Here is a 55,153-nt window from a genome sequence, read left to right as displayed (position 1 = left end):
TACTATTGAACGCTGCGTCGCACGCTCCAGGGAAGAGTATGAGAAGGGTGCGGAAAGCTTTCTCACCGACCTGACTCGTCAGGATGCAGCCATACTGAATATTCAGAGGGCATGCGAGGCGGCGCTCGATATGGGGCAACATCTGGTCAGGCGAGAGCGGCTGGGCGTTCCACAGAGTGCGCGCGACGTGTTCGCATTGCTTGCACAGGCCGGTTGGATCGACCCGCAACTTGCTGAGCGTTTGCAGAAAATGGTCGGTTTTCGCAACATTGCCGTACACGATTACCAAGCCCTTCAGTTGCCGATAGTAGTCGCTATAATCACCGGTCACTTGAGTGACTTCCTGGATTACAGCCGGGTTCTGTTGCTTCGCGAAAGTGAGGAAGGGCACTAAGAGGTTGTTTGGTGCTGGACGAAATTGTCTCCAACTCCCGGTCACCTCAAAACGCAGTCCACCTGCATCAGGCCAGGAATCATCGACGCCGGGTCTGTTTTCAACGACAAAGATGCGCAGCCAATCACGGCTAACGTCCATTCCTGGTTTTGCCAGAGTCGGGTTCGATCACCCGCTTGCAGAGCAGATTCAATCCGAGTTACGAAGACTGACGAAGCGGGCTGATCGGTCTGGCTCGCCAGCTTGAAGACTGCTTCGTGCAGTGTCCAGGCCTGGTAGAAAACGTGTTGTGGTGAAAGGGCCTGGCGGATGGCGTCTCGCACCTGCGGTTCGGGAAGTATGTCTATCAGGCCTTCAAGCCGATCACTGTGGCGCGGATTGAAGTGTTCGAGATCGATGCCGAAATGTCCGTCAGACAGCCCGACAATCACCAGACCCCGTTTATGCGTTATCCCGGCAAACCAGTTGGATGGCAGTGCGGTGTGTCGTGGCGGGCCGGCGCCCCTGGGGCTCCAGCCTGACTCGGGGCATTTGAAGCCCAGGTCGGCGGCCAACTGGCTGAGCAGTCGGCGCGCCTCGCGCGATAGCAGCGCTCCGCAGCTGGAGGCAGGTAATGCAGAGACGGCGAGCAGTACCTGCTGGCTGGGCATGTTTATTTGGCGAGGGTGACCACGTCACCGCGCAGTGCAACACCCGCCATGATGGCACCGGCGTGGCATTCGTATTCGGTACGCGAGGTCATGGGTTGCTGCTGGTAGTAGCTCTCGATGTTGATCACTGCGTTGCCGCCTTCGGCTTTGACCCGATCCTGCAGGCTGATCAAGGCCGATAGCATGACCCATTCGCACGCGCGCTGGTCGGACTTGCCGAAAGCGTTGGTTTTCTTGTTGGTAGTGTAATTGCCATGGCGTCTGAGCACTTTGGCGTGCGGTGCGTCGGCAAAGGAGAAGGTGATCGCTGGATCCAGTTTGGCCTTGGCATCGGGCGCCGCCATGGCATCCTGGATCGACAGCATATGGGTGGTATCCCGGGCTTCAGCGGCACCCGCGAACATCAGGCCGGACAGTACGAGAGCAAGTGGTAGAAATCCTTTACGCATTGGTTCGTTCCTTGTGGTGGTAATGATCAGTCCCAGCGGCCCAGTACCAGCGAGGTATTGATGCCGCCAAAGGCAAAGTTGTTGCTCATGACGTACTGGCAGTCGATGCTGCGCGATTCCCCGGTGATGTAGTCCAGCGCTGCACAGGCCGGGTCGACCTCGTCCAGGTTGGCGCAGGCGTGGAAGCGTCCGTCACGGGCCATTTCAATAGCGGCCCAGGCTTCCAGCGCGCCGCAGGCTCCCAGCGTATGGCCGGTGAAACTCTTCATCGCACTGATTGGCGTTTTGCCACCGAACACCGCATGCGTAGCCTGACTCTCGGCGATATCGCCCAGGTTGGTGGCGGTGCCATGGGCGCTGACATAACCGATCTGTTCCGGGGAAAGTTGCGCGTCAGTCAGAGCCATGCGGATTGCCTGTTCCATCATCTGGGCATCGGGTTGGGTGACATGGCGACCGTCGCTGTTAGTGCCGAAGCCGAGCAGTTCGGCATAAATAGGGGCACCGCGCGCCAGCGCATGTTCAAGATCTTCGAGTATAAGGGTGCCGGCGCCTTCGCCGACGACGAGTCCGTCACGTTTTGCATCGAACGGGCGCGGCGAGGTGTGGGGCGCATCGTTGCGGGTACTGGTTGCAAACAGCGTATCGAAAACGGCCGCCTCAGAGGCTGACAACTCCTCGCAGCCGCCCGCGACCATTGCCTTCTGCCGGCCGAAGCGGATTGCCTCGTAGGCATAACCAATGCCCTGGCTGCCGGACGTGCAGGCGCTGGAAGTGGTGTGGATGCGACCGCGGATACCGAAATACACCCCGATATTCACCGCAGCGGTGTGTGCCATCATGCGGATGTAGGAGTTGGCATTCAGTCCGTCGGTGGACTTGTTGAGCAGCATATTGCCGAAATCTGCCACCGCATCCGGCTCGCCGGCGGAGGAGCCGTAGGCAATGCCCAGATCGCCACTGGTGAGCAGCGGGTGGTCAAGCAGGCCTGCATCAGTGAGTGCCAGCTCGGTGGCTCTGGTCGCCATCTGCGCACCGCGGCCCATACTGCGCAGAACACGCCGGGTGTAGTGGCGGGGCAGGGCGAAATCCTGCACCGGCGCACCCAGGCGCGTATTGAGTCCTTCGTACTCATCCCAATTCGGCATGTGCTGCACGCCGGTCTGCATCCGTTCGAGCCGATCGCGGATAGCCGCCCAGTCATGCCCTATCGGCGAGAACCCGGCCATGCCGGTGATGACCACGCGACGGCCCAGGCCATCCTTACGCTGAGCTGATTCCATCAGCACATTCCTCCATTGACTGCAAAAACCTGCCGCGTGATATAGCCCGCATCCCTGGAGCAGAGAAAGGCTACGGTCGCGGCGACCTCTTCACTGGTGCCGATACGCTGCATGGGTATTGCCTTCAGCGCGGCCTCGAGTACGTGTTCGTCGACCATCTCGGTGTCGATCAGGCCGGGTGCGACGCTGTTGACGGTAATCTTGCGCTTGGCCAGTTCGACCGCCAGCGCCTTGGCGGCGCCGATCAACCCTGCCTTGGCCGCACTGTAATTGACCTGGCCGCGGTTGCCCATCAAGCCGGAAACCGAGGACATGATGACAATACGGCCGGGCTTACGGCGTCTGATCATCGGCATCGAGAGCGGCTTCAATACATTATAAAAGCCGTCCAGGTTGGTATGAATCACGCTGTCCCAGTTGTCGTCGGTCAGTGCCGGAAAGGCCGCGTCGGCAGTGATGCCGGCATTGCAGACCACCCCATAGTAGGCGCCATAGGTTTCGATATCTGCTTCCAAGGCTTGCCGGGTGGACTCGCGGTCGGCGACGTCAAATTGCAGGATGCGCACGCTCCGACCCAGATCTTCGATCTCTCTGGCGACCGCCTGCGCGGCGTCCAGTCGGTTGCGGCAATGCAGGACGATATCAAAACCGTCGCGGGCCAAGCGGAGTGCGATGGCGCGGCCGATGCCACGGCTCGAGCCGGTCACCAGTATGGTCTCGGTCATGGTGTTTCTCCGTTCTGCATGGCAGCCAGCGCTTCGTCGGAGTCTGGCTGAAAAACGTTGAGCATGGCGGTGGCGACGACCTGGTTATCGCCATCGAGTAACTGTCCGCGGAAAGCGCCCAGCCCATTGTCGGCGCGAAAATCCAGAAATATTTCCACGGTAATGCGCTCGCCAAAGGTGAAAGACGCCTGCTTGGATTGATAACGACGGGTGCCAAGCAGAAAGCCGACTGCAGGCTTTGCTCCGCAGGTTGCCCGCTGAACGCCGGCCCAGGCGGCGATTGCTTGCGCCAGCCACTCCAGACCGACCCATCCGGGAATGCCAGTTTCGGTGGCGAACAGATCCTGAGCTTTCGGCATCACGTCGGCGCGCAGGTGTTCTTCGCCCACATCCAGCAGGCGGTCCAGCAGACACATGCACCGCTGATGGGGCACGTAGGGGCTGATATCGCAGGGTAGTACGAGCTGGCTATAAGGGGTCTCAACCATCCTGGCGCTCCAATAGCAGGGAGACATTGTTACCGCCGAAGGCGAATGAATTGCTCATGGCGCGCCTGCCGTCAAAGCGTGCCGGGCTGGCGTACGCGAGCGAAGGGAGGTCCGCATCGGTCTGACCGTCGTTGATGTGCGGCGGTAGTCGCCCAGCATTCAATGCCAGCCAGCAGAACGCAGATTCCAGTGCGCCACAGGCGCCCAGAGTATGCCCGGTCAGCGCCTTGGTCGAGCTGCAGGGAAGATGCGACCCGAAAACCTGGTGCACGGCCAGTGCCTCCATACTGTCATTCTGCCGGGTCGCGGTGCCGTGCAGGTTCAGATAACCAATATCTTCAGGCGCGCACGAAGCCATGGTCAGCGCTGCCTGCATCGCGGCGATTGCGCCGGCCCCCTCAGGGTGCGGGGCAGAAATATGATGGGCGTCGCTGCTTTCGCCATAGCCGACCAGTTGCGTTCCGCCCGGCTCATTGGTGACCAGAAACAGGGCGGCGGCCTCGCCCAGATTGATGCCCCGACGGTTGCTGGAGAAGGGTTGGCAGAGCTCGCTGCTCAAGGCTTCAAGCGAGCCGAACCCGTTAACCGTCAGGCCGCACAGGCTGTCGGCCCCACCGGCAATTACCGCATCGCACAGGCCGGCGGCCAGCAGGCGGTAGGCACTGCTCAGCGCGAGGGCACTGGACGTGCAGGCGGTTGATATCGTGTGCGCTGGACCGTCGCTGTTAAGCCGCTCGGCAAGAAACTTCGAAGGCGCTCCGATTTCCTGGCGCTGATAGTGAAAATCCTCGGGCCACTGATCGTTTTCTCTGGCGGCCAACGCAAGTTCGGTCTCGCCGATGCCCGAGGTGCTGGTGCCCAGAACGACGCCTATGCGAGCACCCGGCTGGCGGAGTCGGAACGCGTCGATGTCCGGCTGCAGTTGCTCCAGGGCTGCCGCCAATAGCTGGTTATTGCGCGACCGGTGCTTGGCGGGCCATGCGCTTGGGTCAGGCAACTCGGCGCTAACGGTTCCCAGCGGTAGCGGGCGATCTGGAGTGAAACGGTCGCTGACAGCGAGTTTGCGCTGTCCCGCGAACAGCGCCTCAGAGATCGCGTCGAGGTTATCGCCCAGCGAGCAGATAAGGGCAGGCCGTGAAAGCCGGCACGCTGAAGTGACGTTCATGGGGCTGGGCATGGCGACTCGTTATGGATGGCGTTCGGCTCGACAGTGGTGCGATACAGGCGATAGCCGGCCTGCAGATCGTCAACGATATGGCAGCTTCCGCGGTCGGTCACGGTCGCCATTAACTGCTTCCTGTAATAAATGCTATGACCTCCTTCTTGCCGCTGTACAGCCCAGCGCGAATCCGCAAAGGCGCGCTCCAGTTCCTCGACGGGCCACAGGCTCCAGGCAAGTCGCTCCGCCAGCCATTGTGCCGAAATCGGCGGTTCAAAGGCCGCGCCGGGTAAAAAACGCGCGCCGTCACCGTCCTGCTCCAGCGTCAGCAGGCGCTGGCCCTGCGGGCTGAGCAACGCCATACGCAAAACCGACTGGTCGTGACGGAGTACGGCGAGCAGCTGTTGCCGTTCGCCGTCGTGCTCGATTGTCAGGTGCTGGGTGCGCGGAGCACTCGCTGGCAGCGTGGCCAGATCGGGAGCCGGAGCGCGCCCGGACAACGTGGCGCAGCCGCTCAGCCACAGACACGCCAGCAACAGGCTGAGACCCGCGCATGGATCAAGGCGCAACCCTCTGATCACAGGGGTACCAGCTCATCGGTGACCGTCTCGGCGGAGCAGGCTTCTGCCAGACTGTTCAGTCGTCTGCGGCTGGCCGATACGAAGGGGTTGCTCTGATCCCAGGCGTAGCCAGCGAGCACCGAGCTGATCATCGAGCGGATACGCGGCGACTGTTGTTCATTGAAGATGATCTTCGGCAAGCGGCCGTCATACCAGGCTTCAACGAACTCGCGGAACGTGGCGACGCCGCGGCGCAGCGGTTGCTCGAACTCCAGGTCCCAGTCGATCGTTTCGCCGGCTAGCTGGCGTTTGACCAGCGGCGCCGCGCGCATGGCCGAATCCAGTGCGACGGTGACACCGGAGGAGAACACCGGGTCGAGGAACTCGCCGGCATTGCCCAGCAGGGCGAAGCCCGGGCCATGCAAACGCTCGACGTCGGCGGAGTAGCCTTCCAGCCGGTTGGTCTCCCGAACCTGCGTCGCGTTCTGCAACAGCTCAGCCAGCGTTGGCTCCTCATTCAGGAAGTGCCAGAGGCGGCTGGTATCGTCGCCACCGGCGGCCTGTAGCGTATCTCTGTCTCCCACCACTCCAACCGAGCAGCGCCCGTCACTGAAGGGGATCAGCCAGTACCACACGCCTGGATGGACGGGATGCACGCCGATGAGGATTTTTTCGCGGTCATGACCGGGATGATCGATGCGGTCTTCGACGTGCATGAACAGTGCGCAGCGCGATTCCAGGGTGGAGGCTTTCGACAGGTTGGCGAGACGCGACAGCACGCGTCCGTAGCCACTGGCGTCGAGAATGAAGCGCGCTCGAAGAATGCGGCGCTGCCCGTCCTTGGTTCGCAGCGTAAGGCTGGGGCGCTCGGCATCGGCGGTAAAATCCTCGACCAGTGTTTCGAACTGCACCTGCGCGCCGGCTTCACGGGCGCCTTCGATCAGGCGTTGATCAAAATCATCGCGTGGCACCTGCCAGGTGGTGCCGGGCCCATCGCTGAACTTGTCGCGAAAGTCGATGGCGGTGGTTTTACCGCGCCAGGTAAAGGCCGCGCCATTCTTGACCTGAAAGCCACCGGCCAGGGCAGCATCCAGCAGGCCGCAGGTTTCAAGGTGCACCATGCACTGCGGGAGCAGGCTCTCGCCAATTGAAAAACGCGGAAACAGACTGCGCTCAATTACCTGCACACGCAGCCCATTGCGGGCGAGCCAGGCAGCCGCGGCGGCGCCGGATGGACCCGCACCGATAATGGCGACATCGGTTTCGTCAGTCTGTATTGCAGGACTACTGTGGTTGCGCTTTTCCATGCGGGTCTTTCCCTGAAACAGAAATTGAAGAGGTGAGCGGCACGCTGCCGGCTTTGGCGAAAGGCACCAGCAACCATGTGGTGCCCAGGCCGATCAGGCAGGTGATGCCAAGGTGCGCCAGCGCCGGCGTAGCACTGAATGAAAGTAACCCAAAGGCCAGCAGGCTGGATGCGCAGGATAGCGTGATGCCCAGCCACGAGGCGGGGTTGTCGGCATGCTCGACACTGAATATGCCCGCGTCCAGGCCTATGCCTAGCACCAGCAGCAAACCCAGCAGGTGGAACAGCGTCAGCCCGGTTCCACTGAATGCCAGTACAGCCAGGCTGACCAGAATGGCGCCCACCGGCGGCAAGAGCACACGCCATACCGCTGTGCCGTAGCGCCAGGTGAATACCAGGGCAAGCCCCGCGATGGCGACGCCCAGCCATAGCGCGATGCTGTCGCGGATAGCGCCGAGAACCTGTCCGAGCTGCGCGACGCGGTCGTGATAGTGCACGTCTTCAGCCAGCGACAAGGTCTGTAACACGTGGCGCCCGGCCGCATTGGCGTCGCCCAGCAGTACGAGTGAAGCCGGCCGCGCGTCCGATGCTTCCAGCCAGAGCAACTGGTCCGCGGCGCCGAAGGGCGTGGCAAACCAGTCGGCGCGGGTGAAGGGCTGTGGATTGGCTTGGATACGGGTAGACAGCGCATCGGCGGGCAGACCGGCGCGCGCGGCCAGTTGCGGTAAGGCGCTGGCATGCATGGCGCTGACACGCTGCAGATTCTGTCGCTGGCGTTCGGCCGAAGGCACGGCCTTGGCCAGATGCCGGTAAGTGTCGAGATGCCCCTTGTCGGCCAGATCGACCAGGGCGGCATCCAACTGCTCCAGCCGCGCCAACAGCGCATCATCCGTCTCCGCGCTGACGATCAGATAATGGCTGCCGCCAGGGCGCTGCAGCAGCTTCTGCACCTGTTGCTGTTCGGCGATCAATTCCGCGGGTGAGGGATTCAGCTGGCGCAGGTCATCACTGGGCTGCAGGCGGAACAGGATGAGCAGGATGGCCAGCAGTGCGACTGCCCCTAGAGCCAGCCATGGCAGGCGTGCACCGTCTGACAGCCGTAGTCGACCAAGCCAATCGGCGATGCGGCCGGTCGCGGGGTGCTGGCGAACCGGGATCAGGGGTAGCCACAGGCGCACCGTCAACCAGGCGCCGATCAGCCCCAGTGCGGCGAAGGTTGCCATCTGCCGCAGTCCGGGAAAAGGTGTTGCGAGCTGGATAAGGTAGGCCGCGAGGCTGGATATCAGACCCAGCAACAGCGCTGGCCATAACCGCGTCAGGGGTTGTTCGGGGGCGAGATGCCGCGCGCATTGCAGATGCAACGCATAATCGACGGCGATGCCAATCAGGCTGGCACCGAAGGCCAGCGTCAGCAAATTCAGTGAGCCGAAGATCAACCAGCTGATAGGCAGCGCGACCAGCAGGCCACAGGCGACCGGCAGCATCAGACTGACCAGGGTCAGTGGGTTGCGAAACACCCACCAGAGCATGAGCAGAATGCCGAGCAACGAGCCGATGCCGATGGTGGATATCTCCTGGCGCGCCTGTTGGGCACCCGCGGCGGCATGAAACACCAGCCCGGCGCGCAGGATCCGTGCCTGAGGCTGCTCGGCCTGAAAGCCCTCAAGCACTTCACCCAGTGCGGCTTGCAGCCTCATGTCATACGCGCTGGCGCCCAAACGGCCGCTGACCAGTAGCCAGCGCTCATCTGGCCCGCCAACTACCGGGAAGTCGCCATCCACACGCACCTGCGTGCCCAATTGTTGTTGAATCCAGGCGTCCTGCAAACCGAAGGGGTCATTGCGCAGATCATTGTCCAGGCCGGGACTGAACAGCCGGGACAGGGCGCGCGCTATCCAGACCTCTGCATCGGCCGTGGCCATTGAGTCGGCAAGCAATTGATAGCGAAAATCCGCGAGAGCCTGGTCGGGCCGTTCACCAGAGAAGCCCTCACTCGGCAGCAAAACACGCTGACCTAGCAGGCGTGAACGAAGGTCCTCGGCGAGGCGCCGCGGCTGCGGTCCGCTGACCAGCAGCGCGAAGTCATCCTCGGCGCCTTCAGCCAGACGCTTCTCGGCGCGCATCACCAGGTCAGACTGCGGCGTGTCAGGCAGCAGGCTGACGATACGCGTGTCCCAGCGCGCGCCGCCATTCAGCTGCCAACCAAGCAGGCCCGCGCAGACAAGCAGCACCAGGCCCCAGAGCCAGGCTCCAATCTGAATACGCTTGTCGGCGCTGGGCTGCTTCATTGTCAGTGCGCCTCGACCGGAGGGGGACAGGCGGTTTCGGTCAGGTGAATGTCCATGCGGTCGCCATCATTGAAGGATATGGTGATGCGTTCAAGCTGGGCCGCGCCCTCGATGCTCAGGCCGCTCAGTTGCGCGGCCTGAGCATTGCGGGGCGCCAGTTCGGCGCGCCATGCATCGGCAGTTCCGCTCAGAGTGGTTGCGAAGTACTGATCCAGACTCTGCCAGTTGCCGGCCAGCAAACCGTTGAAAATGGGCAGTACCGCCTGATAGCCGAGGGGCAGATCGGGATTGTTCTCAGACAGTACGACTTCACTGTGCACCGGCTGAAGCGTACGCCAGATCAGACCCTGGTCCTGACGCTGAAAGGTGCCACGGCTGTTGAGGTGCATGTCGAAATCGGCCAGCCAGCGGGACTGCTCGAACTCGCCGCATGCGGGCGCATTGGTGCGCAAATGCTCTCGCAACGCTGCGTCGGGGGTTTGGGCGTGGGCCGGCAGGCTGGCCCATACCAGCGCTAGCACGCCCAGGGTAAGTACGGGGCGCTGTATCACTGTAGCGCCTGCCAAGTGAGCAGTTTATCGACCAACAGCTGCGGCGAACCCAGGCACATTTCCCGGGTAGCCATGTCCACCGCCACCTGCACGCTCCAGGCACGGGTCAGGCGCTGGCGGCTTACCGCATCCCGGATGGTGTAATCGACTTTGAGGCGATGTTCCCACTCGGTCAGGCGTGCTTCGATGGCGATGCGCTGGGTGAAGCGCATTGGCTGGGCATAGCGCAAGCGCATGTCGATCACCGGCCAGGCGAAACCGGACTCGCGCATCTGCAGATAGTTGTAGTCGATCCGGTCCAGCAGCTCGCAGCGCGCGATTTCCAGGTAGCGAACATAGTGACCGTGCCAGACGATTTCCATCATGTCGACGTCGTGGAAGGGGATGGTCATCTCCACTTCGACCGACGGCAGCGGGCGATCATCCGGCGTCATACAACCTCCAGTGGCGGGTGCGGATCAGCTCACAGAGCAAGCGCAGGTCGGTTTCCAGTGCCCGGTCTTCACCAAGCGGCGCAAAATGTTCGCGGCACTCGGCGACAAAGGCATGCAGCTGCTTTGGCGGTGCTTCGGCGTCCGGTCTGGCGGCGCGCAGTTCCAGCGCCTGGCAGGACGCATGCAGCGCGGCGGCGGCCACCTGCTCGACCAGCGTCAATACGCGCAACGCGTCGCGCGCCGCAATGGTGCCCATGCTGACCTTGTCTTGGTTATGGCATTCGGTGGAGCGGGAAAACACGCTGGCTGGCATGGTCAGCTTGAGCGCTTCGGCCGTCCAGGCCGACGCGCCGATCTGCACCGCCTTGTAGCCATGATTGAGCGGTGCGCGCTGTGGCGTGGCGCCGCTGAGATTGCTGGGCAACCCGTGACTGAAACGGGTATCGACCAGCTGCGCCAGCTGCCGATCAAGCAGGTCGGCCAGGTTGGCGGCGGCCTGCTTCAGACTGTCCATGGCGAAGGCAACGTGGCCGCCATAAAAGTGCCCGCCGTGCATGATCTTGCCGTTCTCGACGTCGATCAGCGGATTGTCATTGGCACTGTTGAGCTCGGTCTCGAGGAACTGGCGCCAGAAGGGCAAAGCGTCTTCCACCACGCCGATGACGTGGGGCGCGCAGCGCGTGGAATAGCGGTCCTGCAGGCGCGGTGAATTGCGCGGCGTGCTCGGCGCATGCAGATCCTCACGGAGACGGTCGGCAACGCGATTCTGCCCGGGGTGCGGCTTGGCAGCAAAGAGGTCGGCATCGAAATGGTAAGGGTTGCCATCCAGTGCATAGACCGCCAGACCGGTGATGCGCGAAGCCAGTTGCGCGAGATAGGCGCAGCGGCTGAATGCAAACACGCTGAGCGCGGTCATCACGGCCGTGCCATTCATCAGGGCCAGGCCTTCCTTGGGCCGCAGCCGGTATGGCGTCAGGCCAAGCTCGGCAAATACCTCTGCGGTCGGCCGACGTTCGCCTTGGTAGAGCACGTCGCGTTCGCCGCACAGTACCGCCGCGAGGTAGGACAAGGGCGTCAGATCGCCGCTGGCGCCCACCGAGCCTTCCTCGGGAATGACGGGCATCACGTCATGTTCCAGCAGCCAGGTCAGGCGTTCGAGCAGCCCCAGGGTTACGCCCGAATAGCCACGACACAGGGACACGAGACGCACGAGCACCACGGCACGCGCGGCTTCGACCGAGAGCGCCTGGCCGAGCCCGCAGCCGTGGAAGGTAAACAGCTGGTGGGGCAGGGTTTCCAGATCCTCGGCAGCCACCGCACGGGTACAGGAATCACCGTAGCCGGTGGTCACGCCGTAGATCACGCCTTCTTCGGCAAGCAGGCGCTCGAGGAAGGCGTTGCCCTTGGCGATACGCTCCCGGAAGACGGCATCGCAGGACAGCAGCACCTTGCGCCGTCCTTCGGCCACCGCCAAGACGTCTTCCAGACTAACCGGTGACCCGTCGAGCAGCAGCGGGGTGTCAGTGGTGCAGTCCGTTGGCACCTCAAGCATTATCGTCATGCGTATTTCCCGTATCGCTTTGCCAGAAGGGATAGAAATTGAACCATTGCAACGGGTGTTGCCGTACCCGGACCGCCAACTGATCGGCGAAGCGCGGCATGGCCCGCCCGATCCAGGCGTCCCGCGCCTTGCGGGGCAGGTCGGTCAGATCATCGAATAGTTCGAAGTCGATCTGAAAACCCTGGTCGTCGCGGACGCAGGACAGGGTGTATAGCGGACACCGCAATAACATGGCCAGTAAAAAGGGGCCCTCGGGGAACGCAGCGTTGTCCCCAAGGAAGGACAGCTGGCGTAGCCGCGCGCCCGTGATCGGAATGCGGTCGGCAGCGATGACCACGAAACCGCCGCGCTGGATCCGCTCGGCCAGCTCCTGCGCAGTAGCGGGGCCGATTTCAGTGACTTCCAATACATTGGGTCGCGGCTGGCCGGTTACCCGTTCCAGTAGCGCGTTGAATTTGCCGGCATTGCGCGTGTGCATCATCACCGTCAGGTCCAGCTCGGGGTGATACCTGGCCAGCGCATTGGCGATATCTAGATTGCCATGGTGGGCGACCAATACGATACCGCCGCGTCCCGCGCGGATGGCCTCGCCAAAATGCCGGAATCCGTCACCGCGCAGGCGATCTTCCCCGATGGAATCGCTCCAGGCCGCGACCTTGTCCATCAGCGCATCGCCGAATTGCAGAAAGTGCCGGTAGCTTTGCCAGAACAGGGCGAAGGGGCGTCGCTCGAGCGAGGGATCCAGCCGGCATAGATAGTCAGCGGATGCCCTGCGCGCCGTGCGGTGCGAAAGGAAATACCAGAGGATCACCGGGCGCAGGACCAGCAGGAATGGCCAGCGACCCAGACGACGCTGGATGAAGACCATCGCCTGCATGCCCCTCAGGCTGCCGCGCTCGCCGATCCGTGCCCAGTGGCTCATCCCGCGGCCTCCATGCTTCGCCGCCGCAGCCGGGCCGCCAGCAAACGCGGTAGCCGCAGCAGCATGCCGAAGAACAATCGTGTATGCATGCCGGAGATTTGCAGGTTATCGCGCAACAGGCGGAAATGGCTGACGCCGTCGGTGGGGTAGTGCACCCGTACCGGTAGGTTACGCAACTGGCCGCCGGCCCAGTGCCAACGCACCAGAATCTCGGTATCAAAGGCCATGCGGTCGCCGCAGGCATGCCGGTTCAGCAGTGCGTTGACCTCGCGCAGGGGATACAGCCGCGCGCCGCACATGGAATCGCGAATATCCAACGATAACGTATTGATCCAGACCCAGATGTGCGTGGCGTAGCGCCCGTAAAAGCGAGAGCGGGAGACGCTGGCGTCATAACGCGGATAGCCGATGGTCAGCGCCTGTGGGGTGTGTTCGGCTGCCGCGAGAAAGCCAGGCAAGTCGGCGACCGCATGCTGCCCGTCCGCGTCGATCTGCAACGCATGGGTAAAGCCCAGCTGCTCGGCGTGTTGCAGGCCAGCGCGCACCGCTGCCCCTTTGCCCTGATTGTGGGATAAACGCAGTAGCAGGTGGCCCTGCGCGGCTAACCCGTCCAGCACGCCGGCGCAGCGGGCATCGGAGCCGTCATCGACCAGCAGTACGGGGAGCCTGAAAGGCGCCACCGAGGCGCACACGGCTGTGATGCTGTCGGGGTGGTTATACACCGGTATCAGGATGCAGATGCGCCCATCAGTCATCGGCCACCTCGGTAGTCGCTACTGTGGCTGCCCTGAAGCTGATCCGGCCGTTGGCGTGCTTGCCTTCATGTGAATGGAAGGCGAAGGCGATGCCGTTCTCGCGTTGCGTCAGATCCAGCCGCAGACGCATGCCGGGGCGTAGCGGTCGTTGGAATTTCAGCTGTTCGCAGCCGGCGAAGTCGCCGAGCTGGCCAAAGCTCCGTTCTGCCTGCTGGACCGCCCATTGCACTATGACCACGCCGGGCACGATGGGGAATTCGTCAAAGTGGCCGTCGAGAAAAATCAGCCGTTCGGGCACTTCAAGTGCGAGCGAGCATGAGCGGCCATCCAACAAGTCGGTGCCGAGCCAGCGGGGTTTACGATCGTCCACCAGATCTTCGAACAGGCGCTCGATGAGGCTGCGATCCAGCTTGCCCTGCGCGTTGCAGGGCAATGCTTCTACGAAACGCCAGTAGCGTGGAATGGTGACCTGCTCGATATGCGCAGCCAGCCGTTCGCGCAGCTGCCGGGCCAGCTCATGGCGCTGCGGATGTTCGTGGGGAAGGCTGGATGTGTCCATCACAAGGATACAGCCGAGGCGGCCATCGTTACGCCCCAGATCAACGCAGCGCGCTGACATCACCCTCGGGTGCTCTGCCAGCAAACGTTCAATGCGGTCGAGCGATACCCGCTTGCCGCCGATCTTTACCAGCCGGTCGTCGCGGCCGAGCAAGTGAAAACGCTCAGGCGTGCCGCTCACGCGGTCAGGCTGCTGCCACCATTGCTCAGGTTCAGCGAGAAAGGGTGAGCGCAGCGCCAGACCCTCGCCCTCGAAGGTCAGCTCAACGTCCGGCAATGCCTGCCAGGCATCAGTCACAGTCTGTCGGCGCTGGGCAATGCCGCCAGTCTCGGTGCTGCCATAGATCTCGATGACGGGTGCGCCGAGTAGCGATTCCGCGCGTTCGGCATGGGCCTGGGCTAAAGGAGCTCCTGACGAAAACACCCGTTGCAGACGCGGCAATGCCGACCAGTCGATATGCTCGGGGGTGCGTGCCAGTTGCGGCGGCGAGCTGACCATGACTGGCGATAACCCCGCCAGCCCGGCTTCGGTCATGCGCTCGGCCAGCCGCTCCGGATAATGGCAATCCTCGCCACAGAAGGCCGCGCCCGAACACAGTGGATGCAGGACTGCGGCCAGCAGCCCGTAGATATGCTGATGACTGACCTGGGCGATGACGCCATTAGCTTCGGTCAACGGCCACAATTGGTGATGCACCGCGAGCTCGGCATCCAGTTGCGCAAAGCTCTTGGCGAACTCGACCGGCTGTCCGGTGGAGCCAGAGGTGTATAGCGCAAGGGCCGCGGTGGTCGGCGTGATCGCCGCCGGTGCGTGGGGCAGGGCGCGCGAGTGGTTCGGGACATCCAGCTGCGCGGGAATCTGTCCGTCAGTGCTGCCAATCAGGCCTGCCAGTGTCCCGGGCCGGTCATCCGCCGGCAGCACCGCAATCCGTCCGGTTTCCCAGAGCGCAAGCAGGGCGCCGGTGAATTCGAGTGGGTCGGGCTGACACAGAATCCAGCGTCCCGCTGGGCGACCTTCCAGCCAACCGCGCCAGGCATCGACCCGCTCGAGTAATCGCGCAGAGTCCGTCCAATGGGCGGGCAGGGCGGAGGCTATCGGTGCAGGTCGGCGCCAGGGTAACTGGCAAAGGGAGACGAAGCTCATGCGGCTGCTCCCCGTACATGTCGGCGGCACACCCATTCACCGGCGAACATCAGGCCCATCAGGCAGTAGCTGATGAAACCGTTATACAGCGTCCAGGTGGCGAGATCGGCATAGAGCGCGGTCCAGGCAGAAATTCCGCCGTTGACCACGAAGAACCCGCACCAGGCCCAGGTTACGCGCCGCGTGTAGATCACCCCTTCGCTTGGCAGATCCGGCTCGCGCACTCTGGCCAGCCGCTCAATAATCGGCATGCCGCGGATCAAGCTACCAGCGAACAGCGTTAGCATGATCAGGCTGATAGCAATCGGGTAGGCGCGCATGCCCAGTTCCGCGTGGCCGAGCAAGCCCATGCTGACCAGTACCAGCCCGGCGATGATAGCCAGCGCTCTGGCTTGCGGCAGGCGCCAGGCAAGCAGCGCGGCGCCCACGATCAACAGTGGCCAGCTACCCAGTTGCGCGTGCAGGGTCAGAACCAGAACCGGCCAGAGCAGCATAACCAGCGCGCCAAGCGCAGAGGTGAAACTCAGCTTCACGACTTAGCGCTGCATCAGGCGATCGACTGCGTCGACCACGTCCTGCACGGTGCGCACGGACTTGAAGTCTTCCGGATCAATACGCCGGCCGGTAAAGCGTTTCAGCTCGACCACCATATCGACGGCATCGATGCTGTCGATATCGAGATCCTCGTACAGACGCGCTTCGGGGGTGATTGCCTCCGGATCAACATCGAACAGATCGACCAGCGTCTTGCTCAGGTAATCGAATACCTCGGTGTTCGCAACAGGCGTATCAGTGGACACGGCGGGCCTCCACCAGAGCAGTCAGGGCATTGAGGCTGGCGAAGTGACTGCGCGTTTCCTCGGCTTCGGCATCCAGTTTGATGCCGTAGCGCTTCTGCAATGCCAGGCCGAGTTCCAGGGCGTCGATCGAATCCAGACCCAGTCCGTCACCGAACAATGCTGCCTGTGGCTCGATGTCGTCCGGAGTGATGTCCTCAAGCTCCAGCGTGTCGATAATCATCCGCTTGATTTCCAGGGACAGGTCTTGTGTCTCGGTCATGGGAGAACTGCTCCAGCTCTTGATTGAAATGATCGGTCAGCCAGGCGGTAAGCGCTCTGGCTCGGTGCCTGACGGCGCGGTTAGGTTCATCAGGTATCGGCACATCGGCCAGAACCTGAAGCTCCATACGTATCCTGCTTGGTGGGATTCGGTACCAGGGCTCGCCCTTGGTCAGGGTGGTTGGCGTGCAGCGAATTAACACTGGGGTAATAGGCGTGCCGGTATGCAACGCGATATTGGCGCCGCCACGGCGAAAGCGGATGGGCTGCGCAGGCGTGGTTCGGGTCCCTTCGGGGAACAGAATCAGCGAGTTGCCAGCGGCGAGACTGACCTTTGCGGCCGCGAGTACCGCCTCCGGATCGCTGTTGGTGATATAGCCTGCGGCATTGATCGGGCCCCGGGTAAAGGGGTTTCTGACCAGGTGCCCATTGACGATGCAGTTGGCATTGGGCGTGTTGGCAATCAGGTAGATCACATCAATCAGCGAGGGGTGGTTGGCAAGAATCAACAGGCCAGGGCGGTTCAGCTGTTGCGCGTTGCCAATGTGCGATTCGGCCACGCCGAGAATGCGCATCAGGCCAATGAATCCCCTGAAGGCCTGGCGTATCAGTTCCCGGGTCATCTGCTGGCGCCGCCTATCGTCACGTATGACTATCAGCAGCAGCGGAGCGATGAGTACCCCGATGACAAGACCACCGATTCCGAACGCACTGAACGAAATGGCGGTGCCGAGACCGCGTCGCCACTGATCCAGGGTCATAGGCGCTCCAGAAACCAGCGGTGGCGAGCAACCAGGGCGGTGTGATCCTGGCTGAGCCAGTCGATTACCTGCAGGGGCGTGGGTCGCGCGGCCGCTACGGTAGGCTCGGCCAGCAGACGCTGCCCCGTTTCGCTGGTCAGCCTCAGGGCTACCACGCAGGGGCAGAGGGGCGATTCGGTATGCGACTGCAAAGGCAGGGGGATTTCGCCCTCGGAGAATATCGCAATCACGGCGTGCTGACCGGTGGCGAGATAACCCGCTGCTTCGGTAATCAGTGCCTCGAATTCATTACCGCAGGCGGCAAGGGCCTGGGTCGGACCGCGATGCTGGCGAGCAATTGAATACACGCCCAGCACGGCGTTATGCACCGACATGGAAAAGCTGCTTGGGGAAACGGGATCGCCGGATTCGAGTCCCTGAAGCATTTCCAGAGAGCTACTGACATCACCGTGGCGGGACGCATGAATAAGGGGAGAGCCCGCACCGTCGTCCAGCACACTGGCTGCATCACAGACGGCCCGGCCGGTCGCATTGAGTCGACGGCGCAGCATGCGCGGCAGTATCGACTCGTTCAGGCGCTCAGTAAGGGCGTGGCCTGGCCGAATCGAAAGCCCCGAGTCAGCCGTCCAGGCTACCCAGTCTTCGATGTGAACGGGATACTTCATCCATGAATCGCTGTATTGGTGATAAGCGGCTCATCTTAATCGTTATGAAATGTTACGACCAGAAGCCCTTGAAACTAATCAGTAATAATCAGACGCATGGCGGCCGGAAATAGACAAATGTGAATTATGACAGGGACTTGCGGGATTATTTTCGGCCGGAGCAGCCATTGAGGGTAGTGCTGAGAAATTCAGATGTTGCTGAGCATCTGGCAGGTTGCGTCCCATACGGGCCGTTCTGCCTTATTACCATTCGCTGCTGCGAATGGTGCCTCGAGGGAGAATCGAACTCCCACTCTGTCACCAGAAACGGATTTTGAATCCGCCGCGTCTACCAATTCCGCCATCGAGGCTTTGCGCTTCAAGCAAGCCGGCGCGGAGTATACGAATCGGATACGGGCAAGGTCAATGGTCTGGCACGAGTATTTCCGCTAATATACGCGCCTTTTCATTCCCACCGGATCGACCTCAGCATGCGCGTCAGCGATTTTCAATTTGATCTCCCGGATGACCTCATTGCACGGCACCCGTTGGCCGAGCGACGGGGTAGCCGTCTGCTTTGCCTGGACGGGCCGTCCGGCGAGTTGCAACACAGGCAATTTGTTGATCTGCTGGAGTTTCTGCGCCCCGGCGATCTGATGGTGTTCAACAACACCCGGGTCATTCCTGCGCGTCTGTTTGGCCGCAAGGAAACCGGCGGTCAGCTGGAAATCCTCATCGAACGGGTCCTCGATTCGCATCGGGTGCTGGCCCATGTGCGCTCCAGCAAGTCGCCGAAGCCCGGCACCAAGATATTGCTCGACGGCGATGCGCAGGCCGAGATGCTTGGCCGGCATGACGCCTTGTTTGAACTGGCTTTCAATGAGCCGGTGCTACCGCTGCTTGAGCGGGTTGGGCATATGCCGCTGCCACCCTATATTGATCGGCCTGATGAAACGGCTGATCGGGAGCGCTACCAGACCGTGTATGCGCAGCGTGAGGGCGCAGTCGCGGCGCCTACTGCGGGCCTGCATTTCGATAACCAGCTGCTCGATGCCATTGCCGAAAAAGGCGTGGAGACGGCGCAGGTGACACTGCACGTGGGCGCGGGCACCTTCCAGCCAGTGCGGGTGGAGCGTATCGAAGAGCACCATATGCACACCGAGTGGCTGGAAGTCAGCCAGGCGGTGGTCGATGCGGTCAATGCCTGCAAGGCGCGTGGCGGGCGGGTCATCGCGGTGGGTACGACCAGCGTGCGCTCGCTGGAAACAGCGGCGCGCGATGGTGAGTTGAAGCCCTTCAGCGGGGATACCGACATCTTCATCTATCCCGGCAGACCCTTCCATGTGGTCGATGCGCTGGTGACCAATTTCCACCTGCCCGAGTCGACGCTGCTGATGCTGGTGTCGGCTTTTGCCGGTTTCGCGCAGACCATGGCCGCCTATCACGCTGCCATCGCCGAGCGTTATCGCTTCTTCAGTTATGGTGATGCGATGTTCATCACCCGCAACCCGGCCGCAACCGGACCCGAGGATATTCAATGAGTCATATGCAGTTCGAATTGTTGGCCACTGATGGCAAGGCGCGTCGTGGCCGGCTGACTTTTCCGCGGGGTGTAGTCGAGACGCCAGCGTTCATGCCGGTGGGTACTTACGGCACAGTGAAAGGCATGCTGCCGCGCGACATCGAGGCGACCGGTGCACAGATTATCCTGGGTAATACCTTCCACCTCTGGCTGCGGCCGGGCACCGAGGTAATCAAAAAACACGGCGATCTGCACGATTTCATGCAGTGGAAAGGCCCGATCCTCACCGACTCCGGCGGTTTTCAGGTGTTCAGCCTGGGCGCGATGCGCAAGATCAAGGAGGAGGGGGTGTACTTCTCGTCGCCGGTGGACGGTGCCAAGGTGTTCATGGGGCCCGAGGAGTCGATGCAGGTCCAGCGTGATCTGGGCTCCGATATCGTGATGATCTTTGACGAATGCACGCCCTATCCTGCCGAGGAAGATGTCGCGCGCCGCTCGATGGAGTTGTCGCTGCGCTGGGCAAAGCGTTCCAAGGCTGCCCATGAAGGCAACCCGTCGGCGCTGTTCGGTATCGTGCAGGGCGGCATGCATGAAGATCTGCGTATGCGTTCCCTGGAGGGATTGGAGCAGATCGGTTTCGATGGCCTGGCCATCGGCGGGCTGTCTGTTGGCGAACCCAAGCCGGAAATGATCAGGGTGCTGGATTTCCTGCCGCCGCAGATGCCGGCTGACAAACCGCGTTACCTGATGGGGGTGGGCAAGCCGGAGGATCTGGTAGAAGGTGTGCGCCGCGGCGTCGATATGTTTGACTGCGTGATGCCCACGCGCAACGCCCGTAACGGTCATTTGTTCACCGATAGCGGGGTGATCAAGATTCGCAATGCCGTGCATCGTCACGATGATTCGCCGCTTGATCCGGGGTGTGATTGTTACACCTGCCAGAACTTCACCCGGGCCTATCTGCATCACCTGGATAAGTGTGGCGAAATGCTTGGCAGCATGCTCAACACCATCCATAACCTGCGGCACTATCAACGTGTTATGGCCGGTTTGCGCGGTGCCATTCAACAGGGTACATTGTCCCGCTTTGTAGATGAATTCTACGCTCGGCTCGGCCTGCCGGTACCTCCTCTTGAGGCTTGAAAAGCGCCAGGGAGGCCCCATTAATCTTTTCTTGCGCGTACATAACAGGAGTTACACATGAGTTTTTTCATCCCCGCCGCCATGGCTCAGACCGCTGACGGAGCCGCCCCTATGGGAGGTGGTTTCGAGTGGGTTTTCCTGCTCGGTTTTCTGGTCATCTTCTATCTGATGATCTGGCGTCCCCAGGCCAAGCGCGCCAAGGAACACAAGAATCTGATCAGCGGCATCAGTGTTGGTGACGAAGTGGTCACCGGCGGTGGCATCCTCGGCAAGGTACGCAAGGTCACCGACGAGTTCATCGTTCTTGAAGTGGGCGATGGTCAGGAGCTCAAGTTCCAGAAGGGCGCTGTAGTCGCTGCACTGCCGAAGGGCACGCTGAAAGCCATCTGATTCGTCAATAATCCTCGTATCCGGGCGCCTCAATGGGCGCCCGGATCGTTAGCGGGCCTTCACATGCTCAATCGTTACCCTCTCTGGAAATACCTGCTGATCCTGGTGGTCATCGGGCTCGGGGCGATCTACGCCCTGCCGAATCTCTATCCGGACGATCCAGCCATACAGATCTCCGGCGCAAGCTCCACTCAGACAATCAACGACAACGACCTGTCGCGCATCGAATCGGCGCTGGAGCAGGCCGGTATCGCGACCAAGGGCGTCGAGGTTGCAGATAACGGCAGCTCCGGCCTGGTTCGTCTGGTTAACCGCGGACAACAGCTTCCGGCACAGGATGTGGTTAAGCGCAGCCTCGGCACTGACTATGTCGTGGCGCAGAATCTGGCGCCGACCACTCCCGACTGGCTGATTAATATCGGTGCAGGTCCCATGACGCTCGGTCTGGATTTGTCCGGCGGCGTGCACTTCCTGCTGGAAGTCGACATGGAAAAGGCGATCGAGAATCGCCTGAATGTCTACGAGAGCGAAGTGCGCAGCCTGTTGCGTGGCGAGCGCATCCGTTATCGCAGCTTGCCGACTCAGGGCAACATGCTGCAGTTCGGTTTCAATGATGCCGATGAGCTCGATGAGGCTCGCCGGTTCGTTTCGGGACAATTTACCCAGTTCCAGATCACCACCAGCACCCGTCAGGACTTGCAGGTGCTGCAAATGACGCTGACTGATGCGGAGCTGTCGGAAATTCGCGACTACGCGGTCAGCCAGAACCTGACTACTGTACGCAATCGGGTCAATGAGCTGGGTGTGGCCGAGCCGCTGGTTCAGCGCCAGGGCGCTAACCGCATCGTGGTCGAGTTGCCGGGCGTGCAGGACACGGCCGAGGCCAAGCGTATTCTCGGCAAGACGGCAAACCTCGAGTTTCGTCTGGCGGCCGAGCCGAATGCACCCCGCGCTACCGTGGAAAGTTTCGATTTTCGCCAAGAGGGTCGTCCGCCGGCTGACATCGAACGCAGCATCATTCTTACCGGCGATCAGGTGACTGACGCGCAGTCGAATTTTGACGAGAACGGCCGGCCGCAGGTCAACATCCGTCTGGATGGTCACGGTGGCGAGCTGATGACCCGCGCTACGCGCAATAACATCGGTCGTGGCATGGCGGTGCTCTTTATCGAGCAGCGTCAGATCAGCCGCCAGGTGCAGCAGGAAGTCGACGGGGAAATGCAGACCGTCGAGGTCCCGGCGTTCGTGGAAGAGAAATCCATCATCAGTCTGGCCACCATCCAAAGCACACTGGGTAATCAGTTCCGTATTACCGGTCTGGATTCGCCGGCTGAAGCCTCCGAGCTGGCGCTGCTGCTGCGCGCTGGTGGGCTGGCGGCACCGATGCATTTCGTTGAAGAACGGACCATCGGTCCGAGCCTGGGTGCGGAGAACATCGCCAAGGGTATTTCGGCCACACAGGTGGGTTTCTTCCTGGTGCTGATTTTCATGCTGGTGCTCTACAAGGCATTCGGTTTTGTGGCCGGCATCGCGCTGACCATCAATCTCGTGCTGTTGCTGGCACTGATGTCCATGTTAGGCGCTACGCTGACGCTGCCTGGTATTGCCGGTATCGTGCTGACGCTGGGTATGGCGGTCGATGCCAACGTGCTCATATTCTCCCGTATCAAGGAGGAGATCGCAGCGGGAATGTCTCCGCAGCGCGCCTTGCACGAAGGCTATGACAAGGCATTCTCGGCGATTGTCGACGGCAACCTGACTACCTTGCTGGTGGGTGTGATTCTGTTCGCCATGGGCACCGGCCCGATCAAGGGCTTCGCCGTAACGTTGTCGCTCGGGATCCTGACCTCGATGTTCAGCGCCATCATGGTGACTCGCGCCATGATCAACTTGTCCATCGGTGGACGTGACATCAAGAAGCTTTGGCTATGAGGGCTCATCATGCTGACTAAAAGCACCATCAATTTCATGAGCCTGCGCAAGTTCTTCTTTGCCGTGGCGGTTGTCCTGATGATCGGCTCCATCGCCAGTCTGGCGATCAAGCAGCTGAACCTGGGCCTGGACTTCACTGGCGGTGCGCTGATTGAGCTTAATTACGCCGAGCCGGCAGATCTTGAGTCCATCCGGGGGATGCTCGCAGAAGCCGGCTGGGACAATGCCGTGGTGCAGAACTTCGGCTCCTCCAGCGATGTGCTGATCCGACTGCCGAGCGAAAACCCTGATCTGGGTGCAGAGCTTGCGCGTCTGATTCAGGCTGAAGAGGGCGGCGAAGTCACGGTCAAGCGCGTTGAGTTCATCGGCCCGCAGGTAGGCGAAGAGTTGCGCGACAAGGGTGGGCTGGGCATGTTGCTGGCGATGGGCGGCATCCTGCTGTATGTGTCCCTGCGCTTTCAGATGAAGTTTGCGGTCGCCTCGATTGTGGCACTTGTGCACGACGTCATCTTCACGCTCGGTGTGTTTTCATTGCTCGGCTTGTCCTTTGACCTGACGGTTCTTGCGGCACTGCTTGCGGTGATCGGCTATTCGTTGAACGATACCATCGTAGTCTTTGACCGGGTTCGCGAGAACCTGCGTTTGATGCGCAAGACCGAACTGGAGGAGGTTATCAATATCTCCACCACCCAGACGCTGGCGCGTACCTTGGCTACCTCGGCATCGACCTTGCTGGTGCTGTTCGCGCTGTACTTCTTTGGTGGTGAGAATATTCAGGGCTTCGCCCTGGCGTTGATAATCGGGGTCGGCATAGGTACCTATTCGTCTATCTACGTCTCCAACGGCCTGCTGATGACGATGAATCTGACCCGAGAGGATCTGATTCCGCCGCAGCTCGAAGAGGCAGCGGTGGACGATCGTCCTTAAGCTGTTTTCAGTACGACAATAAAAAACCCGGCTCTGCGAAGAGCCGGGTTTTTTGTTCTGCGTTACCGCTGTCTGAACAGAATCAGCGTTTCATTGCAGGCGTCAGGTGCGGCTGAATGGCGGTGAGCACCGCTTTGAAGCACTTGGGGTTGCCGGCGACAATGTGTCCTTTCTCGAGGAACTGGTGATTGCCGGTGAAGTCGCTGACCAGTCCGCCGGCTTCCTGAATCAACAGGCTGCCCGCGGCCATGTCCCACTCGGCCAGGCCGAACTCCCAGAAAGCATCGTAGCGCCCAGCGGCCACATAGGCCAGATCCAGGCTGGCAGCGCCTGCGCGGCGGATGCCGGCGGTCTGACCGACCAGGCTGCGGAACATGCCCAGGTAATTATCCAGTGCGTCGAGCTGATTTTCCCTGAACGGGAAGCCGGTGCCAAGCAGGGCGCCTTCGAGGCTCTTACGTGGGCTGACGCGCAGGCGTTTGCCATTCAGTGCCGCACCGCGGCCACGGCTGGCGGTGAATTCTTCCTGACGCACCGGATCAAGCACCACAGCGTGTTCGATGCGGCCCTTGATTCGGCAGGCAATGCTCACTGCAAAATGCGGCACGCCGCGTACGAAGTTGGTGGTGCCGTCCAGCGGGTCGATAATCCAGACCACGTCGGCGCCGTCACCACTGCCAGGCTGAAAGCCGGACTCTTCGGCATGAATGCCGTGATCAGGGAAGGCTTTACGCAGGTGATAGATGATGGTCTGTTCCGCAGCTCGATCGACTTCAGTGACGTAGTCATGCGCCTCTTTTTCGTTGACGGTCAGAACATCAAGACGTTCTATGGAGCGGTAAATCTGTTCTCCAGCGCTGCGCGCGGCGCGCAGAGCGATGTTCAACATGGGCTGCATACGGGTATCTCTGTAGAAGGAGCTGGAAAAGCGGCGAATTGTAGCAGATTTGTTGGCGTTTAGTCGCCGTCGCGACAAACGCAATCGTCTTGGTGCGAATGAACGGCGTAGTCATGGCGTTCAGGCTTTTGTACCATGCACGCCTCATTTTTCATCAGTGCATTCCGGGAGTGTCCAGTGTTCGACAGAGTTCGCGTGGTCTTGGTCAATACCAGCCATCCCGGCAATATCGGTGGTGCGGCGCGGGCCATGAAGAACATGGGGCTGACTCGGCTGGTATTGGTCGACCCGCAGCGTTATCCGGATCCGAACGCACAGGCCAGAGCTTCCGGCGCTGATGACGTGCTCACCGGCGCGCGCATTGTCGCTACGTTGGAAGAGGCTATCGCCGACTGTACCCTGGTGCTGGGCACTAGCGCCCGTGACCGGCGCATTCCCTGGCCGGTGGTTGATCCCCGCGAGGCAGCGAGCAAGGTGCTTGATCAGTTGGATGAGCTGGACAGCGCCGAGATTGCGCTGGTGTTCGGTCGCGAGGACTCGGGGCTGACCAGTGAGGAGTTGCAGCGCTGCCAGTTTCATGTGCACATCCCGTCGAATCCTGAGTTCAGCTCGTTGAATCTGGGCGCGGCAGTGCAGGTGGTGGCCTATGAGCTGCGCATGGCTTACCTGCAGCGACAGGGCCAGCCGACTAAAATGCACAAACTGGAAACCACCAACCGCCAGAACGAGATTCCGGCTACCGCTGAAGAACTGGAGCGCTATTTCACGCACCTGGAGCAGGTATTGGTTGAAATCGGGTTTCTCGATCCGGAGAAGCCCCGTCAATTGATGCCGCGCCTGCGCCGCTTGTACGGCCGAGTGCAAATAAACCAGGTGGAAATGAATATATTGCGCGGTATCCTGACTGAAACCCAGAAAGCCATCGGCGTACAGGCGTCCGGTGAGCGGAGACGTTAAGCCAATGTTCAAGCGTATGAAGGAAGACATCGCCAGCGTGTTTCACCGGGACCCAGCCGCCCGTAATACGCTCGAGGTGCTGTTCTGCTATCCGGGGTTGCATGCAATCTGGCTGCACCGCCTGGCACACGCATTGTGGGTCAGAAACGCGCAACTATTGGCGCGCATGGTCTCCAACTTCGCACGCTGGGCGACGGGTATCGAAATACATCCGGGGGCGAAGCTCGGCAGACGGTTTTTCATCGATCACGGCATGGGTGTGGTTATCGGTGAGACGGCGGAAATCGGCGACGACGTCACCCTTTATCAGGGCGTCACGCTGGGCGGCACCAGCTGGAACAAGGGCAAGCGGCACCCGACCCTGGAAGACGGTGTTGTGGTGGGCGCAGGTGCCAAGGTCCTCGGCCCCTTCATTGTGGGGGCGGGCGCCAAGATCGGCTCCAATGCTGTCGTGACCAAAGCGGTACCCGCCGGAGCAACCGCTGTGGGTATCCCTGGGCGTATCATTCTCAAGGAGCCGCTCAGCGAGGCTGATGCGACCTGCGCCAAGCGTAAAGCCATGGCGGAAAAGCTCGGCTTTGATGCCTACGGCGTGACCAACGACATGCCGGATCCTGTGGCCAAGGCGATCGGTCAGATGCTGGATCATATGCATGCCGTCGATGGTCGGCTGGAAGGGGTGTGTGAAGCGCTCAAGGAATTGGGCAGTGATTACTGTGCCAAGGATTTGCCGACGCTCAATGACGAGGATTTCGAGGCGCTCAAGGAGGAAGCCTCCACCGAGGATGAAGCCGTTGCAGCCGAGCCGGCTCCGCAACAGGCGCAGCGCTGAGGTCTCCATGAAGCTACCTATTTATCTCGACTATGCAGCGACTACCCCGGTTGACCCGCGCGTGGCGGAAAAGATGATGGGGTGTCTGACCATGGATGGCAATTTTGCCAACCCGGCGTCGCGCTCGCATATCTATGGCTGGCAGGCCGAGGAAGCGGTCGAGCTCGGGCGTCGCCAGGTAGCCGATCTGGTCGGCGCCGACCCCCGCGAGATCGTCTGGACCTCCGGTGCGACTGAATCCAATAACCTGGCCATCAAGGGCCTCGCCCGCGCATTGCGCGACCGAGGCGGGCACATTGTCACCTCGCGCATCGAACACAAGGCAGTCCTCGACAGCTGCAAGCAGCTGGAGCGCGAAGGCTTCGACGTCAGTTATCTGGAGCCCGGCGCCGACGGGATCATCTCGGTCGAGACGCTGCAGGAAGCGATCCGCAGCGACACAGTGCTGGTCACGCTGATGCACGTGAATAATGAGATCGGCACCATCAATGATATTGCGACGCTGGGCGCCGTAGCGCGCGAGCGCGGCGTGCTGTTCCACGTTGATGCAGCGCAGTCCACTGGCAAGCTGCCGATCAATCTCAAGGCGCTGCCCGTCGATCTGATGTCCTTCAGTGCCCACAAGAGTTACGGCCCCAAAGGCGTGGGTGCATTGTATGTGCGCCGCACGCTGGATGTACGCCCCCAGGCGATCGTTCATGGTGGTGGTCATGAGCGCGGCATGCGTTCTGGCACCTTGCCGACCCACCAGATTGTGGGGATGGGAGAGGCCTTCGCGATCGCCGGTGCGGTGCTTGACGCCGAGCACCGGCATATCAGTACATTGCGTGATGTTCTAATGGGCGGGCTCAGCGGGCTGTCCGGTGTGCATCTGAATGGCAGCGCCGAGCAGCGCATTCCGCATAACCTGAACCTGGCCTTCGACGACGTCGACGGTGAGCTCCTGCTGCTGTCATTGCGGGATTTGGCATTGTCGACGGGCTCCGCCTGCACCTCAGCGACGGTGGAACCTTCCTATGTGCTGCGCGGCATCGGACTGTCGGATGCTTTGGCGCACAGCTCCATTCGATTGTCGCTGGGGCGTTTCACCACCGAACAGGAAGCCCGGCGCGCAGCCGAGGTGCTGTGTGACGTGGTCGGGCGTCTGCGTCAGGCGGGCTAGGTTCGGGGATTTGTTTCCCGATAAGTCTGCCGCCGCTGCTGTTACGTATTTCCGTGCAACCTGCGTATAATCCGCGGGTTAACAAATCTTTGTAATCCTCTATCCTTAAACCATCTATCTGGAGAGTTTCATGGCCGTTGAACGCACCCTGTCCATTATCAAGCCCGATGCCGTTGCCAAGAATGTTATTGGTCAGATCATTAGCCGCTTCGAGCAGGCGAACCTGAGCGTTATCGCTGCCAAAATGGTACAGCTGTCCCAGGCCGATGCCGAAGGCTTCTACGCTGAACATAAAGAGCGTCCTTTCTTCAAGGATCTGGTCGGCTTCATGACCTCCGGCCCTGTCGTTGTTCAGGTTCTGGAAGGCGAAGGCGCAGTACTCAAGAATCGTGAGCTGATGGGCGCCACCAATCCGAAGGAAGCTGATGCCGGCACTATCCGTGCTGACTTCGCTGAATCCATTGATGCCAACGCAGTACACGGGTCTGATTCCACTACCTCCGCGGCGCGTGAAATCGGCTATTTCTTTGCTGAAACCGAGTTGTGCTCGCGCACTCGCTGATCAGCAATTCTCCATACCAAAGTGATGTGAACGCCATGACTGATGCAAACGGCAAAATCAATCTGCTGGGTCTGACCCAGCCGAAAATGGAAGCCTTCTTCGAACAGCTCGGGGAAAAGCGTTTTCGTGCCGGTCAGATCATGAAGTGGATCCATCACTGCGGTGTGGACAGCTTTGATGAAATGACCAATGTCGGCAAGGCCCTGCGCGAAAAGCTCAAGGCCATTGCCGAGATTCGCGGCCCGGAAGTGGTCAGCGAAGATATTTCCAAGGACGGCACGCGCAAGTGGGTTGTGCGCGTGGCGTCCGGTAGTTGTGTTGAGACCGTCTACATCCCGCAGAACGGGCGCGGCACCCTGTGTGTGTCATCCCAGGCTGGCTGTGCACTGGACTGCAGCTTCTGCTCGACAGGCAAGCAGGGTTTCAACAGCGACCTGACCGTGGCCGAAATCATTGGCCAGGTGTGGGTCGCCAACAAGTCCTTCGGTAGCGTGCCGGCCACCGCGGACCGGGCGATCACCAACGTAGTGATGATGGGCATGGGTGAGCCTCTGCTCAACTTCGACAACGTGGTGGACGCGATGACCCTGATGATGGATGACATGGGTTACGGCATCTCCAAGCGCAAGGTGACGCTGTCTACCTCAGGCGTCGTGCCCATGATCGATAAGCTGGCGACGGTTACCGATGTCGCACTGGCGTTGTCGCTGCATGCGCCCAACGATGAATTGCGTAGTCAGCTGGTGCCGCTGAACAAGAAGTACCCGCTGAAGATGCTGCTGGAATCATGCAATAACTATATGAACCGGCTCGGCGAGAAGCGGGTGTTGACCATCGAATACACCCTGCTCAAGGATGTGAACGACCAGCCTGAGCACGCCGAACAGATGATCGAGCTGCTGCGCGATACCCCGTGCAAGATCAACCTGATCCCCTTTAATCCGTTCCCGCACTCGGGCTACGAGCGTCCCAGCAACAATGTGATTCGCCGGTTTCAGGACATACTGTACAAAGCGGGTTATAACGTGACAGTGCGTATCACTCGGGGCGAGGATATCGATGCAGCCTGCGGCCAGTTGGTCGGCCAGGTGGCTGACAAGACGCGACGCAGTGCCCGTTATATTGCGGTTCGCCAGCTTGCCGCTGACGAGCAGACGCAGCCAGAGCCGCAACAACCAGCCGTAGGACGTTAATACCGCTAATCGCGGCAAGGTAATATTATGTTTAAGCCTGTAGTCGCAATATGGATATTGAGTCTGGCATTGACGGGTTGTGTGACCACTGGGGATCAGGGTCGCAAGCCGGCCGATCCGCAAGCGGCGCGTGACGCCTATATTCAGCTCGGCCTGGGTTACATGCAGCAGGGCGAGACCGACAGGGCCAAGGCGCCCTTGAGTGAAGCCTTGAAGCTGGATCCGAGTTCGGCTTCGGCGCATACGGCGCTGGCACTGGTGTACCAGCAGGAGGGTGAATACCCTTCGGCGGAGAAGCATTTCCGCTCGGCGTTGCGTGTCGAGGGTGACGATCCGCGCATACTGAATAATTACGGGGCTTTTCTCCTGAGTCAGGAGCGTTTTGACGAGGCCCTTGAGCATTTCGAAAAAGCCTCCACTGATACCCTATACAGTGAGCGCTCTCGAGTGTTCGAGAATCTTGGGCTGACGCACCGAATGATGGGTAATACCGAGCAGGCGAAGGTCAGTTTCGAACGGGCATTGCGGCTTAACAGTCGTCATCCGCGATCGATGCTGGAGTTGGCCCGGTTGGAATTTCAGAAGCAGAATTACGTTCCGGCCTGGGACTATTACCGACGATTCGAGCAACTGTCTGGTCAGAATGCCGCTAGCCTTTGGCTAGGTGTGCAGCTGGCACGGCGGTTTGAAGATCATAATCGCGCAGCCAGCTATGCGCTGCAGTTGCGTCGCCTGTATCCCTCAAGCGCAGAGGCCAGAGCGCTCAAGGAGTCTGAATCCTGATGAATTCCCGCGAGCTTGACACCACTGGTAGCCAGTATTCGCAGGGAGCCCTGAATGCCGGGGCAGTATTGCGTGATGCGCGGTTGCGTCACGGATTGAGTGAAGTGGAGGTCGCTACCAGCCTGAGGCTGGCCCCAAAGATTCTGGAATACATCGAATCGGGACAGTTCGAACGCTTGCCTGGCGAAACCTTTGGGCGCGGCTACATACGTGCCTACGCTCGGCTAATGAATCTGGATGCCGATCCGCTGGTACTGGAGTACGACCGGCATATGGGGATTCAGGAACGCGAGCATGCCGTGCACGGCATCGACAAGACCGATCGCTACACCGCAGGACGCAGCAACCGGATGTGGCTGCGTCGTGGGGCGTTGATCATTTTGCTGCTGGTCGCCGGGGCGGTGTTTCTATGGTGGTACGAGAACCGCGAGGCGGCTGTCGAGGTATCGCAGCTGGACGAGCGCCAGTTTGAAGAAGTGCTGATTGACTCTCTGCCATCGCCCATCGCTTTGCCCGGTCTGCGGCACGCCGCAGGTCAGGATGTGTCGTCAAGCGAGCCTGCCATCCCGGCGTTGTTGCAGGTATCCGCGATCGAGGCTGAAACCAGTGAGGTTCAGCCGGTGGCTGAGGCAGCTGAGGCTGAGCCCGCGGCAGAGGCGACGGCCGAACCCGAATCGTCAGGCACGGTAGCCAACGGATTACATATGCGATTTAACAATTCGTGCTGGGTCCAGGTCAGTAGCGCAGAAGGCAAGGCTTTACATACCCAACTCATGCAGGCGGAGCAGTCGCTGAATATTGACCATGATGGTCCGATAGAGGTCGTCATCGGGGCCATCGAAGCCGTCTCCGCCATCGAATACCAAGGCAGCAAGCTGGATACCGCGGCCTACCGGCCAGCAGGTGTTGTCCGGCTCAAGCTGGGCCAGTAAGAGGTAACGCTCATGCACCAAGAATCACCTATCAAACGCAGAGTCTCGCGCCAGATTCGCGTGGGCTCGGTACTGGTTGGCGGTGATGCGCCGATTTCAGTGCAAAGCATGACCAACACCGAAACCTGTGATGTCGCAGCGACGGTCGACCAGATTCGTCGCCTTGAAGCCGTCGGCGCGGATATCGTCAGAGTCTCGGTGCCGAGCATGGAAGCGGCCGAGGCCTTTGGCGAGATTCGCAAGCAGGTCTCGATTGCGTTGGTCGCCGACATCCATTTTGACTACAAGATCGCGCTGCGGGTGGCAGACCTGGGTGTGGATTGTCTGCGTATCAATCCGGGCAATATCGGCCGGGAAGACCGGGTCCGCGCCGTCGTGGATGCAGCGCGGCATAACGGCATACCGATCCGTATCGGCGTGAATGCCGGCTCGCTGGAAAAGGACCTGCAGAAGAAATACGGCGAACCTACCCCTGCAGCGCTGGTTGAATCGGCGCTGCGTAATGTGGACTTCCTCGACAAGTTGGACTTTCAGGATTTCAAGGTCAGCGTCAAGGCCTCGGATGTGTTCATGGCGGTGGGTGCTTACCGCCTGCTCGCGCAGCAGATCGAGCAGCCACTGCATCTGGGTATCACCGAAGCCGGCGGCCTGCGCTCGGGTACGGTGAAGTCTGCGGTAGGCCTCGGCATGCTGCTCGCTGAAGGGATTGGCGACACCATTCGCATCTCCCTTGCGGCGGACCCGATTGAAGAAATCAAGGTCGGATTCGATATCCTCAAGTCGCTGCGCTTGCGTTCCCGGGGTATCAATTTCATTGCCTGCCCGAGTTGCTCGCGGCAGAACTTCGACGTGGTCAAGACCATGAACGAACTCGAAGCCCGGCTTGAGGACGTTGTGGTCCCGCTGGACGTCGCGGTGATCGGTTGCGTGGTCAATGGCCCGGGCGAGGCGCGCGAAGCCGATATCGGGCTGACCGGTGGCTCGCCGAACAATCTGGTCTATGTCGATGGTTCCCCCAGCACCAAACTGGTCAATGAAGGTCTGGTAGACCGTCTGGAATCGATGATTCGTGACAAAATTGCCGCCAAACAAGCACTGGATGCCAATACCATCATCCGCGGCTGATTAAGGAAATAAGCTTTGAAGACCCTGCAAGCCGTGCGCGGCATGAACGATATTCTGCCCGCCGACAGCGCCCTGTGGCAGTACTTTGAACGTACCGTGGCGGACCTGCTCTCGGGCTACGGTTACCAGCAGATCCGTCTGCCGATTGTAGAGCCGACGGAGTTGTTCAAACGCTCGATCGGCGAAGTCACTGACATCGTCGAGAAGGAAATGTATACCTTTGCCGACCGTAACGGTGACTCGCTCACGCTACGTCCGGAAGGCACTGCAGGTTGCGTTCGGGCGATGCTCGAACATGGGCTGCTGGGTGGCGGCGTCAGTCACAAGGTCTGGTACACAGGCCCGATGTTTCGCCATGAGCGCCCACAGAAAGGCCGCTATCGCCAGTTTCACCAGATTGGAGTGGAAACCTTCAACCTCAGCGGTCCGGACATCGACGCCGAGCTGATCATTCTCAGCTGGCGGCTCTGGCAGAAACTCGGTCTGGCGGAAGCGGTGACTCTGGAGCTCAACAGTCTGGGCAGTTCTGAAGACCGCGCGCGCTACCGTGAGGCGCTGGTCGAGTATCTGCAAGCCCGGTTCGAGCAGCTGGACGAGGATAGCCAACGTCGGCTCGAGACCAACCCGCTGCGGGTGCTCGATAGCAAGAACCCGCAGACGCAGGCGTTGCTTGTTGATGCGCCGAAGCTCGCCGATTATCTGAACGACGAAGCGCAGCAGCATTTTGCGGGCCTGCGGGCACTGCTGGATGCGGCAGGTGTGCCCTATGTCATCAACCCACGGCTGGTCCGCGGACTGGATTATTATGGCCTCACGGTATTCGAATGGGTGACTGACAAGCTCGGCGCGCAAGGTACGGTATGTGCCGGCGGTCGGTATGACGGCCTGGTTGAACAGCTCGGCGGCAAGCCGGCGCCTGCGGTCGGTTTTGCCATGGGGATCGAGCGCCTGTTGCTGCTGATCGAAACTTTGGGCAAGATCCCCGACGAGCTGGCACGCCAGGTCGACGTCTATATGGTCATGTTGGGCGAATCCGCAGCCACTGCAGGCTTCCGGCTGGCAGAACAGCTGCGTGATGCCTTGCCCGGGTTACGCCTTGTAGTGCATTGTGGCGGCGGCAGTTTCAAGAGCCAGTTCAAAAAGGCTGACAAGTCCGGCGCCCTGTATGCCTTGATTCTGGGTGAGGACGAAACCGTTGCGCAGCAAATCGGCCTCAAACCCTTGCGTGATCGCAGCGAGCAGGAAAATATCGCCTGGCAGGATCTGCCGGCGCGACTCAAACAATTGTTGTGAGCAGTACGGCAGCGCTGATTACTCGGGAAGGAGCGTAGGGTGACTAACCAGACAGAAGAAGAACAGGTAGAACGGATCAAGGAACTGTGGCGCCAGCATGGCATGCCGCTGTTGACTGGCGTAGTGCTCGCGCTAGCGGGCGTGTTTGGTTGGAACGCCTGGACCGATTATAAGGAAACTCAGTCTGCCAACGCCTCGGCGTTGTACCAGACCATGCTTGAATCAGTGCTGGGGCAGGATCCGGACAACGTGGAATCCCGCACCCGTGCCGCCGAGCTGGCGCAGCGGTTGCGTGACGAGTATCCCGATTCACGCTATTCGCGTTATGCGGCGTTGATGCAGGCACGGCTTGCAGTTGAGGCGCAAGACTTCGCCACCGCCGAGCGCTTGCTGAACGAAGTGGTCGACAATGCTGAGGATGAAGCGCTTAAGGAAGTCGCCAGACAGCGACTGGCGCGCGTACTTGGCCAGCAGGAGCGGGCCGAAGAAGCGCTTGCACTATTCGACTCAGAAGTGTCCGGGCAGTTGCTGGCCGGACGTGAAGAAATACGCGGCGATCTGCTGCTGGGCCTTGGCCGTACCGAAGAAGCCCGCGAAGCTTATCTGTCCGCGCTCCGTGCAATTCCCGATCGGCAGGCCCGCCCGCAGTTACAGCTGAAAATTGATGATCTGGCGGAGGAAGTTTAGTGAAGCTGATGTCCCGATACCTTGCCATAGGCGTGGCAGCCATTATGGTTGCCGGCTGTGGCAGTTCCGGCAAGAAAGAGCTTCCGCCTGCGGAGCTGGAAAAATTTACCGCCGAAGTTGAGCTGGAGCGTAGCTGGAAGCGCAACATCGGTGCTGGCCAGGGTGCGCTGTACAACAACCTAAAGCCAACGCTTGATGGCCTGACGCTGTATGCCGCCGATGCCAAGGGTCGTGTTATCGCAATGGACCGCGACGATGGCTCGGTTCGGTGGCAGACCAAGCTCGATGAGCGTACCTCAGGTGCGGTCGGTGCCGGTGGTGGGCGCGTATTTGTCGGCACCCTGGACGGTGAAGTAATCGTTCTGGATGAGTCCGATGGTGCTGAATTGTGGCGTGCCGAAGTCAGCAGCGAGGTGCTCGCGCCGCCGCAAACCAACGGCGATGTGGTCGTCGTGCAGACGCAGGATGACAACGTTGTTGCGCTGGATATTTCTGATGGCCAGCGCCGCTGGTTGTATGAATCCAGTCTGCCGGTGCTGACGGTGCGTGGGCATGCTACGCCCATCGTCACCCTGCAGCAGGTGTACGCCGGTTTTGCCAGTGGCAAGGTCGTTTCGCTGGCCGCCGAGAATGGCGTGCCGATCTGGGAGCAGCGCATAGCGCAGCCGCAGGGCCGTTCCGAGCTGGAACGCATGGTCGATATCGACGGTGATTTGCTATTGGATGACAGCACGCTGTACGTTGCAGCCTTTCAGGGCAACCTGGCCGCACTGAACGCTGAGTCGGGCGAGCCGCTATGGCAGACCCCCGCGTCCAGTTACGGCGGTCCGGGTACGGGTTTCGGCAGCGTCTATCTGAGCCATTCCGATGGTGCGGTCGAGGCATTCGACGCCAACCGTGCGCGCTCGTTGTGGCGTAACGAGGATCTGCTGCGGCGTAAGCTGACGGCGCCTGTCGCATTCAGCAGCTATGTGGCAGTCGCTGATTACGAAGGCTATGTGCACTTGTTGGCGCAGACTGATGGCCGTCTGGTTGGACGCATCCGCGTTGACCGTAAAGGCGTGCGGGTAGCGCCGATTGTCCAGGGCGATACGCTTTACGTGTATGGCAATAGCGGTGATCTGGTCGCGCTGAAACTGCGCTGATAGTAAAAAAGGTTATACTTTCCCGGCCGCTGCCCATTAGGGGGCAGCGGCCGTTTTGTTTTTGTCGGCACGCCAGGCGTGCGCGGAGTAATCATGGTTCCTGTAATCGCTCTGGTGGGGCGTCCCAACGTGGGAAAATCCACCCTGTTCAACCGTCTGACCAAAAGTCGTGACGCGATCGTCGCTGATATGGCCGGGCTTACCCGCGATCGTCAGTATGGTGAAGCGGTCTGGCAAGGCAAGAAGTTCATCGTAGTAGACACCGGTGGTATCAGCGGTGACGAGCAGGGCATCGATACCATCATGGCGGGCCAGTCATTGCTGGCCATTGAAGAGGCCGATGCGGTGTTGTTCCTGGTGGATGCCCAGGCCGGTCGAACTGCCGCTGACGAGATGATCGCCGAGCACCTGCGCAAGCGGGACAAGCATACCTTCCTGATTGCCAACAAGCTGGACGGCGCTCAACAGGACTCCATTGTCGGGGAATTTTCGTCCCTGGGCCTGGGCGCGCCTATTGCGATTGCTGCGGCGCATAACCGCAACATCAACCCGATGCTGGAAGCGGTGTTCGGTGATGAGGGCGTTATCGGTACCGAGCTCGATGAAAACGGCGAGCCGATCGTGCCACGCGTCGTCAAGCCGATAGGGACCAAGATTGCGATTATCGGCCGCCCCAACGTCGGCAAGTCGACACTGGTCAATCGCATGCTGGGTGAAGACCGGGTAGTGGTGTTCGACCAGGCAGGAACCACCCGCGACACCATCTATATTCCCTACCATCGACACGATAAGCCCTACACCCTGATTGATACAGCCGGGGTACGGCGTCGCGGCAAGGTGTTCGAGACCGTCGAGAAGTTCTCGGTGATCAAGGCTCTGCAGGCCATTGAAGACGCCAACGTGGTGATCTTCGTGGTGGATGCGCGCGAAGGGATTGTTGATCAGGACCTGCACCTGCTCGGCTTCGTGCTTGAGGCGGGACGTGCGTTGGTCGTCGCGGTCAACAAATGGGACGGGATGGACGAGAGCGAGAAGGACTTCGTCAAGATCGAGCTTCAGCGTCGGCTGCTCTTTACTCAATTCGCCGACCTGCATTTCATCTCGGCCTTGCATGGCAGCGGCGTAGGGCTGTTGTACAAGTCGGTCGACAAGGCGTACGAAAGCGCCATGACCAAGATTCCGACCAAGCGCATGACGGAAATTCTGGAAGCCGCTGTGGCTGAGCACCAGCCACCGCTGGTTCACGGTCGCCGGATCAAGCTGCGGTATGCGCACCTGGGTGGATCCAACCCACCGATCATCGTGATTCACGGTAACCAGATTGACTCCGTACCGCGTTCCTACACGCGATACCTGGAAAACACCTTCCGTAAAGTGTTGAAGTTGTCAGGCACGCCGATCCGGGTGGAATACAAAGGCGGTGAAAACCCCTTTGCTGATCGTAAGAACTCGCTGAGTGATCGCCAGGTCAACAAAAAACGCCGCCTGATGAGTCACCACAAGAAAGCCGAGAAGAAGCGCAAGGACAAGCGCTAACCCCCGGCGTAGCGCAGGCGCGCTACACCTCAAGGGGAAGTAGCGTGCGTCGTAATGGGTTTCCTGGGGTTGTTGAGCGCCTGCTCAACGACGGGCCCTGCCGCAGCGGAAAGCCAGGTGTAGCGCAGGCGCGCTACACCTTTAGGCTCGCATCAGGCGGCCAGTCTGGCTGCCTCGCCCAGTGCGCGGTTCAGCGCACTGAACAACGCGCGAAAGCTGGCTGTGGTCAGGTTCTCATCGATGCCGACACCATGCAGTGGCCGGCCGTTATCCAGACGTATTTCCACATAGGCAGCGGCCTTGGCATTCGTACCTGAGCCAATGGCGTGTTCGTGGTAATCCATGATCTCCAACTGGTCAGGCAGTCCGGCTACCAATGCCTCGAGGGGGCCTTTACCCAGGCCTCGCCAGTGTTGCGTGTCACCCTCGTTGAGCACTTCCACATCCACCGCGCTGGTGCCGTTCTCGTCCTGCAGACGATGTCTGATCAACGCGTACGGCGTGCTGGCCTGCAGATATTCCTGATCAAGCAACTGGTAGATCTGCCTGGCGGTCATTTCCAGCCCGAGGCGGTCTGTCTCGCGCTGCACCACCTGGCTGAACTCGATTTGCATGCGGCGCGGCAGGCTGATGCCATATTCCTGCTCAAGCAGATAGGCGATGCCACCCTTGCCGGACTGGCTGTTGACGCGGATCACGGCTTCATAGCTACGGCCAATATCCGCCGGATCGATAGGCAGATAAGGGACCTCCCAGATGCCGTTGGGATCCTGCTGGGCGAAGCCCTTGCGGATCGCGTCCTGATGCGAGCCAGAGAAGGCGGTATGCACCAGATCACCCACGTAGGGATGGCGTGGATGCACCGGTAACTGATTGCATTCCTCGACCACCTTGCGCACTGCGTCGATGTCGGAAAAGTCCAATCCGGGATGCACGCCCTGGCTATACATGTTCAGCGCCACCGTTACCAGATCCACGTTGCCGGTACGCTCGCCATTGCCGAACAGGCAGCCTTCGACGCGGTCTGCGCCGGCCATCAGGCCAAGTTCTGTAGCAGCGACTCCGGTTCCACGATCATTGTGGGTGTGCAGGCTGATCAGCACGCTGTCACGCCGATCGATATGCCTGCCGAACCACTCGATCTGGTCGGCGTAGATGTTCGGCGTGGCGGCCTCGATGGTGGCCGGTAAGTTGAGGATCAGCTTGTTGTCAGGTGTCGGCTGGAAGACTCCGATCACTGCGTTGCACACTTCTACCGCAAAATCGGTTTCGGTCGAGCTGAACACTTCCGGGGAGTACTCGAAGCGCCACTGGGTTTCCGGGCGTTCGGCGGCAATTCGGGTGATGATCTGCGCCGCGCTGACGGCAATATCCACCACGCCCGCTTTATCCTGATTAAAGACGATGCGCCGGAAGCTCGGCGCTGTGGCGTTGTAGTAGTGGATGATCGCGCGTTTGGCGCCCTTGACCGAGTCGAAGGTCCGGGTGATCAGGTCTTCGCGGGCCTGGGTCAGTACCTGGATGGTTACATCGTCAGGAATATGCCCGCCTTCGATCAGCTCGCGCACGAAGTCGAAATCGGTTTGCGAGGCAGACGGAAAGCCGACCTCGATTTCCTTGATACCGACCTGCACCAGCGTCTTGAAAAAACGCATCTTTTTCTCGGCGTCCATTGGCTCGATGAGTGACTGATTGCCGTCGCGCAAATCCGAGCTCAGCCAGATAGGCGCCTGGGTGATGGTTTGCGAAGGCCACTGACGATCCGGGATGTCCAGGGTCGGAAAGGCGCGGTAGCGGCTGGAGGGGTTATTGATCATCGGCATCTTGTGAATCCTGTTCTAGGTTGGCCTTGTGGGCCTGAAAAATAGTGTGCGCTGGGTAAGTCTGGTCGTCAGGCTCGAAGTCGCGAGCCGACCAGACGAAGGCAGGCGGTTATGCGTAATGGTTTAGAGCTAGTGTGAGCTTGCATGGCTGAAACACTACCGAGAGCAGCGATATATGGCAAGCATGTCTTGAATAAAGCAATTAATCATCGCGTCGATATGCTTTGTCGCAATAATATAGCAACTTATGCGGCGCAACGTTATGCGGATAGCGCGGACGGGCGATGGCCTGATCTTGGGTTGATCAGGCCCGATAGTTCAGGTGCCGATGGAGGTCACGCCGGGTTCGGATTCTTGTTGGGCGGTCTTGGACGTATAGGTCTCGCGCAAATCGCGCAAATCCATGCCGCTTGGGTGCTGGTACACGCGCAGCCCGAATTCCGGCAGTATCGCGAACAGATGGTCAAAGATATCGGACTGGATGCCTTCATAGGCGCCCCAGGAAACGGTATTGGTGAAGCAGTAAATCTCCAGCGGCAAGCCGTCGGCCGTCGGATTCATCTGGCGCACCATCAGTGTCATGTTCTGATGAATACCGGGATGGCTGCGCAGATAGCGATCGACATAGGCGCGGAAGGTGCCGATGTTGGTAATGCGCCGCGTATTGACCGGCTCCTTGCCTTGCTCCTCTAATGTCTGGTTCCAGGCTTCAATCTCCTCCTGCTTCTCGCTCATGTACTCCTTGAGCAGGCGGAAGCGACGTAGGTGGGCGCTTTCGTCACTGTCCAGAAAGTGCACGCTTTGCTGGTCCAGCATAACGCTGCGCTTGATGCGCCGGCCGCCACTCTCCTGCATGCCTCGCCAGTTCTTGAACGGCTCGGTGATCAACCGCTTGGTAGGAATGGTGGTGATGGTCTTGTCCCAGTTTTGTACCTTCACTGTGTGCAGCGCAATATCGATTACGTCACCGTCGGCGCTCAGTGCTGGCATCTCGATCCAGTCACCTACACGCAGAATATCGTTGGAGCTGATCTGCACGCTGGCCACCAGCGACAACAGGGTGTCCTGAAAGATCAACATGAGCACCGCGGCCATAGCGCCCAGGCCTGAGAGCAGGATCAGCGGCGAGCGGTCGATCAGCGTAGCGATCATCAGGATGGTGGCGAGCGCGTAAATCACGATGTTGACGATCTGCACGTAGCCCTTGATCGGCTTGAGATGCGCCTTGGGGCGTCGCTCGTACATGCGGTTGATCAGGGTCAGGGTGTTGGTGATGGCCAGCGCGATGGTGAGGATGATGAATGCGCTGCAGACGTTGCGTACCACTATCACCATGACTTCCGGAATACCCGGCACGACCCCGATACCCACCGACAGGATGATGGCCGGCACTACATTGGCGAGCCGGGAAATGACATGCGACTGGCGCACTTCGGAGGAACCGCTGCCCAGTGGGGTCGCTCTTATCAGGCGAATCAGTCCCCGGATCAACACCTTCTTGACTATCCAGTTGGCTACGAATGCAGCCAGGAGCAATAGCGCGAGGGCTATCATCGTGTGCAGGTGAGGGTAGTGCTCCAGCCATTCCTGAGCGCTGTTATACAGGTCGATCATGATGCTCTCGTCAGGTTCAAATACGATGGTGTCACGGCGCGAATGCGGGCAACACGAGAATAGCGTTCAGGGTGTAAAAGCGCCGATGAATATCGCCGGGTCAACACGGGCATTGTTCAGACTGACATTCCAGTGCAAATGCGGCCCCGTGGCCCGACCGGTGGCGCCGACCTTACCGACTTTTGCGCCGCGTTCCAATTCATCGCCGAGCTTCACATCAAACGCCGACAGATGGCAGAACATGCTTATCAGGCCCTGGCCGTGATCGACAAACACGGTTTTACCGTTGAAGAAATAGTCGCCTACCAGAATAACCTTGCCGGCCGCTGGCGCTTTGATCTGCGTGCCAGCAGCAGCGGCAAAATCCAGCCCCGAATGGGGGTTGCGCTCTTCGCCGTTGAAGAAGCGACGCAGACCGAAGGCGCTGGAAAGGCGTCCCTCGACCGGCCGGTCGAACAACAGGTTGCTCGGTTGCCTTGGGCTGAACGTCTGGTAGGCGCTGATCTGTTCCGCCAGTTCCCTCTGGATGCGCTTGACCCGTGTGGCGTCGGGCGTTACCTGCTGCTGGTTCTTGAGCGTGATGTGCTGCGATTCATATTCTCGGCCTGTGACCTCAAAGGGCACGCGGGTGCCGTTGGCCAGGACGATATGCTCGGTTCCAGCGGACGCGCTGAGCGGTATGCCCGCGATGGCGATCCAGCGTGCTCCATCCTCGCGAACGACGAGCAGCGGATTGCCCTGGTACTCGGCCCGGGGAGCGGTTGCTTGCTCGGGTAAAGCGATCACTGCCACACCGCCTGGTACCGGTTTATCCAGTAGCCGCGTGATGAAGCCTTCCGCCAGTGCCGGGAGGCTCAGGCAAGTCAATAAACACACTATGGTCAGTTTGCGGATCATGGTTAGTCTAATAAGGAGAGAGTGTGGGGTGTGGCAAGGTCTGCCTCCACCCGTACGGCCAGACGCCCGTCACTGAGGCGCGCTTCAAGACGCTGGCCCGGTTGCGCATCCATATGACTACGCACCGCGCGGCCATGCTCGTCGAGCAGGATACTGTAGCCGCGGCCCAGGGTCGCCAGTGGACTGACCAGGTGTAGAGTCTGGCTCTGTGTGCCCAGTTGCTGGCGTCGAAATTCCAGAGATTGGTGCATCGCCCGCGGCAGCCGTTGATCCAGATGATCCAGGCGCTGGCGTAACAGGGTGAGCATTTGCCCAGGGTGCTGAGACTGCAGTCGGCTCTGCAAGCGCTCGAACCGTTGGGTAAAGCGCAACTGCTGCTGCATCTGGGCGCGGCGTAAGCGTACCTCCAGATCATCCAGCTTCTGCGCCTGCTGCGCGAGTCGCTCGCCGGGATGCCGCAGGCGCTTGCGCAGATTATCCAGGGTGGCCTGTTCGCGACTGAGGTGAGCGCGCATGCTTTGGCGCAGTTGGCGTTGCACCCGTTCGAGCTGCAACAGCATCGCTTGCTGATCGGGGCTCAGCAGCTCGGCGGCAGCGGAAGGGGTAGGGGTCCGCACGTCGGCGACAAAGTCACTGATCGACACGTCCGTTTCATGGCCCACCGCGCATACGGTTGGCGTAACACAGGCATGCAGGGCGCGGGCGACGGTTTCCTCATTGAACGGCCAGAGATCTTCCAGCGAGCCGCCGCCACGGGCCATGATTAGCGCATCAAAGCCGCTGCGGTCTGCGAGCTGCAAGGCCTTGACGATCTGCGGTGCGGCGTCCCGGCCCTGCACCGGTGTCGGTATGATAACCAGCTCAACAAAGGGGGCGCGGCGGCCAAAGACGCTGATGATGTCACGTACGGCAGCCCCGCTGGGTGAGGTGATTACGCCAATGCGCCGTGGATGAGTCGGCAACGCACGTTTACTGCCTGCATCGAACAATCCCTCGTCCTGTAGCTTGGCCTTGAGCGCCTCGAATGCCTGGCGTAACGCGCCGTCTCCGGCCGGCTCGATACTGTCGAGTATTAACTGATAGTCGCCTCGGCCTTCGTACAGACTGACCCGGCCGCGGGCGCGGATCAGCAACCCGTCGCGCAGGTCCACGCGGACCCGGGCCGCATGCTGGCGGAACAGGGCGCAGCGCACCTGGGCTTTGCTGTCCTTGAGGGTGAAGTACATGTGACCGGATGAAGGCCGCGACAGGTTGGACAGTTCGCCCTCAACCCAGATGCGCGGGAATACCTCCTCGAGCAGGCTGCGCGCGCGCGCGTTGAGCTGGCTGACGGTCAGGACTTCGCGCTCGGTGTTCAGGCGCTGGAATATGGCATTGTCATTCATCGGTGCATCTTAACGCGGGAACACCGTGGGTGGTAACAGGATTAAATCGTCCCGCTGAGTGATTCCAATTGAGTGCGGTCCACCTGATAGGTATAATGACGCGCTTCCATTTTCCCGCTCGGGAGCCTCCGTAATGCTGCGAATAAGCCAAGAAGCCCTTACCTTCGATGATGTTTTGTTGGTGCCAGGTTATTCTGAAGTACTGCCCAATGATGTCAGCCTCAAGACCCGGCTTACCCGGCGTATCGAACTGAATATTCCGCTGCTGTCTGCTGCCATGGATACCGTAACCGAAGCCCGGTTGGCGATTGCCATGGCCCAGGAAGGAGGCATGGGGATCATCCACAAGAACATGACCATCGACCAGCAGGCTGCCGAAGTCCGCAAGGTCAAGAAGTACGAATCCGGTGTGGTCAAGGATCCGATTACCATTGATGCCAGCGCCACCGTTGGGGAGCTGCTCGAGCTGACGCGTCAGCACAGCTTCTCCGGCGTACCGGTGCTGTCCGATGGCGGCCTGGTGGGCATTGTCACCGCCCGTGACGTGCGCTTTGAAACCCGTATGGATGCGCTGATCAGCGATGTCATGACACCCAAGCACAAGCTGGTGACAGTCAAGGAAGGGGTCAGCGCCGCCGAGGTCCGCGAGCTGCTGCATCGCCATCGGATCGAGAAGGTTCTGATCGTTGATGACGCCTTTCATCTCAAGGGCATGATGACCGTCAAGGACATCGAAAAGGCCCGCGCCTATCCCAATGCCGCCAAGGATGATCAAGGCCGTTTGTTGGTCGGCGCCGCAGTCGGCACCGGTCAGGAAACCGCTGATCGGGTCACTGCACTGGTTGCCGCCGGCGTTGACGTGGTGGTGGTTGACACGGCCCACGGCCATTCCAAAGGCGTAATCGACCGCGTTCGTTGGGTAAAAGAAAACTTTCCCGAGATCCAGGTCATTGGCGGCAACATCGCTACGGGCGCAGCCGCGCTGGCGCTGGCCGAAGCCGGTGCTGATGCGGTCAAGGTGGGTATTGGCCCAGGCTCCATCTGCACTACGCGTATCGTCGCAGGCGTGGGTGTACCGCAGATGTCGGCGATTGCCGACGTCGCTGCGGCGCTGAAAGGCATGGACATACCCCTGATTGCCGACGGCGGCATCCGCTTCTCGGGTGATCTGTCCAAAGCCATCGCCGCCGGTGCTTCAATGGTGATGATGGGCTCGATGTTCGCCGGTACTGAAGAGGCGCCAGGGGAAATCGAACTTTTCCAAGGCCGCTCCTACAAGGCGTATCGCGGCATGGGCTCGATGGGTGCCATGGCTCAGAGCCAGGGTTCATCTGACCGTTACTTCCAGGACTCCAGCGCTGGCGCTGAAAAACTCGTGCCTGAGGGTATTGAAGGTCGCGTGCCATACAAAGGGTCGCTTGGCGCCATCATCCATCAGCTGATGGGCGGGCTGCGAGCATCCATGGGCTACACTGGCAGCGCCTCGATCGAGGAGATGCGCACCAAGCCTGAGTTCGTTCGGATCACCGGAGCGGGCATGAGCGAATCCCACGTCCATGACGTGCAGATCACCAAGGAAGCACCCAATTACCGGGTAGGGTGATCGGACCGATCCTGCTCGCGGTCAAGGCTGCGGCAGGGTCGCTGATATTCCAGCATTCAAGGTGCCGGGAGCGGGCAGCGGAGCACGAAAACCTTACTTCGGCTCTGCTACCGGCTTCCGGCTTTTAGCTACACGCTCTTTCCGAAGGAAAGCCCATGATTCACGATATTCACGCGCACCGGATCCTGATCCTCGATTTCGGCTCCCAGTACACCCAGTTGATCGCCCGCCGCGTCCGCGAGATCGGGGTCTACTGCGAAATTCGCGCCTGGGATATGGACGAAGCGGACATTCGTGCGTACGCACCCAAGGGCATCATCCTGGCTGGCGGACCGGAATCCGTGCCGAACGAAGGCTCGCCGCGCGCGCCACAGGTCGTGTACGAGTTGGGTGTGCCGGTGCTGGGTATCTGCTATGGCATGCAAACCATGGCCGCGCAGCTGGGCGGCAGCGTCAAGGGTTCCGACAAGCAGGAATTTGGCTACGCGCGGGTCGACATCGTGGGCAAGAGTGCCCTGCTGGACGGTATCGAAGATCACGTTGACGCCGATGGCGTCTTCGGCCTTGACGTCTGGATGAGCCACGGTGACAAGGTCATGGACCTGCCTGAAGGCTTTCATATCATTGCCAGCACGCCCAGTTGCCCCATTGCTGCAATGGGTGATGAGAACCGGCACTTCTACGGCGTGCAGTTTCACCCTGAAGTAACCCATACCAAGCAGGGCTTGCGTCTGATGTCGCGCTTTCTGCTTGAGCTGTGTGGCTGTGAAGCCCTGTGGACACCCTCCAACATTGTTGATGACGCCATCGCTACCGTCCGCGCTCAGGTCGGTGATGCCAAGGTGCTGCTCGGGCTATCCGGCGGGGTAGATTCATCCGTTGTCGCTGCGTTGCTGCATAAGGCGATCGGTGATCAGCTGACCTGCGTATTCGTCGACAATGGCTTGCTGCGATTGCACGAAGGCGATCAGGTCATGGCCATGTTCGCCGAGAACATGGGCGTGAAGGTGATTCGCGTCGACGCCGAGAACATGTTCCTGTCCAGGTTGCTGGGCGTTACCGACCCGGAAGAGAAGCGCAAGATCATTGGTCGCAGCTTCATCGAGGTCTTTGACCAGGAAGCAACCAAGCTGGAAGGCATCCGCTTCCTGGCCCAGGGCACCATCTATCCCGATGTGATCGAGTCCGCTGGCGCCAAGACCGGCAAGGCCCATGTGATCAAGTCTCACCATAATGTCGGTGGTCTGCCGGACGATATGGCGTTTGATCTGGTTGAGCCGCTGCGTGAACTGTTCAAGGACGAGGTGCGCAAGATCGGTCTGGAGCTCGGGTTACCCTTCGATATGGTTTACCGCCATCCGTTTCCAGGCCCGGGTCTGGGCGTGCGGATTCTGGCCGAGGTACGCAAGGAGTACGCGGAAATCCTGCGTCGCGCCGATCATATCTTTATCGAAGAGCTGCGCCGGGCTGATCTCTATCAGAAAACCAGCCAGGCCTTTGCGGTCTTCCTGCCCGTGCGTTCGGTCGGCGTGGTTGGCGATGCCCGTCGTTATGAATGGGTGATCGCACTGCGTGCAGTGGAAACCATCGACTTCATGACGGCGCGCTGGGCGCATCTGCCCTACGAGTTCCTGGAGCTGGTATCCAACCGCATCATCAATGAAATCAGCGGTGTATCGCGCGTTACCTACGATATCTCCAGCAAGCCACCGGCGACCATCGAGTGGGAATAGATACGCGCCCGGGCCTGACAGACAGCATCAGGTAGCAATGCGAAAACCCGGCAAATAGCCGGGTTTTTTGTTTCTGCAGGCATCTGGGTGTTTCAGTCTGGGTGTTCGCTGGTAATAGTGAGGCAATGCTTTCAAGGGCTGGCTGGAGGGTGTCGGCCGAGCTATCTGCTATTTGGACGAGACGATGAGCACCGCCACCAGAACGCCTGAGATCAGCGCCAGCAGGCTGAACCGGCCATGCTCTTTTTCTGCCTGTGGCAGGAGGTGCGTAGCACCCACGTATACCAGTGCGCCCGCTGAAAGGGACAGCATCACGCCCAGCAGCGGCTCATCGATGCGGCTGATAAAAGGCCAGGAGACAAGCATGCCCAACGGAGTGGATAGTGAGGCCGCCATGAGGGCGAGCAGTAAGGCGCTCCTTTCGCCGAAGCCGCCGCGCAACAGCAATAGATAAGTGATGATGCCTTCGGGGAATTCATGCAGCACCATACCGGTGGCGGTCAGCACGCCGGTGAAGACGCTGACGGAAAACGTGATGGAGTAGACGAAACCGTCGATGAAGGAATGAAAGCCGATACCGATCATGGGCACCAGGCCAAGGCCGTAAGCCGGGTGCGTGCCCCGCTCGCAGACAAAGGCGGTGATGAACCGGTTGAACATGTGCATCAACACGAACCCTGCGAGCAGGTAGCCGGGGGCAAAGGGACTCAGCTCGAACGACTTGGGAATGATGTGCAGGAAGGACACCGAGATCAGTACACCGGCAGCGAAGCAGACGAAGTAAATGCTGTATCTGCGGCCCCATTCCTCGAAGCGGCGAATGGTATAGATGCCGATGCCAGTCACCAGCGCCGCCAGAGCGCTAGCGCCAAAAGCCGTCCAGAAGCTGCTGTCCATTGTTACCTCCGGACCATGACTGGCATCAGTCCGGTCGCTGTGCCCCGACGACCACAAAGGCTCCGCTGCCGTAACCGGCTTGCAGCGCTTCGATCTCAGCTGTTTCTTCCGGCATGTTTGCCAGGGTCTGCACCCAGCGCGGCTCGATGAAGCCAGTATCCTCAAGCAACTGTTTTACTTCGGCGGCGGAGAAGAACCGCGCATCGCGATAGAACACATTTTCCGCTTGGTGAGCCAGATAATGCTGACCGAGTTGGCTGGTGCGATCGATAAAACCGATCACCAGGATGCCGCCCGGCTGTAACACGCGATACGCCTCGCGCAGGGCCGCGCTGGCGTCGTCGAAAAAGCAGAGGGTGGTGACGCATAGCACACGTTGGAAGTGGCTGTCTGCAAACGGCAGGGCCTTGGCTATTGCCTGTACGGTGCTAATGCCGCGTCGCGCCGCATAGCCAAGCACTTCGTGCGCGGGGTCGATGCCGATTTCGATACCCATTGGCGCGGCAAAACGGCCGGTTCCGACGCCGATGGAGAGGCCCAACCCCTGCCAGGGCAGAAGTGCACGCACCGCCAGCAGTTCCGAGTGGTAGGCAGCAGCGTGACGCACGAACCACTCGTCATAGTGCTGGTGATGGAGCTCGAAGGGTTCGGTTAATGCCATCTCTGGATTCACTCCCGCCTGGCTGCAATGACCCGTGAAGTGTGTCCGGCCTCTCTCTCGGAGAGCCTGGCCCGCTTCGATCGGATAAGCTGGCTACCCTGCGTATCAGTGCGACAGCCGATGACAGCTACATTGAGTGTGGCAGAACTCTACGCCCTTGCTATGTTCGGTGCGAATGATCTACCGGACTGTCGACTACGAAGCCACTGACTATCGCTGGCTGATTATTCGATCGCGGAGGGCTTGCAGCGTCCAAGGCAACAGTTCGGCAGTCAGCGCTTCGCTGGCTTGGCCGTAGGCGGTGACCACGCCGGGCAACTGCTCGTCTTCCAGTGGTTGTCGGCTAATGAATGTATGGTGCGCCAGTACCCGCAGACTGCCTGCTTCGACCAGGCGTGCGTCGAGCTCAATAACTACTTCAGCACCCTCGGCGTAGACCACCTGGAATCGGCGCAAATTGCTGCTCAAATGAACGTCGGCATGCAAGCCATGCTCGTCGGTACTGACGTTGGCGATGACGCCGTGCTGATTGAACGACTGGGCGATATATTCCCGTAGCAGGACGGGGGAGGGGTCAGTCCAGCGCGCCCCTTTGTAGGTTTTTAGTTCGTAGCCGTCAGGGTTGACAAGAATACGTGGGCCGGCCAGTGCAAAGCCGGTCAGCGGGGTATTGATCCGCAGCGATACGTCGATTCGTTCACTGGAGCCTGCTGCTTGCATTGTGGGAGCGGGAAACTCGAATACAGTCACCGGGTCGGATTCAGGCAGCACGGTGCAGGCGCTAAGCCACAGCAGGCTGCCGATTAACGTGCTGGTGCCAAGCAGGCGAGATAGCGTGTTCACGGTTCGAACTCCTCAAGCGAGTCGCGACCCAGAATGAACCGGGTAGGGTTGTCTTCGAGTCGGCGGGTGATGTTGCGCAGTGACGACAGGCTGCCACGCAACTCGCTGATTGCGGGTTCCAGTTGGCCAAGTCCGCGCATGCCGTTGGCAAACGCCTCGCTATTGTCGGTTAGCATGCTTTCCAGTACGGCGCTGGTGCGAGCAATCGAGCTTAGCGCCTGGTCGGCGCCATCCAGGGTTCTGCTGCCCTGTTCGGTGAGCAGCGTATTGGCGTTGTTCATCAGTCTGTCGGTCTGCTCGAGCGTGCGCGTGGCCTGAGTGCTGGCGTTTGTCAGCTCCGCCAGTAAGGATTCGAGATCACCGCCCTGATTGGCGATGGCACCTGTGGCGCGCTCGATTGAGGCCAGCGTATTACCGATACGTTCTACGTTTTCTTCGGAGAGAATATCGCGTGCGTTGGCAACCAGCTGGTTGATGTTGGTCATCAGATCTTCGCCGTTGGCCAGCAGGGTCGAGATGGGTGAAGGCGATGCGACAATTACAGGCGGCTCGCCATTGCGCGCACGTAATGGAGGGCTCTCGGGGGTGCCCTGGCTCAACTCAATCACGGAGGTGCCGGTGATGCCGGTAAGTTGCAAGCGCGCCTTGGTGTCCTGCTTGATGGGCACATCAGGTTCTATGCGGATATTTGCCAGAACTCTGCGCGGGTCTTCGGGATCCAGGCGCAACTGGGTAATGTCGCCGATGCGGATGCCACTGTATTGCACTGCGCTGCCCGTCGAGAGTCCGGTCACCGTCTCGTTGAACACTACGACGTACTGGTTGTAGTCGCGGCTAGAGCTGGCGTTGCTTAACCAGATGGCAAAGATAATGGCCGCAGCCGCAGCAAGCAGCGTAAAGAGGCCGATCAATACATGATGTGCGCGGGTTTCCATCAATCTTGCTCCGGTTGCTGGGACAGGCTGGCAGCGGTTGCCGCGGAGCGACCGCGGGGGCCATGAAAGTAATCCTGAATCCAGGGATTGTCAGTAGCGGCGACGCGGTCCAGCTGATCGGCCACCAGCACGCGCCGTTCCGATAGCACCGCCACCCGGTCACAGATCGCATAGAGCGTGTCCAGATCATGGGTGACCAGAAACACACTGAGGCCCATCGCGTCACGCAGGGTCTTGATCAATTGGTCAAAGGCCGCGGCGCCGATGGGGTCGAGTCCCGCTGTGGGCTCGTCCAGAAACAGGATGTCCGGGTCCAGCGCTAGGGCGCGTGCCAGCGCGGCGCGTTTTATCATACCGCCTGACAGCTCGGACGGGTATTTGCTGCCCGCGTTGGATGGCAGGCCAGCGAGCGCCAGTTTCATGCAGGCCAGGTGTTCGGCATCCTCGCGGCTCAGGCCGGCATGTTCGATCAGCGGCAGGGCAACGTTTTCGCTGACGGTCAGAGAGGAGAAGAGCGCGCCGCGTTGAAATAACACGCCAAAGCGCCGTTCCATGCGTGAGCGCTGGTCAACGTCGAGCTGAGTGAGATCCTGCCCGAATACCTTGACGCTCCCTGCGTCCGGGCGCTTGAGACCAATGATCGAGCGTAACAGCACCGACTTGCCGGTGCCCGAGCCGCCGATCACGCCGATGATTTCGCCGCGGCGAATATCCAGATCGAGGTTCTCATGTATGACCTGGCTACCGAAGCGGTTGAGCAGCCCCCGTACCTCTACCAGTGGTGTGTTCGGCTCGGTGCTCACCAGCCCATCTCCATGTAGAAAAGGGCGGCCATGGCGTCTACCAGTATCACCACGAAAATGCATTGCACGACCGCCGAGGTGGTGTGTTCGCCTACTGACTCGGCGCTGCCGCTGACCTTGAAGCCCTCGAGACAGCCGATGATGGCAATCAGGAAAGCGAACACCGGGGCCTTGGCCATGCCGAGCACAAAATGCTGCGCGTCGACATTCTGCTGCAAGATGCCAATGAACATGGTGGGTGAAATATCCAGCGCCAGAGCACAGACCACGCCACCGCCGAACAGGCCGGCGAGCGTGGCAATGAAAGTCAGCGCCGGCATGGCAACCAGCAACGCAAGCACCCGCGGGATAACCAGAAGCTCAAGAGGATTCAGGCCCAGCGCGCGGATGGCGTCGATCTCTTCGTTGGCCTTCATCGAGCCGATCTGAGCGGTAAAGGCGCTGGCTGTGCGACCGGCCATCAGAATGGCGGTCAGCAACACACCGAACTCGCGCAGGAAGGAGAAGGCCACCAGGTCGACAGTAAAGATACTGGCGCCGAATTCTGACAGCACAGTGGCGCCGAGGAAGGCGATGACCGCGCCCACCATAAAGCTGAGCAATGCGACTATCGGTACCGCGTTAAGCGCTGTCTGCTCAATCTGAGCCACGACGGCGGTGATGCGCCAGTTGCCCGGTCGCACGAGGTTGCGGGCGATGCCAGCAAGCGTCAGGCCGATGAAGCCAAGCAGTGAGATCAGATGCTCCCAGAACATCAGCATGCTCTGGCCGACCCGCGCAAGCATATCGCCGAGGGCGTAACCGGTTGGTGGGTGCGCGCTCTCCGGGGCCAGGCTTTCAGCAATGCGCCGCAACAGGATGCGACGTTCTTCGGGTATCTCAGGCTGTTGTTCAGCGGCGGTCTCGAGCAGCTCACTGCCGAGCAGTTCAGCCAGCAGCTGGCCACCAGCGGTATCCAGTTCGCCAAGACCACCGAGGTCGGCCTGCATGAGAGCGACTCTGGCGCCGCCCCGACCTTCAATCAACCGGCGCAGTTCTGCGTAGTGCTGTAGCGTCCAGTCACCTGAGATAACCAGATGCAGGGGGTCGCCGGAGCGATGAGTCAGAAAGGGATTATCGGGGAGCGCCGCCATGCCAGAATTCCCGAAGGGTGAGCCCTGCACTGAGCGTGCAGGGACAGACATTAGCGCTTGCGCTTGACGCCGTACTCTTCTGACAGCGTGCCTGGGCTGTCTTCAAGTTTGGGGGCATAGTCGCGTGGCGGTTCAAAGCTGTCGAACACCGAGTCAGGTCGTTCGCGACCGCTGTTATGGATCGGGTCGGAGTTGCTTTCCAGTGCGGCCAGCAGACGCTGACGAGTCATTTCATCCGGAGCAAGGTTTACCGCACCCTGAGTCAGGTGCTCCTGCATCTCCTGATGGCTTCGGTTGAGCTTTGACACCAGGCTCGCCGTGGTATTGAAATGGCTGGCGACCTCCTGCTGATATTCCTCGAACCGCAGTTGCAGGCCCTCAAGCTGGGCCTGTGTGCCGGTGCCGCCGGTCCCGCCGACACGCTTGGCGAGGCGAGCGATGACTACACCGATCACAATGCCCAGAGCCAGGGCGATTAGTACTGCAATCCAGAGGTTTTCGTTTGCTTCCACCTTGGTTCCTCATTGAGTCAATCACTGCATGTGGGTACGGTAACGGCATTTGCAGAACAAGGCTAGGCTCTGTTGATCTTTGTGTCACGCGCGGTTGCGTGCGAGCGACGGATCGACGGAGGCAGGTGGTTGTGTGCTCAGGCCGCTTTTGGCGTGTTTGCCAGCCGGTCCGACTGATAGTCTTCCCCACATGCGACGCCATTTAATCCAGAACAGTCACGGAGAGCGAGCCATGAGCCGTATAGCTGAAGAATCGCAGTTGATAGAAGGGCCTGCCGGCTCGCTTGAGATGTTGGTCACCCGAGTCGAGGGCGCAGAGTGCGTCGCAGTCATCTGTCATCCGCATCCCTTGCACGGTGGTGCAATGCAGAACAAGGTCGTGCATACACTGATGCGCGCCGCCAGGGATCAGGGCGCAAGCACGATACGTTTCAATTTTCGCGGAGTAGGGAAAAGTGCTGGCGAACATGCCGACGGTATCGGGGAAATAGAGGATTGCCTGGCGGTGATCGCCTGGGCGCACGCGAATCTCGGCGCGAACAGGCTGTGGCTGATGGGGTTCTCCTTTGGAGGCTACGTGGCTGCTGCAGCGGCCTGCCGCCTCGACACCTGGCCGGCGCGCCTGGTGCTGGTCGCCCCCTCGGTAGAGAAGCTGCCCTTCAGCGATCTGATGCCCTTGCCCGGCGCTGCTGCGGTCATGATGGGAGAGGCTGACGAAGTTGTGGCATCCGGGGCTGTATTCAGTCTGCTGGAGGGCCAGCCGGGTGTTTCAGTGCAACGCTTTGCCGATACTGGGCACTTCTTTCATGGTCGACTGGTTGAGCTGAAGGAAGCGGTGGAGCGCTACTTAGGTCAGATTGCCAATTCGGGGGTTGGCGGTTAGAGTATCGCCCCCCTGTATTTCGGTGGTATCCAGCATGACGCCTCTCGCACGCTATCAGGCGGACCTAAAGCGTCCGGACTTCATTCACGATCCTGCCCAGGCAAATGCCGTTCGCCATTTGCAGCGGTTGTTTGACGAGCTGGTGGCGCAGGACTCGGCCAGACCAGGTCTGCTCGGCAAGCTACTGGGCAAGAAGCCGGAGCCGGTAAAAGGCCTGTATTTCTGGGGTGGGGTAGGGCGCGGCAAGACCTATCTGGTCGATACCTTTTTCGATGCGCTGCCCTTTGAACGCAAGATGCGCACGCACTTCCACCGGTTCATGCAGCGTGTTCACCAGGAGCTGGATAAGCTCAAGGGTGAAAAGAATCCTCTCTCATTGATCGCCAAGCGTTTCGCAGATGAGGCGCGGGTTATCTGTTTTGATGAGTTTTTCGTGTCGGATATCACCGATGCGATGATCCTCGGCACGCTTATGGAAGAGCTGTTCCATAATGGCGTTACGCTGGTAGCGACCTCGAATATCGTTCCTGACGGACTGTACAAGAATGGTTTGCAGCGAGCGCGTTTCCTGCCCGCCATCGCCTTGTTGAACAGTCATACGGAAGTGGTCAATGTCGACAGTGGCGTCGATTACCGGCTGCGCGCCCTGGAGCAGGCCGAGCTGTACCATTGCCCGTTGGACGCTGAGGCGGAGGCCAGTTTGCGCCGGAGTTTTGAAAGCCTCGTGCCGGAAATGGACAATGTTGTCGAAGCCGAAACTCTTAGCATCAACAATCGATCCGTGCAGTCAGTCAGGGTAGGCGAAGATGTCGGTTGGTTTGAGTTTCGTGAACTCTGTGATGGGCCGCGAAGCCAGAACGATTACATAGAGCTGGCCAAGATCTTCCATGCTGTGTTGATTGCCAATGTAGAGCAGATGGGCACATCCAAGGACGATATGGCAAGACGCTTCGTTAACATGGTCGACGAGTTCTACGATCGTAACGTGAAGCTGATCATTTCTTCGGAAGTCGAGCTGAAAGACCTGTACACCGGAGGGCGGTTGGAGTTCGAGTTCCAGCGTACCCTGAGTCGATTACTGGAAATGCAGTCTCATGAGTTTCTTTCTCGCCCCCATAAGCCGTAACCGGTGAGGCCGCCTGAAAGGCGGCCTCTTCAGTAGTGCCGGTGGTCAGCTTCTATGGCGCAGGATTAGGCTGGCTGCGGTGGATGGCTGCGATGGCTTCGAGAATTGCATCGCTCAGGCCCATGTTGATGCTGCTGAGGTTGCGGTTGAGCTGGTCCATGTTCGTTGCGCCGATGATGTTACTGGTCACGAAGGGCTGACGCGTCACAAAAGCCAGTGCCATCTGCGCCGGATCCATTCCATGATCACGTGCGAGCTGCACATAGCGCGCACAGGCGATCTGGGCTTCAGAGTTGGTGTAGCGCGTAAACCGGCTGAATAGCGTTATGCGGGCCTTGTCCGGGCGCAATCCGTTCAGATACTTGCCGGTGAGGGTGCCGAAAGCCAGCGGTGAATAGGCGAGTAATCCTGTCTGCTCGCGCATCGACATTTCTGCCAGGCCCACCTCGTAGCTGCGATTGAGCAGGTTATAGGGGTTCTGTATTGATACGATGCGCGGCCAGCCACGCGTCTCCGCCAGATGCAGAAAGCGACTGACGCCCCAGGGGGTCTCGTTGGACAGGCCGATATGGCGAATCTTTCCCGCTTTCACCATCTCGTCGAGCACTTCCAGCGTGTCTTCGATTGGGGTTAATTGCTCGTCCAGATCATGTCGGTAACCCAGATTGCCAAACATATTGGTGCTGCGGTCTGGCCAGTGCAGCTGATACAGATCGACATAGTCGGTCTGCAGACGTTGCAGGCTGGCATCCAGCGCGGCGGTAATATGCTCCCGATTAAAGCGTGTTCCACCGTCGCGGATATGGCGCATTTCCCGGTTCGGCCCGGCAATCTTGCTGGCGACTATCCATTTATCCCGATTGCCCCGTTCGCGGAAATAGTTGCCGATAATGGACTCGGTGGTCGTGTAGGTTTCGTTGCGCGGCGGAACGGGGTACATCTCGGCAGTGTCGATGAAGTTCACGCCAGCATCGCGGGCGCGGTCGATTTGTGCGAAGGCTTCGGCTTGAGTGTTTTGCTCACCCCAAGTCATGGTTCCTAGACACAGTGCACTGACTTTGAGCTGGCTGCGGCCGAGAGGGCGGTATTGCATGGACAGGTCTCCTGCTGCTGGCGAAAGCCATTATTAGTACCATGGCTGGAAATAAAGGTTGAAATTTTTAGCTCCCTTGGCATAATGCCCGCCACTTTCGACAGGATGCCTAGCCTGTCGTGGTTTACAGCGCAGATGCCACCAGACCCACAGAGCCCCCACTGAGTGTCTGTCTAGGCTTTGTTGTCTTGTAAAAACACATTTCATTCTGTAAGATTCGCCCTCTTGTAAATTTAGAGCGGCCTCTGAGGCTAGGATTAATGAAAACCTTTAGCGCCAAACCGGAAACCGTCAAACGTGATTGGTACGTAGTAGATGCCAGTGGTCTTACCCTGGGTCGTCTGGCTACTGAAATCGCCACCCGTCTGCGCGGCAAGCACAAGCCCGAATACACCCCACACGTCGATACCGGTGATTACATCGTTGTCGTTAACGCCGAAAAGGTGCATGTGACCGGTAAGAAGGCTCAGGATAAGATCTACTACAGTCACTCCGGTTTCCCC

56 protein-coding genes and 1 tRNA gene (2 of these 57 cut by a window edge) are annotated in these 55,153 nt (G+C 60.1%); 23 read left to right on the top strand and 34 right to left on the bottom strand.

What is annotated here, in order from left to right; genetic code table 11:
- Nucleotides 1–394, top strand: the 3' portion of a protein-coding gene (gene hepT, locus FHK95_RS03860; RefSeq protein WP_150303269.1) for a type VII toxin-antitoxin system HepT family RNase toxin. 32 nt of this gene lie to the left of the window's left edge; only the last 394 of its 426 coding nucleotides appear in the window; the start codon falls outside the window, past its left edge; it ends in the stop codon at nucleotides 392–394.
- Nucleotides 395–435: 41 nt separating this feature from the next.
- On the opposite strand, the gene FHK95_RS03855 is transcribed toward hepT, so the two are convergent.
- The 21 genes from FHK95_RS03855 to FHK95_RS03755 all read right to left on the bottom strand — a co-directional run bounded on the left by FHK95_RS03855 (nucleotide 436) and on the right by FHK95_RS03755 (nucleotide 18,061).
- Entirely contained in the window at nucleotides 436–1,044 is a 609-nt protein-coding gene (locus FHK95_RS03855; RefSeq protein ID WP_150303268.1) for a 4'-phosphopantetheinyl transferase superfamily protein, read from the bottom strand.
- Nucleotides 1,045–1,046: 2 nt separating this feature from the next.
- Nucleotides 1,047–1,493 carry an excinuclease ATPase subunit gene (locus FHK95_RS03850; protein ID WP_150303267.1) on the bottom strand — a complete coding sequence of 149 codons (447 nt, stop codon included), beginning with the start codon at nucleotides 1,491–1,493 and terminating at the stop codon, nucleotides 1,047–1,049.
- 26 nt (nucleotides 1,494–1,519) lie between these two features.
- Entirely contained in the window at nucleotides 1,520–2,776 is a 1,257-nt protein-coding gene (locus tag FHK95_RS03845) for a beta-ketoacyl-ACP synthase (protein WP_150303266.1), read from the bottom strand.
- Entirely contained in the window at nucleotides 2,776–3,501 is a 726-nt protein-coding gene (gene fabG / locus FHK95_RS03840) for a 3-oxoacyl-ACP reductase FabG (protein ID WP_150303265.1), read from the bottom strand. The genes FHK95_RS03845 and fabG overlap by 1 nt, the downstream gene beginning before the upstream one ends.
- Complete coding sequence (locus FHK95_RS03835) at nucleotides 3,498–3,989, bottom strand: ApeP family dehydratase (RefSeq protein WP_150303264.1); 492 nt, start codon at nucleotides 3,987–3,989, stop codon at nucleotides 3,498–3,500. Before FHK95_RS03835 ends, fabG begins: the two co-directional genes overlap by 4 nt.
- Entirely contained in the window at nucleotides 3,982–5,166 is a 1,185-nt protein-coding gene (locus FHK95_RS03830) for a beta-ketoacyl-ACP synthase (RefSeq protein ID WP_235906701.1), read from the bottom strand. Before FHK95_RS03830 ends, FHK95_RS03835 begins: the two co-directional genes overlap by 8 nt.
- On the bottom strand, nucleotides 5,151–5,729 hold the full coding sequence (locus tag FHK95_RS03825; RefSeq protein WP_150303263.1) for a DUF3261 domain-containing protein: 579 nt from the start codon (nucleotides 5,727–5,729) through the stop codon (nucleotides 5,151–5,153). The genes FHK95_RS03830 and FHK95_RS03825 overlap by 16 nt, the downstream gene beginning before the upstream one ends.
- The gene (locus FHK95_RS03820; RefSeq protein WP_178114701.1) at nucleotides 5,726–7,015 is read right to left on the bottom strand and encodes an NAD(P)/FAD-dependent oxidoreductase; all 1,290 of its coding nucleotides are present in this window, start codon (nucleotides 7,013–7,015) and stop codon (nucleotides 5,726–5,728) included. Before FHK95_RS03820 ends, FHK95_RS03825 begins: the two co-directional genes overlap by 4 nt.
- Nucleotides 6,993–9,302: an MMPL family transporter gene (locus FHK95_RS03815; protein ID WP_150303262.1), complete on the bottom strand. Its 2,310-nt coding sequence runs from the start codon at nucleotides 9,300–9,302 to the stop codon at nucleotides 6,993–6,995. Before FHK95_RS03815 ends, FHK95_RS03820 begins: the two co-directional genes overlap by 23 nt.
- A gap of 2 nt (nucleotides 9,303–9,304) precedes the next feature.
- Nucleotides 9,305–9,853: a LolA family protein gene (locus FHK95_RS03810; RefSeq protein ID WP_150303261.1), complete on the bottom strand. Its 549-nt coding sequence runs from the start codon at nucleotides 9,851–9,853 to the stop codon at nucleotides 9,305–9,307.
- A complete protein-coding gene (locus tag FHK95_RS03805) occupies nucleotides 9,850–10,287 on the bottom strand; it encodes an acyl-CoA thioesterase (RefSeq protein ID WP_150303260.1) in 438 nt (145 codons plus the stop codon). Before FHK95_RS03805 ends, FHK95_RS03810 begins: the two co-directional genes overlap by 4 nt.
- The gene (locus FHK95_RS03800; RefSeq protein ID WP_150303313.1) at nucleotides 10,274–11,839 is read right to left on the bottom strand and encodes an HAL/PAL/TAL family ammonia-lyase; all 1,566 of its coding nucleotides are present in this window, start codon (nucleotides 11,837–11,839) and stop codon (nucleotides 10,274–10,276) included. Before FHK95_RS03800 ends, FHK95_RS03805 begins: the two co-directional genes overlap by 14 nt.
- Complete coding sequence (locus FHK95_RS03795; RefSeq protein ID WP_150303259.1) at nucleotides 11,832–12,770, bottom strand: LpxL/LpxP family acyltransferase; 939 nt, start codon at nucleotides 12,768–12,770, stop codon at nucleotides 11,832–11,834. Before FHK95_RS03795 ends, FHK95_RS03800 begins: the two co-directional genes overlap by 8 nt.
- The gene (locus FHK95_RS03790) at nucleotides 12,767–13,525 is read right to left on the bottom strand and encodes a glycosyltransferase family 2 protein (RefSeq protein WP_150303258.1); all 759 of its coding nucleotides are present in this window, start codon (nucleotides 13,523–13,525) and stop codon (nucleotides 12,767–12,769) included. The genes FHK95_RS03795 and FHK95_RS03790 overlap by 4 nt, the downstream gene beginning before the upstream one ends.
- Nucleotides 13,518–15,227 carry an AMP-binding protein gene (locus FHK95_RS03785; protein WP_150303257.1) on the bottom strand — a complete coding sequence of 570 codons (1,710 nt, stop codon included), beginning with the start codon at nucleotides 15,225–15,227 and terminating at the stop codon, nucleotides 13,518–13,520. Before FHK95_RS03785 ends, FHK95_RS03790 begins: the two co-directional genes overlap by 8 nt.
- Nucleotides 15,224–15,760 (bottom strand): COG4648 family protein, encoded by a 537-nt coding sequence (locus FHK95_RS03780; RefSeq protein WP_206668527.1) that lies wholly within the window; start codon nucleotides 15,758–15,760, stop codon nucleotides 15,224–15,226. Before FHK95_RS03780 ends, FHK95_RS03785 begins: the two co-directional genes overlap by 4 nt.
- A 3-nt stretch (nucleotides 15,761–15,763) precedes the next feature.
- Nucleotides 15,764–16,027 carry an acyl carrier protein gene (locus FHK95_RS03775; protein WP_150303256.1) on the bottom strand — a complete coding sequence of 88 codons (264 nt, stop codon included), beginning with the start codon at nucleotides 16,025–16,027 and terminating at the stop codon, nucleotides 15,764–15,766.
- Nucleotides 16,017–16,286 carry a phosphopantetheine-binding protein gene (locus FHK95_RS03770; protein WP_150303255.1) on the bottom strand — a complete coding sequence of 90 codons (270 nt, stop codon included), beginning with the start codon at nucleotides 16,284–16,286 and terminating at the stop codon, nucleotides 16,017–16,019. The genes FHK95_RS03775 and FHK95_RS03770 overlap by 11 nt, the downstream gene beginning before the upstream one ends.
- A complete protein-coding gene (locus FHK95_RS03765) occupies nucleotides 16,222–17,046 on the bottom strand; it encodes a lysophospholipid acyltransferase family protein (RefSeq protein WP_150303254.1) in 825 nt (274 codons plus the stop codon). The genes FHK95_RS03770 and FHK95_RS03765 overlap by 65 nt, the downstream gene beginning before the upstream one ends.
- On the bottom strand, nucleotides 17,043–17,711 hold the full coding sequence (locus FHK95_RS03760) for a beta-ketoacyl synthase chain length factor (RefSeq protein WP_150303253.1): 669 nt from the start codon (nucleotides 17,709–17,711) through the stop codon (nucleotides 17,043–17,045). The genes FHK95_RS03765 and FHK95_RS03760 overlap by 4 nt, the downstream gene beginning before the upstream one ends.
- A gap of 263 nt (nucleotides 17,712–17,974) precedes the next feature.
- Nucleotides 17,975–18,061 (bottom strand) — tRNA-Leu (locus FHK95_RS03755).
- A 120-nt stretch (nucleotides 18,062–18,181) separates the two neighbouring features.
- Between FHK95_RS03755 and queA the strand changes: the two genes are divergently transcribed.
- From queA to secF, 5 genes are all read left to right on the top strand, one after another.
- Entirely contained in the window at nucleotides 18,182–19,231 is a 1,050-nt protein-coding gene (queA, locus tag FHK95_RS03750; protein ID WP_150303252.1) for a tRNA preQ1(34) S-adenosylmethionine ribosyltransferase-isomerase QueA, read from the top strand.
- A 5-nt stretch (nucleotides 19,232–19,236) separates the two neighbouring features.
- Entirely contained in the window at nucleotides 19,237–20,355 is a 1,119-nt protein-coding gene (gene tgt / locus FHK95_RS03745; RefSeq protein WP_150303311.1) for a tRNA guanosine(34) transglycosylase Tgt, read from the top strand.
- Between the two features lie 57 nt (nucleotides 20,356–20,412).
- On the top strand, nucleotides 20,413–20,745 hold the full coding sequence (gene yajC, locus FHK95_RS03740) for a preprotein translocase subunit YajC (RefSeq protein WP_150303251.1): 333 nt from the start codon (nucleotides 20,413–20,415) through the stop codon (nucleotides 20,743–20,745).
- A 63-nt stretch (nucleotides 20,746–20,808) separates the two neighbouring features.
- On the top strand, nucleotides 20,809–22,677 hold the full coding sequence (secD, locus tag FHK95_RS03735) for a protein translocase subunit SecD (RefSeq protein WP_150303250.1): 1,869 nt from the start codon (nucleotides 20,809–20,811) through the stop codon (nucleotides 22,675–22,677).
- 9 nt (nucleotides 22,678–22,686) lie between these two features.
- Entirely contained in the window at nucleotides 22,687–23,604 is a 918-nt protein-coding gene (secF, locus tag FHK95_RS03730) for a protein translocase subunit SecF (protein WP_150303249.1), read from the top strand.
- A gap of 82 nt (nucleotides 23,605–23,686) precedes the next feature.
- On the opposite strand, the gene suhB is transcribed toward secF, so the two are convergent.
- Nucleotides 23,687–24,502: a type III secretion system regulator SuhB gene (gene suhB / locus FHK95_RS03725; protein WP_150303248.1), complete on the bottom strand. Its 816-nt coding sequence runs from the start codon at nucleotides 24,500–24,502 to the stop codon at nucleotides 23,687–23,689.
- A 135-nt stretch (nucleotides 24,503–24,637) separates the two neighbouring features.
- Between suhB and trmJ the strand changes: the two genes are divergently transcribed.
- From trmJ to der, 12 genes are all read left to right on the top strand, one after another.
- Nucleotides 24,638–25,459, top strand: a complete 822-nt coding sequence (gene trmJ, locus FHK95_RS03720) for a tRNA (cytosine(32)/uridine(32)-2'-O)-methyltransferase TrmJ (RefSeq protein WP_150303247.1) — start codon at nucleotides 24,638–24,640, stop codon at nucleotides 25,457–25,459.
- 4 nt (nucleotides 25,460–25,463) lie between these two features.
- On the top strand, nucleotides 25,464–26,291 hold the full coding sequence (gene cysE, locus FHK95_RS03715) for a serine O-acetyltransferase (protein ID WP_150303246.1): 828 nt from the start codon (nucleotides 25,464–25,466) through the stop codon (nucleotides 26,289–26,291).
- A 7-nt stretch (nucleotides 26,292–26,298) separates the two neighbouring features.
- Entirely contained in the window at nucleotides 26,299–27,453 is a 1,155-nt protein-coding gene (locus FHK95_RS03710) for an IscS subfamily cysteine desulfurase (protein ID WP_150303245.1), read from the top strand.
- 130 nt (nucleotides 27,454–27,583) lie between these two features.
- A complete protein-coding gene (gene ndk / locus FHK95_RS03705; RefSeq protein WP_150303244.1) occupies nucleotides 27,584–28,015 on the top strand; it encodes a nucleoside-diphosphate kinase in 432 nt (143 codons plus the stop codon).
- Between the two features lie 35 nt (nucleotides 28,016–28,050).
- Nucleotides 28,051–29,208 carry a 23S rRNA (adenine(2503)-C(2))-methyltransferase RlmN gene (gene rlmN / locus FHK95_RS03700; RefSeq protein ID WP_150303243.1) on the top strand — a complete coding sequence of 386 codons (1,158 nt, stop codon included), beginning with the start codon at nucleotides 28,051–28,053 and terminating at the stop codon, nucleotides 29,206–29,208.
- Between the two features lie 27 nt (nucleotides 29,209–29,235).
- Nucleotides 29,236–29,991 (top strand): type IV pilus biogenesis/stability protein PilW, encoded by a 756-nt coding sequence (gene pilW / locus FHK95_RS03695; protein WP_150303242.1) that lies wholly within the window; start codon nucleotides 29,236–29,238, stop codon nucleotides 29,989–29,991.
- A complete protein-coding gene (locus FHK95_RS03690; RefSeq protein ID WP_150303241.1) occupies nucleotides 29,991–30,923 on the top strand; it encodes a RodZ domain-containing protein in 933 nt (310 codons plus the stop codon). Before pilW ends, FHK95_RS03690 begins: the two co-directional genes overlap by 1 nt.
- 12 nt (nucleotides 30,924–30,935) lie before the next feature.
- Nucleotides 30,936–32,048 carry a flavodoxin-dependent (E)-4-hydroxy-3-methylbut-2-enyl-diphosphate synthase gene (gene ispG, locus FHK95_RS03685; RefSeq protein WP_150303240.1) on the top strand — a complete coding sequence of 371 codons (1,113 nt, stop codon included), beginning with the start codon at nucleotides 30,936–30,938 and terminating at the stop codon, nucleotides 32,046–32,048.
- 15 nt (nucleotides 32,049–32,063) lie between these two features.
- On the top strand, nucleotides 32,064–33,341 hold the full coding sequence (hisS, locus tag FHK95_RS03680; RefSeq protein ID WP_268977541.1) for a histidine--tRNA ligase: 1,278 nt from the start codon (nucleotides 32,064–32,066) through the stop codon (nucleotides 33,339–33,341).
- Between the two features lie 39 nt (nucleotides 33,342–33,380).
- Entirely contained in the window at nucleotides 33,381–34,028 is a 648-nt protein-coding gene (locus tag FHK95_RS03675; protein ID WP_150303239.1) for a YfgM family protein, read from the top strand.
- 8 nt (nucleotides 34,029–34,036) lie between these two features.
- Nucleotides 34,037–35,173 carry an outer membrane protein assembly factor BamB gene (gene bamB, locus FHK95_RS03670; RefSeq protein WP_150303309.1) on the top strand — a complete coding sequence of 379 codons (1,137 nt, stop codon included), beginning with the start codon at nucleotides 34,037–34,039 and terminating at the stop codon, nucleotides 35,171–35,173.
- 93 nt (nucleotides 35,174–35,266) lie between these two features.
- Entirely contained in the window at nucleotides 35,267–36,709 is a 1,443-nt protein-coding gene (der, locus tag FHK95_RS03665; RefSeq protein ID WP_150303238.1) for a ribosome biogenesis GTPase Der, read from the top strand.
- A gap of 152 nt (nucleotides 36,710–36,861) precedes the next feature.
- Here the strand turns inward: der and leuA are convergent, their stop codons facing one another.
- From leuA to xseA, 4 genes are all read right to left on the bottom strand, one after another.
- Complete coding sequence (leuA, locus tag FHK95_RS03660; RefSeq protein WP_150303237.1) at nucleotides 36,862–38,532, bottom strand: 2-isopropylmalate synthase; 1,671 nt, start codon at nucleotides 38,530–38,532, stop codon at nucleotides 36,862–36,864.
- A gap of 318 nt (nucleotides 38,533–38,850) precedes the next feature.
- Nucleotides 38,851–40,146: a mechanosensitive ion channel family protein gene (locus FHK95_RS03655; RefSeq protein WP_150303236.1), complete on the bottom strand. Its 1,296-nt coding sequence runs from the start codon at nucleotides 40,144–40,146 to the stop codon at nucleotides 38,851–38,853.
- A gap of 66 nt (nucleotides 40,147–40,212) precedes the next feature.
- Complete coding sequence (locus FHK95_RS03650; protein WP_150303235.1) at nucleotides 40,213–41,043, bottom strand: peptidoglycan DD-metalloendopeptidase family protein; 831 nt, start codon at nucleotides 41,041–41,043, stop codon at nucleotides 40,213–40,215.
- A gap of 2 nt (nucleotides 41,044–41,045) precedes the next feature.
- Nucleotides 41,046–42,428, bottom strand: a complete 1,383-nt coding sequence (gene xseA / locus FHK95_RS03645) for an exodeoxyribonuclease VII large subunit (RefSeq protein WP_150303234.1) — start codon at nucleotides 42,426–42,428, stop codon at nucleotides 41,046–41,048.
- 133 nt (nucleotides 42,429–42,561) lie between these two features.
- Here xseA and guaB point away from each other — a divergent pair, with 133 nt between their 5' ends.
- Both guaB and guaA read left to right on the top strand, forming a co-directional pair.
- Nucleotides 42,562–44,031, top strand: coding sequence for an IMP dehydrogenase (guaB, locus tag FHK95_RS03640; protein ID WP_150303233.1), 1,470 nt, complete (start codon nucleotides 42,562–42,564; stop codon nucleotides 44,029–44,031).
- A gap of 155 nt (nucleotides 44,032–44,186) precedes the next feature.
- Complete coding sequence (gene guaA / locus FHK95_RS03635; RefSeq protein WP_150303232.1) at nucleotides 44,187–45,764, top strand: glutamine-hydrolyzing GMP synthase; 1,578 nt, start codon at nucleotides 44,187–44,189, stop codon at nucleotides 45,762–45,764.
- Between the two features lie 168 nt (nucleotides 45,765–45,932).
- Here guaA and FHK95_RS03630 read toward each other — a convergent pair whose 3' ends face one another.
- From FHK95_RS03630 to FHK95_RS03600, 7 genes are all read right to left on the bottom strand, one after another.
- Entirely contained in the window at nucleotides 45,933–46,661 is a 729-nt protein-coding gene (locus tag FHK95_RS03630) for a ZIP family metal transporter (protein ID WP_150303231.1), read from the bottom strand.
- 25 nt (nucleotides 46,662–46,686) lie between these two features.
- A complete protein-coding gene (locus FHK95_RS03625) occupies nucleotides 46,687–47,322 on the bottom strand; it encodes a class I SAM-dependent methyltransferase (protein ID WP_150303230.1) in 636 nt (211 codons plus the stop codon).
- Nucleotides 47,323–47,532: 210 nt separating this feature from the next.
- A complete protein-coding gene (locus FHK95_RS03620) occupies nucleotides 47,533–48,165 on the bottom strand; it encodes an ABC-type transport auxiliary lipoprotein family protein (RefSeq protein WP_150303229.1) in 633 nt (210 codons plus the stop codon).
- Complete coding sequence (locus FHK95_RS03615; protein ID WP_150303228.1) at nucleotides 48,162–49,100, bottom strand: MlaD family protein; 939 nt, start codon at nucleotides 49,098–49,100, stop codon at nucleotides 48,162–48,164. The genes FHK95_RS03620 and FHK95_RS03615 overlap by 4 nt, the downstream gene beginning before the upstream one ends.
- Nucleotides 49,100–49,903, bottom strand: a complete 804-nt coding sequence (locus FHK95_RS03610) for an ABC transporter ATP-binding protein (protein WP_235906700.1) — start codon at nucleotides 49,901–49,903, stop codon at nucleotides 49,100–49,102. The genes FHK95_RS03615 and FHK95_RS03610 overlap by 1 nt, the downstream gene beginning before the upstream one ends.
- A complete protein-coding gene (locus FHK95_RS03605; RefSeq protein WP_150303226.1) occupies nucleotides 49,900–51,036 on the bottom strand; it encodes an MlaE family ABC transporter permease in 1,137 nt (378 codons plus the stop codon). Before FHK95_RS03605 ends, FHK95_RS03610 begins: the two co-directional genes overlap by 4 nt.
- A 50-nt stretch (nucleotides 51,037–51,086) precedes the next feature.
- The gene (locus FHK95_RS03600) at nucleotides 51,087–51,548 is read right to left on the bottom strand and encodes a YhcB family protein (RefSeq protein WP_150303225.1); all 462 of its coding nucleotides are present in this window, start codon (nucleotides 51,546–51,548) and stop codon (nucleotides 51,087–51,089) included.
- Between the two features lie 232 nt (nucleotides 51,549–51,780).
- Here FHK95_RS03600 and FHK95_RS03595 point away from each other — a divergent pair, with 232 nt between their 5' ends.
- Nucleotides 51,781–52,431 carry an alpha/beta hydrolase gene (locus FHK95_RS03595; RefSeq protein WP_206668526.1) on the top strand — a complete coding sequence of 217 codons (651 nt, stop codon included), beginning with the start codon at nucleotides 51,781–51,783 and terminating at the stop codon, nucleotides 52,429–52,431.
- A 34-nt stretch (nucleotides 52,432–52,465) separates the two neighbouring features.
- Complete coding sequence (zapE, locus tag FHK95_RS03590; protein ID WP_150303224.1) at nucleotides 52,466–53,557, top strand: cell division protein ZapE; 1,092 nt, start codon at nucleotides 52,466–52,468, stop codon at nucleotides 53,555–53,557.
- Between the two features lie 52 nt (nucleotides 53,558–53,609).
- Here the strand turns inward: zapE and FHK95_RS03585 are convergent, their stop codons facing one another.
- Nucleotides 53,610–54,650, bottom strand: coding sequence for an NADP(H)-dependent aldo-keto reductase (locus FHK95_RS03585; protein WP_150303223.1), 1,041 nt, complete (start codon nucleotides 54,648–54,650; stop codon nucleotides 53,610–53,612).
- A 260-nt stretch (nucleotides 54,651–54,910) separates the two neighbouring features.
- Between FHK95_RS03585 and rplM the strand changes: the two genes are divergently transcribed.
- Nucleotides 54,911–55,153: the 5' portion of a 50S ribosomal protein L13 gene (gene rplM, locus FHK95_RS03580; RefSeq protein WP_150303222.1), read on the top strand. 186 nt of this gene lie beyond the right edge of the window; only the first 243 of its 429 coding nucleotides appear in the window; its start codon is at nucleotides 54,911–54,913; the stop codon falls past the right edge of the window.

Source organism: Pseudomonas saliphila, assembly GCF_008638345.1.
GTDB classification, from domain to species: domain Bacteria; phylum Pseudomonadota; class Gammaproteobacteria; order Pseudomonadales; family Pseudomonadaceae; genus Halopseudomonas; species Halopseudomonas saliphila.
The sequence above is the reverse complement of the archived record's forward strand: the minus strand, read 5'-3'. Positions and strand labels throughout refer to the sequence as shown.

Excerpts from the sequence above, each read along its gene's own strand:
- FHK95_RS03830 (WP_235906701.1), bottom strand. The coding sequence starts at position 5,166 with ATGCCCAGCCCCATGAACGTCACTTCAGCGTGCCGGCTTTCACGGCCT.
- FHK95_RS03595 (WP_206668526.1), top strand. The coding sequence starts at position 51,781 with ATGAGCCGTATAGCTGAAGAATCGCAGTTGATAGAAGGGCCTGCCGGC.
- guaB (WP_150303233.1), top strand. The coding sequence starts at position 42,562 with ATGCTGCGAATAAGCCAAGAAGCCCTTACCTTCGATGATGTTTTGTTG.
- FHK95_RS03765 (WP_150303254.1), bottom strand. The coding sequence starts at position 17,046 with ATGACCCTGGATCAGTGGCGACGCGGTCTCGGCACCGCCATTTCGTTC.
- FHK95_RS03585 (WP_150303223.1), bottom strand. The coding sequence starts at position 54,650 with ATGCAATACCGCCCTCTCGGCCGCAGCCAGCTCAAAGTCAGTGCACTG.
- FHK95_RS03815 (WP_150303262.1), bottom strand. The coding sequence starts at position 9,302 with ATGAAGCAGCCCAGCGCCGACAAGCGTATTCAGATTGGAGCCTGGCTC.
- FHK95_RS03630 (WP_150303231.1), bottom strand. The coding sequence starts at position 46,661 with ATGGACAGCAGCTTCTGGACGGCTTTTGGCGCTAGCGCTCTGGCGGCG.
- FHK95_RS03800 (WP_150303313.1), bottom strand. The coding sequence starts at position 11,839 with ATGCTTGAGGTGCCAACGGACTGCACCACTGACACCCCGCTGCTGCTC.
- FHK95_RS03710 (WP_150303245.1), top strand. The coding sequence starts at position 26,299 with ATGAAGCTACCTATTTATCTCGACTATGCAGCGACTACCCCGGTTGAC.
- FHK95_RS03820 (WP_178114701.1), bottom strand. The coding sequence starts at position 7,015 with ATGGAAAAGCGCAACCACAGTAGTCCTGCAATACAGACTGACGAAACC.
- FHK95_RS03795 (WP_150303259.1), bottom strand. The coding sequence starts at position 12,770 with ATGAGCCACTGGGCACGGATCGGCGAGCGCGGCAGCCTGAGGGGCATG.
- ispG (WP_150303240.1), top strand. The coding sequence starts at position 30,936 with ATGCACCAAGAATCACCTATCAAACGCAGAGTCTCGCGCCAGATTCGC.
- bamB (WP_150303309.1), top strand. The coding sequence starts at position 34,037 with ATGTCCCGATACCTTGCCATAGGCGTGGCAGCCATTATGGTTGCCGGC.
- cysE (WP_150303246.1), top strand. The coding sequence starts at position 25,464 with ATGTTCAAGCGTATGAAGGAAGACATCGCCAGCGTGTTTCACCGGGAC.
- trmJ (WP_150303247.1), top strand. The coding sequence starts at position 24,638 with ATGCACGCCTCATTTTTCATCAGTGCATTCCGGGAGTGTCCAGTGTTC.
- FHK95_RS03770 (WP_150303255.1), bottom strand. The coding sequence starts at position 16,286 with ATGACCGAGACACAAGACCTGTCCCTGGAAATCAAGCGGATGATTATC.
- leuA (WP_150303237.1), bottom strand. The coding sequence starts at position 38,532 with ATGCCGATGATCAATAACCCCTCCAGCCGCTACCGCGCCTTTCCGACC.
- suhB (WP_150303248.1), bottom strand. The coding sequence starts at position 24,502 with ATGCAGCCCATGTTGAACATCGCTCTGCGCGCCGCGCGCAGCGCTGGA.
- FHK95_RS03625 (WP_150303230.1), bottom strand. The coding sequence starts at position 47,322 with ATGGCATTAACCGAACCCTTCGAGCTCCATCACCAGCACTATGACGAG.
- FHK95_RS03690 (WP_150303241.1), top strand. The coding sequence starts at position 29,991 with ATGAATTCCCGCGAGCTTGACACCACTGGTAGCCAGTATTCGCAGGGA.
- FHK95_RS03850 (WP_150303267.1), bottom strand. The coding sequence starts at position 1,493 with ATGCGTAAAGGATTTCTACCACTTGCTCTCGTACTGTCCGGCCTGATG.
- zapE (WP_150303224.1), top strand. The coding sequence starts at position 52,466 with ATGACGCCTCTCGCACGCTATCAGGCGGACCTAAAGCGTCCGGACTTC.
- FHK95_RS03790 (WP_150303258.1), bottom strand. The coding sequence starts at position 13,525 with ATGACTGATGGGCGCATCTGCATCCTGATACCGGTGTATAACCACCCC.
- secF (WP_150303249.1), top strand. The coding sequence starts at position 22,687 with ATGCTGACTAAAAGCACCATCAATTTCATGAGCCTGCGCAAGTTCTTC.
- der (WP_150303238.1), top strand. The coding sequence starts at position 35,267 with ATGGTTCCTGTAATCGCTCTGGTGGGGCGTCCCAACGTGGGAAAATCC.
- FHK95_RS03845 (WP_150303266.1), bottom strand. The coding sequence starts at position 2,776 with ATGGAATCAGCTCAGCGTAAGGATGGCCTGGGCCGTCGCGTGGTCATC.
- FHK95_RS03615 (WP_150303228.1), bottom strand. The coding sequence starts at position 49,100 with ATGGAAACCCGCGCACATCATGTATTGATCGGCCTCTTTACGCTGCTT.
- tgt (WP_150303311.1), top strand. The coding sequence starts at position 19,237 with ATGCAGTTCGAATTGTTGGCCACTGATGGCAAGGCGCGTCGTGGCCGG.
- FHK95_RS03605 (WP_150303226.1), bottom strand. The coding sequence starts at position 51,036 with ATGGCGGCGCTCCCCGATAATCCCTTTCTGACTCATCGCTCCGGCGAC.
- fabG (WP_150303265.1), bottom strand. The coding sequence starts at position 3,501 with ATGACCGAGACCATACTGGTGACCGGCTCGAGCCGTGGCATCGGCCGC.
- FHK95_RS03835 (WP_150303264.1), bottom strand. The coding sequence starts at position 3,989 with ATGGTTGAGACCCCTTATAGCCAGCTCGTACTACCCTGCGATATCAGC.
- FHK95_RS03760 (WP_150303253.1), bottom strand. The coding sequence starts at position 17,711 with ATGAAGTATCCCGTTCACATCGAAGACTGGGTAGCCTGGACGGCTGAC.
- FHK95_RS03785 (WP_150303257.1), bottom strand. The coding sequence starts at position 15,227 with ATGAGCTTCGTCTCCCTTTGCCAGTTACCCTGGCGCCGACCTGCACCG.
- FHK95_RS03805 (WP_150303260.1), bottom strand. The coding sequence starts at position 10,287 with ATGACGCCGGATGATCGCCCGCTGCCGTCGGTCGAAGTGGAGATGACC.
- ndk (WP_150303244.1), top strand. The coding sequence starts at position 27,584 with ATGGCCGTTGAACGCACCCTGTCCATTATCAAGCCCGATGCCGTTGCC.
- FHK95_RS03855 (WP_150303268.1), bottom strand. The coding sequence starts at position 1,044 with ATGCCCAGCCAGCAGGTACTGCTCGCCGTCTCTGCATTACCTGCCTCC.
- pilW (WP_150303242.1), top strand. The coding sequence starts at position 29,236 with ATGTTTAAGCCTGTAGTCGCAATATGGATATTGAGTCTGGCATTGACG.
- yajC (WP_150303251.1), top strand. The coding sequence starts at position 20,413 with ATGAGTTTTTTCATCCCCGCCGCCATGGCTCAGACCGCTGACGGAGCC.
- queA (WP_150303252.1), top strand. The coding sequence starts at position 18,182 with ATGCGCGTCAGCGATTTTCAATTTGATCTCCCGGATGACCTCATTGCA.
- xseA (WP_150303234.1), bottom strand. The coding sequence starts at position 42,428 with ATGAATGACAATGCCATATTCCAGCGCCTGAACACCGAGCGCGAAGTC.
- guaA (WP_150303232.1), top strand. The coding sequence starts at position 44,187 with ATGATTCACGATATTCACGCGCACCGGATCCTGATCCTCGATTTCGGC.
- secD (WP_150303250.1), top strand. The coding sequence starts at position 20,809 with ATGCTCAATCGTTACCCTCTCTGGAAATACCTGCTGATCCTGGTGGTC.
- rlmN (WP_150303243.1), top strand. The coding sequence starts at position 28,051 with ATGACTGATGCAAACGGCAAAATCAATCTGCTGGGTCTGACCCAGCCG.
- FHK95_RS03655 (WP_150303236.1), bottom strand. The coding sequence starts at position 40,146 with ATGATCGACCTGTATAACAGCGCTCAGGAATGGCTGGAGCACTACCCT.
- FHK95_RS03650 (WP_150303235.1), bottom strand. The coding sequence starts at position 41,043 with ATGATCCGCAAACTGACCATAGTGTGTTTATTGACTTGCCTGAGCCTC.